Origin of the sequence: Streptomyces sp. NPDC088707 (assembly GCF_044752725.1) — a bacterium.
In the GTDB taxonomy this organism is placed as follows: domain Bacteria; phylum Actinomycetota; class Actinomycetes; order Streptomycetales; family Streptomycetaceae; genus Streptomyces.
In genome coordinates, this window is sequence record NZ_JBIVLV010000004.1 from 400,553 (window position 1) to 458,223 (window position 57,671).

Here is a 57,671-nt window from a genome sequence, read left to right on the forward strand (position 1 = left end):
ACGAGGCTGCCCTTCCCGTCGCCCGCACGCACCAGGTCCGCCTGCTCGAGTTCAGCGAGTGCGTCAAGTGCTCGATCCATGTCGAGTCCGCAGAGGCGGGCGACATCCTCGGGTCGAAAGGCGCCGCCGGCGACTGCAGCCGCCGACGCGGTGAGCGAGGCCCGGGTCGACAGGGCGTCCAGTTCGGCGACCAGCGGCTTCGCCTCACGCAGCAGTCCCGCGGAGTCTGCGCCTGGACCGGCGATCCCGTGCTCGGGGCGCCAGTCCGCTGCGGCAAGCAACCGCACATAGAGGGGGTTACCTCCGGCCGTCGCGCATAACCGCTCTGCCAGAAGCCGCAGTTCGGCTTGCGTGCACTGACCCGGACCTGCGGCGGCACGCTGGTCGGCCACGAGCGTGGCCACCGCGTCGGGAACGAGCGGACCGGGTTCGATCCGCTTCACGTGTCCGGCTCGCGCTCCGTCCTCAAGTGCGCCTCTCAGCTCCCGTGTCGTCTGCCTGGGGCGGTGGACGAGGGCGAGCAGAAACGGGCGGGGCGCCGCGGACCGCACCAGCTGCGCGAGCAGCGCCGCGGAGGCCGGATCGCAGTGGTGCAGGTCGTCCAGGACCACGACGTGCCCGGCCATCCACGCGGCAGGTCGGTCGCACACCGCGTCGAACGGCCGCGCCTCCGCGCCGGCGCCTTGCCGCGCCGCCCAGGCGTCACTCAGCAGCTGCCACGGGGTGGTGTTACCGCGAACGGCGTGTGCGCGGATCACGGGGATACGCCGTTGCTCGGCCAGCGCGAGCAGCGCGCGAGCCAGTGCGGTCTTTCCGGCCCCCGGCTCACCGCAGATGTCCACGAGAGAACCCCGGCCGTGCTCCAAGGCCTCAACGGCCCCCGCGAGAACGGCGAGTTCGGCTTCCCGGCCGACGAGGCGACCTTCGGCAGGCGGTTCAGGCACTGCGGCCATGAGTGCGGTTCCCCTCTTCGCGCAGCGTTGACAAAGCAACCATACAGACGTCGAACAGGCCCCCTTGCTTCAGTTTTTGAAGCAGGCGGACAGGTGAGGTCACTAATCCAACGCCCGCGCTGCGGGGAGGTGATTCAGTCAGGTATGTCCCATGTGAACCTGTGCGCATGGATGTCGAAGTACGGGAAGGACTCCACCGCGCTCACGCCCGGAACCCCGCGAATCCTGTCGTTGATGATCGTGGACAGCTCCTCCATGCTCCGGCACACGACCTCCGCGAACAGGTCGAACGAGCCCGCTGTGGACACCAGATAGACCACGCTGTCGATGCTCTTCAGCTCGTCGACGACGCACGGAAGCCCGCCGTCGATCCTGATGCCGAGCAGTGCCATGACAGGCAGTCCCAGCTTCATCGGGTTCGTGACCGCCGCGAACTCCAGCAGGCCGCGGTCCGCCAGGCGCTGCACCCGGGCGCGCACGGCCGGAGCGGACAGCCCCACATCCTTGCCCAGGTCCGTGTACGAGGCGCGGCCGTCCTGCTGGAGCCGTCGGACCAAGGTCTTGTCGACCGCGTCCAGTTCGATACGGGCCGCCACGTGAACCTCTTTCCGTCCGAGACCTGTCGGACGCGACCGTAGCAACTGGGCGGCGCGGGCCGGCGTCCGCAGGGGACGCGCACGGCCGCAGGAGAGTGCCGCAGGTACGTAGAGGGCTTACGTAGTTCCACCGACGTATTCGCAAGCGAGTTCGATGAGCCTTGCCCTCGCAGCTGAGCACCACCGCAAGGGAGAAGCCGTTGGACACGCCTCTGAACCGCGCCCCCACCTCCGAGGAGAACCGGACCGTTCGTGACCGGGAGACAGAGCGGCTGCGGCGCATCGTCACGGCACGAACGCATCAAGGGCCCTGGCTCCTGGAGATCACCGGGGACCCCGGCATGGGCAAGACCCGGATCCTGGAGGAGTGGAGTGCACTGGCCGGGCAGACAGGCATGACCGTCCTCAAGGGGCGGGCATCGGCCGCGGACCGCGGACACGCTTTCGGCGCCTTCCGCACTCCTGTCGCGCGGGCCCTGCACCTGCCCGGAGCCTCTGCCGCGCTCCACGCGGAGGACCGGGCCTTCCTCCTGCACCACTTCGCCGGACCCGCGCTGACGGCAGGCCCGTACACAGCCCCGGACGGACCTGAGGCGGACCCGCACACAGCCCCGGACGGACCTGAGACGGACCCGCACACAGCCCCGGACGGACCGATGCGGAGATCCACCCTCCCGGACCGAGATCCACACCGGCTGCGCCGATGTATCGCGGCCCTCCTGTGGGCGGTGGCCGGTGACCACCGAGGCCTGACCCTCTGCCTCGACGACCTCCAGTGGGCCGACCCCGAGTCCGTCGCTCTTCTGGGCGCCCTCCTGCGCCGCCCGCGGCCCGGCGCGCCGCTGATCCTCGTGTGCTCCGTGCGGCCCCGGCAGTCGCCGACCTCGCTGACGGCCCACCTCGCCGATCCGGACGACGCCTTCCGGGTGGAACGCTTCCGGCTTGAGCCGCTTCCGCGCAACGCGGCCGGCGCCCTGCTCCACCCCGCGACGACCACCGAACGCCAGCGGTACCTGTACGAGGCCGCTGAGGGCAATCCGCTCTACCTCCGGGCGCTGTCCTCGTCGCCCAGTCCGTTCGCCCCGGCCGACAAGGTCCTTCCATGGACCCTTTCGGACACCACCCTCGCCACTGCGGGCGCGGCCCTGGCCCGTGAACTCGTACTGCTGGACGCGGTGGAGCGGGACGTGCTCAGAGCAGCCGCCGTACTGGGCGACGCGTTCGACCCCGCGTACCTTGCCGACGTGGCCGACCAGGAACCGGCGAACACCGCCCGGGCACTGGACCGTCTGGTCGACATGGACCTGGTGCGTGCCGATCTCGCCCAGGGGCGACTGTGCCGACTGCGTCACCCCGTGCTGCGCACCGTCGTCTACCAGGACGCGCCCCACGGCTGGCGGAGGGCCGCTCACGCGCGAGCCCATCGCGTCCTGCGGGAAGTGGGCGCCGATCCGGCCCGGCGTGCCCCGCACGTCGCCCGGTCCGCCGAGCCGGGCGATACGGAGGCCGTCCGGCTGCTGGCGGAGGCGGCAGATCAGGTGGGTGGCGTAGACCCGGAGGCTGCGGCGGCGTGGCTGGGAATCGCACTGGGCCTGATCCGCAATGAGGGGGATGACGTCCGGACCCGGGTGACGACGTCTCTGGCGCGCGCGCTCGGGGCCGTCGGAAGGCTCCGCGAGTGCCGGGAACTGCTGCGCCGAGTTCCCCTGCCGTCCGGCGGTCGCCCCACGGAGGCCGATGCCGAACTCGTGGCGTTCCGCGCCAGGGTGGAACGCCATCTGGGGGACTACGACCGGGCGGACTCCCTGCTGACCGCCGTACTCCAGAGGCTGGCCGAGACCGGGGCGGAGACCAGGGCCGGGGCGGAGACCGGCGCCGAGACCGGGACCGGGGCCGGTGCGGAAACCGGGACCGGGGTCGAGAGCGGGGCCGAGGCCGGCGACGCCGTGGCCGACTCCGTCGAGCTGGGCGGCACACTCCGTCTGGAGCTGGCCACGGTCAGCGCCCTGCGCCAGGCGTTTCCCCGCTCACGGGCGCTGGCGGAAAGCGTGCACCGGCAGACCACCGGTACTCGGAACCGGCCCCTGTCCTTCGCGGCCGCCGTCGGCCTGACCCACTGCGGCGCCTTCTCGGGAGACATTCCCACCGTGCTGCACCGGGCCCGGGAGGCCGGCGCCCTCCTGGCCGCGATGAAGGACTCCGAGCTCACCCCTCAGCTCGACACCGTCGCCCAACTCGCCTGGGCCGAGGCCCTCGCCGAACGGCACCACGACACGCTGCGCCACACGGCGCGCGGCATCCGGCTCGCGCAGAGCGGCGGGCAGATCTACGTCCTGCCGTACCTGCGGCTCGCGCACGCCTACGCCAGCGTCAGCGTCGGGCGGCTCACGGACGCGCTGAGGTCGGCCGACGGCGCCGAGGAGGAGGCACGCAGGATGGACCGGCCGGCTCTCGTCGGCTTCGCCCTGGCCCTTCGCGCGTGGGCCGTCTCGTTGGCGGACGGCCCGGACGCCGCCGCGCCGATCGCGGAACGAGCGGTGCAGGAGCTCGGCGCGGGCGGCAGGCTCTGGGCGGCCACTGCCGGAGTGCTCGCCGACGTACGGTTCGACCAGGGGAGATACGGCGAAAGCCTCGACCTGGTCCGGTCCGCCATGGAACACGAGAGGCACCCCGGCACGGCCCGGTCCATCACCCCGATCTGGTACTCCCTGGCAGCCAGGGCGGCGGCCGCACTGGGAGACCGCGACCAATCCGCGGAGTGGGCCCGACGGGCGTCGTACGACGCCGACCTGCTGGGCCTGCCCGGCCAGCGCGGCTATGCGGCCCTCGCCCGGTCCCACAGCGCCCACGACCCCGTCGGCCCGCTGCAGGAGGCGGTCTCCGGCTTCCGGGCCGCCGGGCTGATCCCGATGGAGTGCCGGGCGAACCTGTTGCTCGCTGCGGAACTCGCCTCCAGCGACCCGCAGGACGTGCACCGCGATCCGAGAAGGAGCCTGGAGCAGGCCCTCGACTACGCCAACCGGGCGAAGACGTCGGCGGAGGCACTGGGAGCCCGACGGCTCCGCCGCGAGGCGGTGGACATCCAGCGCCGCCTGGGGGCCCGCCGCCCCCGCCCGGCGCGGGAGACGGCGACCCCGCTGTCAGACATGTCGGACCGGGAAAGGGAGATCACCCGCATGGTGGCCCTCGGCATGTCCAACAACGACATAGCCCGCGCCCTCGTCATCTCGTCGAAGACGGTGGAGGCCCACCTCACCCGTATCTTCCGCAAGGTGGGCGTCCGTACCCGGACCGCACTGGTCGCGACGCTCCCGAAGGCCGACCCCGCGACGGTGACCTGAGTCTCTCCACCCGGCCCCGAGGAGGCCCGCCGGTTCCGCGCGCCGGGAGACTCAGCGGCGCGCGGCAGCGCGACGGCATGGGTCAGGGCGCGATGCCGACGCCTGGCACCTTGCTCCACTTCTTCTCCTGCCTGGCAGTGAGTGCCGGCCACGTCAGGCCGTCGGGGCGTGGGGTGACGCGCGAGCTGTAAGGAGCGGGTGTGAAGGCCGGCTCGTAGAAGCAACCCGTTGCGTACGTGGTGTGGAAACGGGGGCAGGACGCCGCGATGGAAGAGGGGGTCGGCTTCCTCCCGCTGCGGGCCCAGGTGTCCAGTGCCGCGAGGGAGTTGGCGTACTCGGCCGTGCTCAGGCCGCTGTGCTCGTGCTCGCCGGTGAAGGTCTGCACGAGGTGCTCGGACCGGCCGGCACCACGCAAGGACGCCAGGTAGGCGGCTTCGTGCTCGACGAACGCGGTGGGGTCGTCGATCGCGTGGAGCGTCAGGACGGGAACGGAGACCTGGCCCGTGAGGTCGCTGTCGTAGGAGAGGTCCCGCACCGCGGTGGGTTCGGCCGAGAAGCGCTCCACGCCCGCGTTCAGGGCGTCGTCGTCGTGGGAGCCGGAGTAGACCACGCCGCTGTTGGAGAACGGGTTCCGCCCGCCCATCCGGTTGTGGACGATGTCGCGGAACGTGAACGTGGCGAACCTCAGGTGTGACTCCAGGGTTCGCTCGGGGATTCCGGTGACGGCGAGGATGTCGTCGAGGTTGCGCTGCTGCAGGGCGGTGCGCCGCTCCGGTGGCGAAGAGAACCCGGTGCACTCCTGGAGCCTGGCCCGCAGCCCGGTCGTCGTCATGGTCGAACCTTCACGCAGCCCCATCCACAGGGGGTACCGGGCCTCGGACGGCCTCGGGTGGTTCTGGCAGTAGTACTGGTAGACCACGCGCAGGTCCACCCGGTAGTCGTACCCCCGGGAGCCGCCGCCGAGGACGCCGTTGGTGAGCAGTGCGCCGTCGTAGGGGCCGTGCTTCTTGGCGCCGTACACCTCGAGGACCTTGGCGGCGACGTTTCCACCCCACGACTGGCCGTGGATGTACGTCTGCCGGGGCTTTCGGAACTCCTCGCCGAACAGCCGGCGCACGTCCTCGGTATCGGCGGCGGCCATCCTGGTGCCGTAGCCCCCGCGACGGTAGGAGGAACCGGCCCACGCGTAGCCCTGGTCGACGATGACCGACCACCGCTCGAGGTCTCCGACGCTGCGCTCAGGATCGGACTCCTCGCCGAGGTCCGGCCCGCCGTGGGCGTGCACCACCAAGGAGCCGTTCCACTTCTTGGGGACGGCGATCGCGTAGTAGGCGCCGTCCGCGCTCTGCCCGGTGAAGCAGGTGGCCTTGTCGAGGAGGTTCGCGGGACACGGGGTGACCACCGGCGGTACGGCAGGTACCGCGGCAGAGGCGGGGAGGCCCGGGAGGGCGAGAGCAGCGGCGACGACGACACCGACGGCGCCGGCCGCACGCCGTCGGGCGCGGAGGCGCAAGCGGAGGCTCCGCGGGCGTGCGGGGGTAGGGAGAAGTCGCATCAGGGGCTCGTTCCTTCCGGGCGCGTCGGTCGCGCGGAGGGCTAGATGCTAAGCACGCCCTGGCTGCCACCTGAATGCTGCGGGCATTGAATTCATATTGGTCTCGGCCGGACGGGTCATCAGGCAATCCGGCTGTCACGGCGGGTCGGGATCAGGGGCTTTCGAGGGCGGCGGACGCGTCCTGGACGAGGTCGGCGAGCGGGTCGATCGTGCGGGGCGTCCGGGCGGGCCGGTGATGAAGATCGCCGTCAGCACCTCGTACCGCGTGGCCGGCTCCAGCACCGCGTTTGCGCAACGCGGTGTACGGGGCCTCGTCGGCCGGGCGGCCACGCAGCAGTTCCGCGAGGCGGGGGAGCACCTCGCGCACCTGGCCGGCGACGAGGGACTCCTTCGTGGAGAGGTAGCGGAAGAAGTGGCGGCTCGGCAAGCTGAGCGACCACTTCTCCATCCCCGGCTCCGAGTCCCAGCAGGCCCTCGACACCATGGGCAGAGAGTTCCCCGGCACCGCCGACACCAGCGCGCAGCTGGTGTTCACCGCCCCGGCCGGACAGAAGGTCACCGACCTCCGCTTCGCTCGCCGCCGCGATCGACCAGACCCTCGCTGACGCCGCGAAGGCGCCGCAGGTCGTCAAGGTCACCGCCCTGGCCGTCGACCTCGGCGGTGCCGCGCTCGGCGGCGGCGGAGCCCAGCCCGGCGTCCAGGGCCTGATAGGCGTCGGCGTCATCGTCCTCGCCGTCACCTTCGGCTCGCTCCCGGCCACCGCGATACCGCTGCTGGCCGCGCTCGCCGGCGTGGTCGCGGGTGTGGCCGGGGTGTCGGCCCTCACGGGTGCGGTGCCGATCTCCTCCACGGCCCTGACGCTCGCGCTGATGATCGGGCTGGCGGTCGGCATCGACTACGCCCTGTTCATCCTCGCCCGCCACCGCTCCCAGCTCGCGCAGCGGCCGGCTCCATGACCGGCGGCGGTCGCCGCCGCCGGATGCACCGGCACACCGTCATGCAACGCGAGTTCCCCTACCGCAGCCTCCAGCAGCACGCTCTAGAGCAGCTCTTCCGCCAGCAGGTCCATCAGCAGCCCGTCGTGCCAGCTGCCGTCGGCGCCGCGTTCGTACTGCCGCATGACGCCCACCGGCCGGAAGCCGACTTTCGTGTAGCAGCGGATTGCGGGGGCGTTGTCGGCGGCCGGGTCGATCACCAGGCGGTGGAAGCCCAGGGCGTGGACGAGGTGACGTGCGAGGGTGCGTACGGCGTCGGTGCCGAGCCCGCGCCCGTGCACGGACGGGTCGAGGAACAGGTCGATGCCCGCGTGCCGGTAGTCGGGGTCCTCCTCCGCGTACCACTGGATCATGCCGACGATCCGGCCCTCGCTGCGGACCGTCAGGCAGTGGGTGTCCGGGTCGGTGAGGTCCTCCGTGATCTCGGACGCCAGGTCGGGCCCGCCGCGCCAGCGTTCGCGCACCTCTGGTGTGGCCCGGATGGCGGCCAGTGCGGCTACGTCGTCGGGCCCGGCAGGGGTCAGTTCCAGGGCTTCGCCCCGTAGTACGACGGTCATGAGCCGGAAGAGTAGGCCACTCCGCCAGCTGGCCGTGCCTATTTCCCGCGCGGAGCGCGTAGCCGCCGCGAGGGGCCTGCCGGCAGGCCGGGGTCGTGCCCCGGCGTCAGACAGACTCCCTTGACGGCGGGCGCTTCGGCCGCAGCGGCTCCGCGATCGGCGCGTACCCTGGTAAGAAGTCGTTGGACGTCGTCGAGGCCCTCAGGCTGCTTTGGTCGTTGAATCTCTCATGCGCGTGTTTCTCCTGACACTCACCGTGGCCCTCCTCCTCGGAGGGCTTGTCCTCCTGGTGTTCACCAGCACTACGGCAGCAGCGATCTGCGCGGTCTACGTCGCAGTCGTGATCCCGCTGGCTGTGCTCGTCGGCCGGGCCGTCAAACGCTCCGACCCTCCGTCCTCTGACTGAAGGCCCGTGAGCACGCCGCTCTTCCGCAGCCGTCGACTTGTTCCTGCGGTTGAGACGGGCGGTTCTGGCTCACATTCCGCGGAGGGGCACTTCCCGTGGTGCGGGACCCTTGACGAACCGTTGGCTGGAACCCTTCGTCATGACTGGGCGGGCTCGTCGAGGCGTTCGGTGGGGCCGGCGAAGGCGAGGTGGAGAGTCCGGGTGGTGATCAGCCAGGTGGCGTCGACTTTGCGGAGGGTGTCTTCGTAGTGCCCTACCTGGACAGGGGGTTGTGGCGGCACGAGGCCCTCGCTGTAGCCGTCGACACGATAAGTGGTGAAGTAGGTGAGGGCGGTGGCGGTGGCCGCAGAGTCCACAGTGACCAGGATGTTGGTGCATATACGGCGTGAGAGCCGGTCTGCGGGCCGGCTGCCGAAGTAGAGGCGCAGGGCGTCGCGACCGTTGATACGGCGGTCGCCGGCGGGCCATTGCCAGGTGCCGTCCGGGGTGAAGAGTTCCGCCACCGAGCCCGGATCTCCGAGGTCCAGCCGGTGGACGAACTCGATGACCAGCCGCTCACATGCCCGCTCTGCGAGCAGGCGTTCCATCGGGTCGAGAACGTCTGTATTCATGATCAACGCATATCAGGTCGAGCCTGGTTGAGCCAGTCTCCAGCTGGCGTATGTGCAGCGGCTGAGCCGTCTGAGTCACGTTCCGCCGATGGCACAGCACCCTTGCGTCGGCGGCCTCACCTCTGCGTGGCCCGGCCGAAGGCTGCGCCAACACCGGTGGGGGAGCGGCTAGAGAGCTGCTCCCCCCACCGGGCCCCTGGCGAGCGCGACCACCAGGTCGTGTCCTTCGGATCGGGCCGGAGTCGCCAGGGAGCGCGCCTTGGGCCTTGTCAGTTGGGGAAGGAGAAGTACAGCGCCTCGCTGTAGAAGGACGCGAAGTGCTTCTCCCAGTCGGTTCGGAGCGAGGCCAGCCAGTCGTCGTTCTGGCCGGCGATCGCTGCTTCGGCGTCGGAGACGGCGTCGGGGATGTCCTGGGATGCCAGGCGCTGCACACTCGCTACCGGATCGGCATCCGACAGCGAGACGATCTCCCCGGTCTCAAGGATGAAGTACTTCGCCTGCTGCTTCTCGAGATGCGCCGCGGTCCTGGCAATGCATTCGGTGAACTCGGCGTCGTCCTCCAGGCCCTTCCCGACAGCGCGCAGGAGGTCGAGGAGCAGGGCCGCCCCGGCGGCGTAGTCCGCGGCGATGCCGATGGGAGGGCTCCAGATCATGGACGGGACGACCGTCGTTCCGTGCCCCACCATGAGTTTGTGCGCGAGCGGGATGTCCCAGTTGTGCTCGGAGATGCATCGGACTTGCTTGAGGATCTCCGCCTCGTTGGGCATCGAGTCCGCGGAGTAGAGGTATGAACGGTTCGCCATGGGGTCGACGCTAACACCGGGGACCGACAACGCCGACGCCGACGAACTCCGGGCGCGCTGGGCAGGACGCGTGAAGGGCCTCCGGATGGGCCGGGTGGCCGTCGCTGCGCTCCTGGTGTGCTGCGATCCCTTGCGCCAAGGGGCACACGAACTCCCACTGGAAGTCGGGCAGTTCATGGCGGCCAATCACCCAACGAGCCCCGGCGATCGGGGGCGACACCGAGTTCACCTCGGCCCTCGTCGCGCATGACGACGAGGACCTTGAGGTCAGCGAGCTGATACGTCCCGGCCGGTGGAAGCGACGCTCGCTACTGCGGCGCGCCGGGGTGGCCTCGGTACGCCCCGTCCGCCGCTACCTGCAGCAGCAGGCGGCGAGCGCGATGCTCCCGCGCCACCAGCGCCGGCCCGCGTACAACTCCGAAGCCTGCAGGAGATCCACCCGCCGCCTGGGGCGAGGACGGGGCGCCCGGTTCCGCACTGGCCCAGGTCAGTCCTCGTCGCTGCTCGCGTAGCGGAAGCGTGCCCAGTAGGGCAGGACGAACCAGCAGCACAGGTACCAGGTCACGACCCCGGCCACGAGCCACGGTACGTATCGGTCGTGCGTCGCCACGCGCAGGATCAGGAAGAGCGAGGACGTCAGCGTGGCGAGGAGCAGTACGAGGCCGGTGAAGGTGAGTCGCGAGGCCCAGGCGACGCCCTGGGGCTTGAGGTTCTGCCCCGACACGATGCGGTGAAAAGCCACCGGTGCTATGAGGGCCCCGGTCGCCAGGGAACCGAGCACGACCGTGATGAGGTAGATCGTCTTGTCGGTCTGTCCCAAGCCCCTGAAGGTCGGGGTGAAGACCACGGTGAGCAGGAAGCCCAGCATGATCTGCACGCCGGTCTGCGCGACCCGTATCTCCTGCATGAGCTCCGTCCACCGACGGTCCGCCCGTTCCTCGTGTGTCTCGTCGCGCGCGGATTTCTGTCTGTCCGTACCGCTCACACTCGTCTCCTCTGTCGCTGCCATGGCGCCCTTCTGCCCCGGACCGCGGCACGCATTCGTAGTCGTGTTCGACGGTGCGCAAGAGTGCGAATGCGGGGATGTGGGCCTGCGGCGCTGCGGGACGTGCGCCCGTGGCTCTGGCGCGCCTGGCTGTCGTCCCAGGCAGGCGAAAGGTGTCGCAAGGCCGGGGTGGGAACGTGCCGCCGAAGGTCTCCAGGTTTCCCGGCCGCGCCGGCACGTTGCCCGAACAGCCGGTCCCCGACCCGTGCCATGCCGTTGGAACTACGTGTGGGAACTACGTAGTTCGACTGATGCATCAGGGAGCCGGCGATGCGAGGCTCCGTCATGGCCTTCCTGGCGGAGCCGTGGGTGTCGAGCCGGGAAGATCGCTGCCTCCCTGCTCGGCAACCGCCGCCGGTGACCCGACGGGCAGCAGCGGCCGTTCAGTGCAGAGATCCCCGTCCAACATTGGAGCGTCCTCCGGTGGTTTCCAAGATTCGCGTCCTTCTGGGCATGCTCGTGCTCCTGGCGCTGGCCATCGGCGCCATCGCCCTGCTCGCGGCCGTGAAAGCCAATGCCGTCTGGTTCACGATCGTCCCTCTCGGCATCCTCTTTCTCGGCGCGTCCGTCATCCGGTCGCTCGGATGGTTCAACAAAGAAGGCCGATGACTGCCCCGGCGGATCGCCGGCCGGGTGGAGGGGCTCCGAGGCCAAGTCTTCTGGATCTGACACCGCAGGGTTCGTGAGGCTGCGGAGAGGGGCCGAGGGAGACGAGTCGGGGAGGGGCCGAGGGAGACGAGCCGCAGAGGGGCCGAGGGAGACGAGCCGCCGCAGGCCGCGCTGTGAACGGGACCAAGGACTTGTCCGGGCGGATCACGTGCGGAGCCGGATGGTGACGGCTGCGGCGGTTGCGGTGCGGAGGTAGACGTACCGGCGCTTGTCGTAGCGGGTGGCCAAGGCTCGGTGCTGCTTGAGCCGGTTGATGGCCCGTTCGACGGTGTTGGGTTTCTTGCACCGCTCTTCGTTGAAGCCGGGTGGCCGGCCGCCGTGTGAGCCTTTGCGGAGCCGGGCTGCCTGGCCGTCGGTTTTCTCCGGGATGGTATGCCTGATGCCCCGGCGTCGCAGGTACTCGCGGCAGGGTCGGTTGCTGTAGGCCTTGTCAGTGCGACGCTGTCGGGCTTCTTGCGGGGCCGGCCCGATCTTCGGGACACGGATCTTCTCCAGAACCGGCTTGAATTGCGTGCAGTCAGCCCGATGGCCCGGCGTGACGATCAGGGACAGTGGGCGGCAGCGGCCATCCGCGCTCAGGTGGAGCTTGGTGGTGAAGCCGCCGCACGAGCGGCCCAGGCCCTCGTCTCCTGCACCACCTCCACCAGGCGGGCGTGCAGGCTCTGCCACGGCGTTTCGTCCTGATGTTCTGACTGTTCGGCCCCCTTTGAGGCGGGGGCGGGCGGTGGGTCGGTGCGGGCGCCCGCGGCATGCTGATGCGCCCGCACGATGGTGGAGTCGACGGAGACGTCCCAGTGGATCTCGCCTGCGGCGTCGGCCGCGGCCTGGACCTACTGGAGCAGACGCTCCCACGTCCCGTCGGCCGACTACAGCCGGTGCCGTTTGTAAACCGTCTTCCATGGCCCGAACCGTTCGGGCAGGTCACGCCACTGCACGCCGGTCCGCACCCGGTGCAGAATCCCGTCGATCACCTGCCGGTGGTCCCGCCACCGGCCACAGCGCCTGTTGCTGACCGGCAGGAACGGCCGCAACCGTTCCCACTCCGCATCACTCAGATCACCCCCGCCCCATGACAGGAAGAACGACCCGGACAGACGGCAGTCACAAGATCACACGAACCCTGGTCCCTACTCCGTGACGAAGGGTCCGTATCCAACCGGGACCTCGTTCACCTGAAGGTCCGAGAAGAGCAAGGTCAGGTTGTGCGCACTGGTTTCAATGCGTACCTCGTGGAAGTCGATCCCGAGGGCCTTCGACCAGCGGCGGGTCGCCTCGGACTCAGGAAGTAGTTTGGCTCCCGGGTACAAGGCGTGCCACTTCACGCCCCAGGCGTATCCGTCGAGGCCGCCACCGGATTCGTGGTCGATGAGCCGGTCGTCCAAGGAGACCCGCCAGGTCTCCGCCGGCACCGACGTCTCACACCGGGCCTCAACGCAGTAGCGGAAGAGATACCGCAGGTGGGACGGCGCGATGCCAGCACGGGGATCAGCCGTCGCGTAGACGATGACCTCGTAGTCGCGCATGTAGTTGGTGTATCCGTGGTGCACGACAGCGTGATCGAAGGTCTCGTCCAGCATCTGCTCAAGTAGGGCCGTATCCATGCCGCCCTTCTACCTCACTCGGCGAGACCTTCGATAGCGAGATTCACGGGTGTTGGGCACCGTTGCCTCAGAGATCGCCCGGACAAGTCCTAGCCCGTACGCTGGGACGTCGTGAGTTCGGCGAACCGTAGCGCAGTGCCCCGGTAGCTGGCCGAACCGTCTCGCTCGCAAGTCTCCAGAAAGCAGACGATGTCCGACCCGATACCAGGACCTCCCCACCACCCCCAGGACCCTTGGACGCCCCCTGCGCAGGGGGCGCAGCCCTGGCCTGCTCCACCGGTCGCGTGGGGCCCTCGGACTCCCGTGCCGCCGACACGCGCGCCCGGCCCGGTGGCTGCGCCGCCGGGGGCCGCGTACCACGAGCAGGGGCGCAACGGGAGGCAAGGGGCTTGGGCGCGGGTGGGGGAGTTCTTCCTCGCCCTCGCGCTGATGCTGGCCGGGATGATCGGTGTACTGGGCGGCTCTGCCGTCATCGGCATGCTTCTGGGACTCGCGTGGGCCCCGGACGACAGCGACAGCATCTTCGCCGATCCGCTGTTCGACAACGCGGTACTGCTCGTGAGCCTTGCCGTGTGGATCCCGGCCGTGCTGATCGCCGTCCGCGTGAGCGGGAAACGGCCCGCCGGTACCGTCGCGTCGGTCGCCGGACGGCTACGGTGGTCCTGGCTGGGATGGTGCCTCGGGCTGGCCGCCTTCGTCCTCGTCCTCCAGAACCTTCTGCTGCTTGCATGGAGCCTGTTCCAGGACGGCTCTGAGACCGCGATGGGCGAGACCCCCGGCTGGTCCGAGCTTCTGCTGAGTCTTCTGGTGCTGTGGGCGCTCGTCCCCTTCCAGGCCGCGGCTGAGGAGTTCGTCTTCCGGGGCTGGCTGGTCCAGCTGTTCGGGGGATTCCTGCGCTCGCCCTGGCCCGGAGTCGCCGTCGCCTCGCTGCTGTTCGCCTTCGCCCACGGTTTCGGACAGCTGTCGGGGTTCCTGCTGTTGTGCTACTCGGCAGCCTGGTGGGGCTGGCTCACCATCCGTACGGGCGGCCTGGAGGCCGTCATCGCCGTGCACACGGTGAACAATCTGATCGCCTTCTCGCTCTCGGCGGTCTTCGGGGAGCTGGCCGACGAGAGTACCGCCGCGGATGCCCCCTGGGAGGCTCTGGTCTCCGAGCTGATCTTCGCACCGGCGTTCTGTCTGATAGCTGCTCGGCTCGCCGACAGGCGTGGAATCACCGCTCGTACGCCGAACGTCAAGGCCTGATCTCCGGCTGGCTGCCTCGGTGTTCGGGTTGACCGTGGCGTGGCCGTGCTTGTCGTGAGGCCGATCCCGCCGAGACGTGGTGTTCGGTTCGCTCGGTCAACTCGTACTTCACGCCGCTGAATTGCCTTCGGCGTACTCCTACAGTGAGGCGAGTATTCGGCGGTCGGCGTCTGGTCGGTGGGGCCAGGCTCTCGGCCGAGTGAAGCTGAGGCTCCGGTGCAGGGGGAGAACGAATGATGCAGGACGAGGCAAGCTGGTTGCCGGGCCGAGCTGAGGAGCCTGCGACACTGCGCGAGGCGCTGCGACTGGTCGCCGCTGACGTCGAGGGCGTGCACGGTGTCCCTGTGGTCGTCGTCGTCATCGGAGACTGCCCGCTCGACGAGAAGGTGACCGCGCAGATGCTGGCCGCGCGCGAGGCCATGGTGAACGCCGCCAAGTTCGGCGGTGAGGACGAGGCCGTCCAGGTGTACTCCGAAGTGGAGGGGAGCACGGTCTTCGTCTCGGTGCGCGACCGCGGGCCCGGCTTCGATCTGGAGACGGTACCTGACGACAGAACGGGCGTACGAGAATCGATCATCGGCCGCATGCGACGCCACGGCGGCAGCGCCCGGCTGCGCACGGCGCCCGGCGGCGGTACCGAAGTCGAGCTGGAGATGGAGCGCGCGCAAGGCGATGTGACGTCGAAGGGCCTGGTTCCGGCCAGGCCGGACAACCTGGTGTGGAATGCGTTCGTCGCCCGGCGCCGTGAGACGCAGCAGTCGGATCAGCAGACCGGAGAGCGCGAGAGGGCACGGCAGCGTCAACGGGGACGGCGTGCCGTCCGGCGTGCGGAAGCGTACGCCGTGGCTGGGCTGTTCGCCCTCGCGGTGGCCGGATACGTCATCGCCGGTTTCGCCACACACGACGTACTGGAAAGCCTCCAGCGCCGGCAGTTCGACCCGTCGGACACAGCGCAGCTCCTCACCGCGATCGGCGGACTGACGACAGCCGTCGGGTTCAGCATCGCAGGCGTTGTGAAGGCATTCGCTCTGCTTGTCCATGCGCGCGCCGACATGGTCCGTGCCCGCCAGAGTCTTCCGCCGGCGGAGGGAACATCGGCACCTGACGAAGGCGCGCCGACAGCGGCAGACCTGACAGCAGCAGATCCGACAGAGTGAGGCGGATCGTGGAATCCCATGTGCCGGGCGAGACGGGCGAGTTACGCGATACGGTGGGGCTCGTACGGCCGGGCGCGAGGAGGGGACGGAGATGCTGGAGCAGGCCCTGGTAGCGCTTGCCGGTATGGGCGGGGCCGCGGTGGTGCAGGCCGCGGGCACGGATGCGTGGACCGGGCTGCGGCAGGCGCTGGCGCAGTGGTTCGGGCGCGGTGACGAGCAGTGCCGGCGGGCCGAACTGGAGCGGCTGGACCGTACCGCCGCAGAGCTCGCGGACGCACAGGACGACGGCGAGGCGACCGCGGAACGTGCGCGTGTCGGGCACGACGCGGTGTGGCGGTCCCGCATCGAGGAACTGCTCGAAGGGCTGCGAGAAGACGAACGGGACGAGGCGGCAGAAGCACTGCGCGGACTGCTGCGGCACCACGCTCCGCCCGGCTCCGTGACGACGGGCGCGGGCGGGATCGTGGCACAGGGCGACATCCGGATTCACGCCGACCGGGGATCGGTCGCGGCCGGCGTCGTGAACGGGGATGTGAACCTCTCCGGCCCTCCGGCGCCGGATCCGACTCGGGGCTGAACGGACCGGCACCAGCAGACCCAAGCCCACCCCGCATCGACGAGAGCGGCGCCGACGGCGACTCCGACGACGGCGACGACCATGTCGGCGTTGACGGCGGTGACGGCGGTGACGGCGGTGACCATTCCGGCGGTGACGGCGAGGCGGCTCCCCACCAGGCCGTCACGGTCCGCGCCGACCGCGGAAGCGTGGCCTTCCACCACGCCGAGCAGGTGCACTTCCACGTCCCGCACGCGGACGGGGGCGCACCCGCCCTGGTCGTGCACGCGTACCGGACCGGCGAGACGATCTACCCGCCGCCGTCCCCGTCACCGCGCCGGGAACGGACCAAGCCCGCGTGGGCCGTTCTCATGGGTTGCCTGCTCGCCGTCGGTCTCGCCGGGAACGGTGCGGTGCTCGGTTCGGAGACCACGGACCGGTGGGTCGCTGTGGCATGTCTCGTTCTGGGTGCCGCGATCGGGGTCGTTCTCGGACGGTCACGCCTCCGGCGTCGGCCCGAGCAGCCTCCATCGGAGCAGGAGCTGCGCCAGGCGGCCTCGTCGCTGGCGCGGACCCTCACCGAGCAGTACGCGCGGGACCAGGCCGCCGTGCGCATCGACGATCCCGGTCCGCTGCCGGTGCGCTGGGCGGAGGCTCCGAGCGGTCTCGGCGACCACGCGGTGAACTTCGCGGGCGCCGGCGAGGCCGTGCCCCGGCTCGACGGCTCCTTCTCCCACATCGTCCGGACATACGAGAGCCTGCCGCACGGCCGCCTCGTGATCCTGGGCGAGGCCGGTGCCGGAAAGTCGGTGCTGGTCCTCCACCTGGCGGCGGGGCTGCTGGCACGGCGCAAGCCCGGCGATCCGGTTCCCGTCGTGTTCCCGGTCTCGTCGTGGGACCCCGGAGAGGGGACGCCTCTGTGGTGGTGGGCGGCCGGATGGCTCGCCCAGACGCATGCCTGGGTCCTGGCGGACGACGGCTTCCCCGGCTCCGCGCGTGCCATCGCTCACGGCCTCATCACGTCCGGGCGTGTCCTGCCCGTTCTGGACGGCTTCGATGAACTCCCCGACGCCACACGCTCCAAGGCGCTGGCTCAACTGTGCAGAAGTCTGCTTCCGTCCGGCCGTTTCGTCCTCACCAGCCGTACCGCCGAGTTCACCGAGGCGGTGAACGCCGGCGAACTCCGTATCCCCAAGGCGGCGGCCGTCCAGCTCCAGCCGCTGGAACCGGACGAGCTGCGCGCGTACCTGCCGCGCACCAGTCGGGAACGGGACGACTCCACGACGAAGTGGGACCGCGTTCTGGAGCGGATCGCCGCCGTCGACGCGTTCCCGGCCCCGGAGTCCAGCGCCCGAGCGTGCGGCGCCCGAGCCTCCAGCGCCTTGGACTCCGGCGCCCGACCCTCCGGAGCCCCGGACTTCAGCGCCCCGGACTCCGGCGCCCGAGACTCCGCAGCCCCGGACTCCTGCGATTCCGCGGCGCGGCGTCTGCGCGAGGTTCTGCGCACTCCGCTCATGGTCTCCCTGGCCCGAGCCGTGTACAGCGACACCACCGCGCATCCCGACGAGCTCCTGGAACAGAGCGACCTCACCACCCGGGAGGCAGTGGAACGGCATCTGCTGAGCGCTTTCGTCGACACCGCCTACCAGCCGGACCCGGCCGCCGTTCCGGGCCGGCACGACCGCGTGACGCCGGGTCGCGCCCGCGGTTACCTGGTCCGTCTCGCCCGCGGCACCGGGCAGGACATCGCCTGGTGGCGCCTCGAAGAACAGGTGCCGTGGACCTTCCGTGCCCTGCTGGTCTCCCTCCCTCTGGGACTGCTCCTCGCGGCAGCGGTCGCCGCCACCGCCCTGCCCGCGCCGGGGGAGTCGGCCGTCCCGGGCCTCGGACTCCGCGCGGGCCTTCTCACGCTGGTCGCGGCCCTGTGCGCCGGGACGCTCGACTGGATCGGCGAGCACGGAACCGTCGCCCGTCCGCCGCATCGGCTCCACTCGCCCCGCCGTGAGGTGCGCGACTCCCTGCGAAGGAGGCCTGTGGGAGCCGTACTCTCAGCGGTGGTTCCGGTGGCTGGGCTCGCCGTATGGATCTGGGCCGTGGCATCCGGCAACGGCGTCGCCGTCTTCTTCGCCTCGTTCCTGCTGTTCGCGCCGCTCGCGGCCGTCTCACGGGCACTCGCCGTCGTCCGCCGGCCTGCCGACCTGCAGGCGAGTGACCCCGTCACCCTGCTGCGCGAGGACCGCCGCACCACGCTGGCCCTCGCTCCCTTCACCTCCCCGCACACGCGGAGCATGCTGTCCGTGCAGAAGGCGCTGCCCGTCCTGGTGATCCCCACCCTCCTGTTCTGGGGCCTTGGGCGCGGCGCGGACGCCGTCACCCCCTGGCGCTGGGTCGCCGTGTTCGGCGCGCTGGCCGGGTGGTGGTGTCTGTGGAGCTGCGCCATGTCTGCGTGGGGTCGCTTCACGCTGGCACGCTGGTGGCTCGCCTCGACCGGACGCCTGCCCCGGCAGCTCACCGACTTCCTCGCGGACGCGCACCGTCGCGGAGTGCTGCGGCAGACCGGCGGCCTCTACCGGTTCCGGCACATCGAACTGCAGCGCAGCCTGGCAGCGGAGCCGGAGCCCCGGGACGCGGCAGGCCGGACGGGCCGGGCACGGCGTCTCGGCATCGGCGCGCTGTCGGCGGCGATGGGCGCGACCACCGCGGTCCTCCTGGTCGGCTCGGTCTTCTCGGCCCCCGGTGCGATGGGACCACTCCGCATGCTCGCCCCGGCCTGCGAACTGCTTCCGCTCTCGTCCGTGCGTCCCCTCATGGGGCATCCGGGGAGAGGCTTCGGTGGGCAGCAGCCCGTGGACATCTTCTCCGACGCCCGGCATTTCCTCGACGACGGCTTCCGGCAGCCGAAAAGGGCCGACGACCGCCATGCCCGAGCCCGCAGCTCCTGCGTGACGACGGAGCAGTCCGCACTGCGACCCGACACGCAGGTCGTGCTGACCGTGGCCCTCGCCGCCGGAGCGGGGATGACCGACAGTGCCGAGCGCGCGCAGTACGAGGTGGAGCATCCCGGGCTGTTGGATGCCCGGGTACGGAGTTCCGGCACCGGCTGGTCTGTGGCCGCGGGTACGGAGTGGGCGTCGTCTCCCGATCCCCGGTCGCGCCGCGCCGATGAGGACATCCCTGTCGGCTGGGCCCGTGGCCGCGTCGGGAACGCGCTGGTGGCCGTGGACGTGGCGCTGGAGTTCGGCACCGAGCGGCAGGCCCGAGAGGCCGCGGAGACGCTCGTACGACAGGTCCTCGACCGCATTCGTCTCACCTACGGCCTCCAGGCGGGGCCGGTGCCCGAGGGGCGGCCCCTCACACGTGTCCCGGAGAGCGGCATCTCCGACGCATCGCGTTTCGGGGTCTTCGACAGGAAGCGGACGGGCCGGCTCGGCGGTGCCGCATGGGAGGAGGCCGATCCCGCCCGCGTGGTGGCGCTCGACGAACTGGTGGGGTTGCGAGTGCCGCGCGAAGCGCGGTGCTCCACCGGAGAAGGAGAAGGAGAAGGAGAAGGAGACGGAGACGGAGACGGAGGACAGGAGACGGGTACGGGCACGGGTGACGTCACCGGACGGTGGCTCGCCTGCACGGTGAGCCGCGGCCCTGCTGCCGGCTTCCGCATGGACGTTGTGTTCGCCGGCTGCGGCGCCTCCTGCTCGGCTTCCGAACGACGGGCCTTCACGGACCGGCGCCCGGGCAGGACCGTGGCCGACTGGGACCACCACGGCACGGTCGCCCACGACCGTTCCCCCGGCTCCGGCTACCTCTACCGGACGCTCAAGGCGACGTATCACCAGGGGAGGAACGAGGCCGTGCCGCTCGAAGTCCTCCTCTGGCTGCACGTCTCCTCACCCACGTACCCGGATCTCGCCGACAAGATCCTCAACGACGTCTGGTCGCAGACGGAGGCCGGCCGGTGAGGCATCCGTGCGGGCCTGCCCTTCCATGAGCGTCAGGACGACGGCGGCCGGAACGTGCTCGTCGATGCGCTCGGCCCCCGTGGCCGAACGCCGCCACGGCCGGCGTGGCACCACGGCGCATAGCGCACGGTCTCGCGCCTGATGGGGACCACGCCGCCGGAGAGCCACGCGTCTGACCCGACCGCCTCCTCGGCCCGGTGGAGGGCATCCCCGAGCCGGAGCATCGGCCCCGACCAGCCGATCCCGAGGTGCGCCGCCGGCCGCAACGTGAGCGTGGGCCCTCCCGTCACCCGGACCGATGCGTTCCCGGCGGATCACGCCGCTCGTCCGAGGAAACCGAAGCGTCGCGCAGGGACAGGGGCGGTTCCGGCTCGGTCGAGGAGATCTCGGGTTCCAGGCCCTGCGCGGGCGTCGTGCGCCGGCGCCCGGTGTCGAGCCGCCAGGCCTCGAAGACCAGGGTCGTCGCCGTGACCACGGTGACGCCCAGCAGCCACCCCCCGACGACGTCACTCACCCAGTGCACCCCCAGTGCGACCCTGGTGTACCCGACTCCCAGGACCGCGGTGACGGCCAGCGCCCAGGGGAGCGGGCGCCAGGCGCGGGGCACCAGGGGGAGCAGGACCAGCAGAAGGACGGCGCAGGAGGTGGTCGCGGTCATCGCGTGGCCGGAGGGGAAGGAGAAGCCGGGAGCGTGGGACACCGGATCCGGCAGGTGCGGGCGGGCGCGCTCGACCACGTGCTTCGTCAGCAGGCCGATCAGACCACCGGCCACCGCCGTGACGGAGGCCCACGCGGCGAGCCGCCACGCGCGACGGGTCAGCAGCCACACGACCACGACGGCGACCAGCAGGCGCATCGTGACCGGGTCCCACACGTAGCTGGTGAGGAACTCCAGGACGCTCACCCAGACCGGGTGTTCGAGCGCGGTCTGGTGGAGCCGCTCCGCCGTGCTCCGGTCGAGCCGGTGGAGCGGGGGCCAACGGGACTCGACCAGGACCAGCGCGAGCGCGAAGGGGACGGCCACCACGGCCGTGGCGATCGCCGCCAGGACGAGCCGCGCCCCGAAGGTCGCGTCGGCACTGCGGTGCCGGGAGAGCAGGGCCCGCACGCCGGGCCTTCGGACTCGCGTGGTGCGCTGTGCCATGGGGAAGCCGACTTCCTTACGTGTCATGAGGGAGAGCCGCAGCCGGCTCGCGGGGGATGGGGTCAGACGCCGGGGTCCCGGCCCACCGGCTCCTTCACGCCCGCCCGCGTGGCCTCCAGCTGCGCGGCGAACGCGAGCCCGAGGAAGAGGGCGAGGGAGGTCAGGTACGACCACAGGAGCAGGGAGACGATCGCGCTCAGCGGCCCGTAGACGGTGGTGAAGGAGCCGCTGGCGCCGACGTACAGGCTCAGCGCCCAGGTCGCCGTGATCCACAGGAACAGATAGACGACGGCGCCGAAGGCGAGCCAGGTGTACCCCGGTTGGGCACGGCGCGGCGAGAGGCGGAAGATCGCGCTGGTCGCCAGGACGGCCAGCAGGATCCCGATCGGCCAGCGCAGGACCTCCCAGGCTCGGACGGTGCCGGACCCGAGGTGGTAGACCTCCGCGAACGAGTGCGTGAGATCGCTGCCGAGGACCGTGACGACGAAGCTGAGCCCCAGAGGGAACCCGGCGAGCGCGGCCATCACCAACCCCCGGACGTACTTGTGGAGGAACGGCCGGTCGCGCTCGTTCCCGTAGATGCGATTGGCACCGCGCTCCACCTGGCACAGGCTGGTCGTCACGTTCACCAGGGAGAAGAGCAGCCCCAGCCAGAGAGCCGCCTCACCGCCGTCGTCGGCGTGGCGACGGCTCTCGCGGAGGGCGTCGTCGACCAGCTGCTGACTCGGCCCGCTGGTGATCCGGCGTATCGTCAGTTCCGCGACACGGCCGATGTCCTCGGTGTGCAGCACGCTCGACAGGCCGATGGCGGCGATGGCCAGCGGCACGATGGACAGCACGGTCTGCAGGGCCAGAGCGCGGGAGTGGCTGAAACCGTCGGCGTAGCGGAACCGTATGAAGGAGTCCCGGGCCAGCCGCCAGCCTCCGTAGCGGCGCAGCGCGGCCCACGCCTCGTCGCCGGACAGTTCCTCGCCCTGGACGTCACGTCTCTGCGGTACACGCGTGGCGGTGCCCATCATGATCCTGACTGTGTGTGCCTCGGCGCGAGCGGCGCGAGGGCGTCGAGTGGAACGGAACGGTCCGGGACACCGGCGGCCCGTGGCACGCCGTCGCTCCTCGTCGTACGGCGCGGGGCGCGGGCGGCGGCCCGGACCGGAGAGGGCCCCGGAGCGCGCGGCAGTCGTACGAGCAGCGCGCCCGGCTCGGTCTCCACGGTCAGCCGCCGGCCGTCGGTGACGGCGTCCCCGTCGAGCTCCCGGGGCTGCGCCCCTGCGAACCGGATGTCGATGTGTCGGCCGCGGTAGTACGTCAGCGCACCGCCGGCGACGGACCGTCGGCCGACCTCCACGGTGTCGGCCGCGGTGCCTGCCTCCTGTCGCGGCTCCGCGGAGCGCGGGCGCAGGGCCCGGGACATCAGATGCCCGGTCGCGGCGAGCCACCCGGCCGCACCCTCCGGGGCGAAGAGCACGACGTCCAGCCGCCCGCTGTCGGCGCGCGCCCCTGGCAGGAGTTCGACTCCGCCCTGCAGGGTGCCGACGTTGCCGATGACGACCATGCGCGCCCGGTGGCGACGGCGCGGTCCGCCGTCCACCCGGAGCGACACCCGGGTGCGGGGATCGCGGAGGTGCCGGGCCGCCGCGAGGAGGTAGGCGGCCCAGCCCAGTCGCGCCTTGAGTCGCGGTGAGGCGTCGCGGACCATCGCGGCGTCGAAGCCGGCCCCCGCCATGACGGTGAACCGGGCGGGCTCGAGGCGGTCGCCGGAGACGCGCCCCACGTCGATGCCGAAGCAGTCCCCGCCGAGGGCGTCGTCCAGCGCGGTTGCCGGCTCCAGGGGAAGCCCCAGGTTGCGGGCGAGGAGATTCCCGGTGCCGCAGGGCACGACGGCGAGCGGGATCCCGGTCCCGGCCATCACGTCGGCGCAGGCCCGTACGGTTCCGTCCCCTCCGCAGACGACGACCAGGCCGACGGAGACCGAGGGGTCCTCGCCCGGGGTGGTCGCGTCCGGGGTGGTTCCGCCGCCTGGCGTGTTTCCGTTCGGCGTTGTCCCGTTCGTCGTTGTCCCGAGCGGGGTCGTCCCGAGCCGGGTCGTCTCATTCGAGAGTCGCCTGTTCGGCGTTCGGGCGCCGCAGACCTCGGCGAGCTCACCGCTCGGCCGCTCGGCCGTGGTGGTCGTCCACTGCTGATCTCGATGGCCGTGGGACTCCAGGACGGCGCGCACCCGGTCGGCGAGCCGGTCGTCGCAGGCGTGCGGATGGCGGACGACGACGACCCGTCCGGTCGTCCGGTGGCTCGGGGGCCCGGCGGGCGCCGGGTCGGGGGAGGGCCGGCTGCTGCGGTCGTCGTCGGCGCTGTCCGGCGTGCGACCGGCGAGGATGACGGAACCGATGACCAGAAGCGTGAGCGTGCCGTTGACCAGGCCGCCCACGACGTCGGTGGGGTGGTGCATGCCCCGGTACAGCCGAGAGAGCGCGACCAGCGGAGGGACGAGCAGCAGAGCGACCGCGACGACGTACCGCCGGGGGCCCCGCAGACGGGTCAACGCCAGCACGGCCAGCCCTCCGAACAGGGCGACCGAGGCCCCGACGTGGCCGGACGGGAAGCTCGACGTCGGCGGCGCCGCGTCGAGGTGGGGCACGGCGGGGCGGGGCCGCTGCACGCAGACGGTGACGACCAGGAACACCGCGGACTGCACGGCGACCGACGCGCCGAGGAACACGGCCTCCGCCCACCGGGGTGGACCCGGCAGGAGAAGCAGGGCGGCCACGCAGAGCAGCGTGACCGCGATGATCGACTCGGTCCCGGCCAGCACCGACAGTCCGGCTGACACCGCGTCGGCCACGTGGGTGCGGCCGGCGGCGAACCCGCGGCTGACCCGGTCCTCCACCGGGGTGAGCAGGCCGGCCACCGGATCCCTGGTCAACAGCAGACCCAGCCCGACCATCAGAGTCACCTGCGCGGTTACCAGCACCAGAAGCCGAGAAGGTCTCGCGGCCGTGTCCGTCTGCGTCGTCATGACAGACCGCTTTGCCCGTCGCGGCCGGATGATGCCCGTGCCGGGAGAAAACAGTGCCGAGTGCACCGGCCTTGGGCCCGGCGGCCGCGACGGCCTGCCCCCGACGAGGCGGGGGACGTCGACCCAGGGTGGGCCTGAGGCCGCCGACGACGGTACGGGAGGGGCCGCGACGGGTCAGATGGGCTCCGGGCCCTCCGCCACCGCCCGGCGCGCCGCCATCAGGTGAGAGCGCAGGCGTGCGGCGATGTTCTCCGGAATCTCGGGATCCGTGGCCCGCCAGCGTCTGCCGTTGACGATCACGTACCGTCCGTCGGAGGTCCTGGCGGGTTGCCGCGCATCAGCTGTCACCTGCACCAGCTTGGCAGATCGACGGCGCCACGCGACCCGACGCGGAGGCTATGGCGTCGGAGCACCCGAGGAGCGCAGTGGGGGGGCCCGGCTTCGTCCGTGCCGGGCGCCCCCACCGGGTGCTACTTGACGTTGATGGCCGTCCAGGCCTTGGCGACCGCGGTGTACTCGGCGCTCCCCGCCCCGTAGAGGTCGGTGGCCGCGGAGAGCGTGGCGGTGCGGGCACCGGCGTAGTCGGTGGAGGAGGTCATGTACGTGGAGAGGGCCTTGTACCAGATCTTGTAGGCCTTCGTGCGGCCGATGCCCGTGAGGGTGGAGCCGTCGCTGGTGGGGGAGTTGTAGGCGACGCCGTTGATCGTCCTGGCGCCGCTGCCCTCGGACAGGAGGAAGAAGAAGTGGTTGGCCGGGCCCGAGGAGTAGTGGACGTCGAGGCGGCCGACGCTGCTCGACCAGTAGTCGGCGGAGTTGCCGTCGCGGCTGGGCTTGTCCATGTAGCGGAGCGGGGTGCCGTTGCCCCGGATGTCGATCTTCTCGCCGATGAGGTAGTCGCCGGCGTCCGTGGTGTTGGCCGCGTAGAACTCCACCGAGGTGCCGAGGATGTCGGAGGTGGCCTCGTTGAGGCCGCCCGACTCCTTGCTGTAGCGCAGGCCCGCGGTGGAGGCGGTCAGGCCGTGGGACATCTCGTGCCCGGCGACGTCCAGGGAGGTCAGCGGCTTGGTGTTGCCGGCGCCGTCGCCGTACGTCATGCAGAAGCAGGAGTCGGACCAGAAGGCGTTGACGTACGCGTTGCCGTAGTGGACGCGCGAGTAGGCGGCGGCGCCGTCACCGCGGATGCCGTTGCGGCCGAGCTCGTTCTTGTAGAAGTCCCAGGTGACGGCCGCGCCGTAGTGGGCGTCCGCAGCGGCGGTCTCCCGGTTCGTCGCCAGACCGTTGCCCCAGGTGTCCGTGCCGTTGGTGAAGAGGGACCCGGTGCCGTTGGTGCCACCGTTCAGGTCGTACGTCTTGTGTCCGCCACGCGCGGTGTCCGTCAGGGTGTACGAGGCAGCCGTGCCGAGCGTGACCTGACCGCTGTACTGGGTGCGGCCGGTGCCCGTCTCGATCGCCTCGAACGAGTACAGCTCCCTGCCCGAGGTCGCGTCGGTGATGACGTGACGTTCGCTCGGGGTGCCGTCGGCCTGGACGCCCGTGACGGTCGTCTCCCACGCCAGCGTCGGCTTGCCGGTGGCCGCCCAGATCACCTTGCGGGACGAGGCGGGGGCGGCGGACCGGGCGTCGGAGGAGGCGGCGGCGGACTTGCCGGCGGCCGACGCGGTGACGGAGGCGGCGGTGCCGGCCACGGATATGCGGGCGGCGGTCGCCTTGGTGGTGGCACGCGCGCCGTTCTTCTTCTGGTGCACGACGAGGTCGCCACCGAGGACGGGGAGGCCTTCGTAGGTGCGCTCGTACCGCGTGTGCACCGTGCCGTCGGCGTCCTTGACGACATCCCGGACGACGAGCTTCTCCTGGTCGGAGAGGCCGATGGCCCTGGCCGTGGCGGCCGCTCCGGCCTGGGCCTGCTGGACGGCGGCGGCTCGTTGCGTGCCGGAGAGCACGAGCGCGGTCGCGCCGGCCTCACGCTGGGCATCGGCGCTGGCGGGTCCGGTCTGGACTCCGACGACGACCATGGCGGCCGATGCGATCAGGGCGGCGGTGGTGGTGGTACGGCGGTGCGAGGTCTGCTGGCGGGTCACGCGGGCTCCTTCGCTGAGAAGCGTGGGGGGTGTGGGGGGTGTGGTGCGGCTGTGAGCGTGCCAGCGAAGGAGATCGTTTGACAGGTATGCAACAAGGATTTGACCATCTGTTGTCCGAAGGACAGAGAACTGTGTCCGATATACGGCCAGTTGGTTGGCTCTGCAGCCCCTGGGCCCTCGGGCCCCCTTGGCTTCCTGAGCCCCCTCGGCCCCCTCAGCCCCCTCAGCCCTCTCCGGGCCTCTCTGGCCCCTCGGCCCCCTCGGCCGCCTTCCCTCCCTTACGCGAGCGAAGCCACTCGGCCCACTGATGTGGGTGGTTCGCTGCCGTCGGATCCATTGCCCGGGGCCGGCGGTCTGAACGCCGAGGCCGGGGTGCGCCGGAGCCTCAAGTGCCCTGCCGCGGAAGAGGGCCTGGGGCAGGGCCTCCTCCTGACAAGGCCGGGCCCCGACCTGAGGATCAGGTCGGGGCCCGGAGGCGCGTGGGAGGTTCCTCAGCGCTTGAGGTTGTCCTTGACGTCCTCCTTGGCCTCACGTGCCTTGCCCTTGGCCTGGTCCGTGACGCCTTCGGCGGTGAGCCGCTCGTTGCCGACCGTGCGGCCCACGGCCTCCTTGGCCTTGCCCTTGGCCTGCTCGACGTGCGCCTTGCTCTTCTCCGTGCCCGACATCGGGACCTCCTCCTGTATGAACCGAATTGGTCTTGACCGACGCCTGCTCCCGATCGCCGCCCGCAAACCTCAAGTCGTGTCGTTGGTCATCGGAAGGCGCCGGTCCGTTTCTCCCGTGCGCGCGGACCGGGCCCGCGATCCGCAGCCTGGGAAACCCCGCGAAACTCGCACGCATGACCGAAGAGTGGTGGGGCATACGGCGCCTCGGAGGTTGATATCTATGGTTCCCCTGCTTCTCGTTCTTCTGCTCGTACTCATCCTGTTCGGTGCCGGCTTCGCACTGAACGTCCTGTGGTGGGCTGCCGTCGTGGTGCTGGTCCTGTGGCTGATCGGATTCGTCGCCCGGCCCAAGGGCAGCAGCGGCCGCTGGTACCGCTGGTAGTCATGCCGCACGTCCCCGTACGGCACGGCCGTGGGCCCGCTTCCAGACGAACAGCGGGTTCACGGCCGTGCCTGCGGATACACACGCCCCTCCAGGCCGCACCGGACACGTCCTGGTGGGGAAGCAGTACGGAGAAGGCCCGGCCTGCCCCTGTATGCGGCGTTGACGCACTCGGGAAGGGCGGAGCCCCCAAGTCTTGACGGAGGAGTGCGGTATGACCGACCGAGCACAAGTGTTCTCCAGACCAGCGGATGCCCCTGCCGGGAGTGACCAGCCCGATGAGCGGATTCAGCGTATCCGCCGACGGCTTGAGCGGCTCATCGGCATTGCAGCCACCGAGGGCAACGGCGTGCGGCCCCTGCACAACGGGGACGAGATCTTCACCGCGATGCTCGGCGCGATCGGCCGGGCGCGCCACACGATCGACATGATGACCTTCGTCTACTGGCGGGGTGAGATCGCAGGGCGTTTCGCCGACGCCCTGACCGACCGGGCGCGCGCGGGGGTGAGGGTCCGGCTGCTCCTGGACGGCTTCGGCAGTCGGCTCATCGAGCAGGACCTGCTGGACCGGATGAGCGAGGGCGGGGTGGAGGTCGCATGGTTCCGCAAACCGCTCTACCTCTCCCCTCTGAAGCAGAACCACCGATGCCACCGCAAAGTCCTCGTGGTCGACGAGCAGACGGCCTTCACCGGAGGTGTCGGGATCGCCGAGGAATGGTGTGGTGACGCACGCAACCCCGGCGAGTGGCGTGACACCCATGTCGAGGTGCGCGGGCCCGCCGTCGACGGCATAGCCGCCGCCTTCGCGCAGAACTGGGCCGAATGCCACCCGGAACTCTTCGACGAACGCGACCGGTTCGTCAGCCACGAGCCCAGCGGGGGCGCCATCGTGCAGGTGGTCCGCGGCTCGGCCAGCTTCGGCTGGCAGGACATGCAGACCCTGATGCGCGTGATCCTCGAATCGGCCGAGGAGAGGGTCCGTCTCGCCACCGCCTACTTCGCCCCCGACACGTACTTCGTCGACCTGCTGTGTGCCACGGCACGGCGCGGTGTTGCGGTCGAGATCCTGCTGCCCGGCCCTCACACGGACAAGCGCGTGTGCCAGCTGGCCGGTGCGGGCCACTACGAGGCGCTGATCGCCTGCGGCGTGCGCATCCACGAGTACCAGCCGACCATGATGCACGCGAAGGTCGTGACCATGGACGGGGTCGTCTCCCTGATCGGCTCCACCAACTTCAACCGCCGCTCCCTCGATCACGACGAGGAGGTCATGCTCGCCGTCATGGACACCGAGTTCACCGCGACCCTCGACGCGCACTACGACGAGGACCTCAAGGTCAGCGAGCTGATACACCCCGGCCGGTGGAAGCGACGCTCGCTGCTGCGGCGTGCGGGGGAGACCGCGGTACTTCCCATCCGCCGCTACCTGTAGCGGCAGCCGACAGGCCATGGGCCGACATCGCACTCGTCGCGGCTTCGGCCAGCACCCTTCGCGTTCTACGCGTCGTCGGACTGGTACCTCGGCCGACGGGCGCCAGGCACGGCAGTCGTTCATGAGGGTGACGGCGCAGGTGCCGGCACGGCCCTCGGCAGTCCAGACGACGCAGACGTCCACGCCGTACCGCACCAGAGCCTCCCCGTAGGCGGCCCGCATCCTCACCGGCGGGTGCCGGCGCTCCCCGTACGTCGGCACGGTCAGCCCGCGGAACATCCTGCGGTGCCTCGACGCCTGCTTGCCCAGGCGCCTCGGATCCAGAACCACCGCGGAGGTGCGGTACGTCTCGCTCACCTGTGAGCGCGGTCTGTGCCACACACCGTTGGGTCCCGGTGGTTCCGGCGCCCCCACTGCGGTGTGAGCAGTGTCAGGAGGTTCTCCGTCTTCGCGGTGTGGTGCGACGAGGCCCTCCCGCGCGAGCCGCGGGCGTCGGGTCGTCGGCGCGGTGCCGACCGCTGCCGGCCGGTACCGCGACCTCCGGGAATGCGCCTTCCCTGCTCGCGGCTCGATGTGATCGATCAGGATCCGGTGCCGCCGGGGGTTCGGACCGCCTCTACCAGAAGCTTCGTCGCAATAGTCGTGCAGATTGAAACCAATGCATCACGCATCTTCTTATGCGCATAAGCGGAATGGCTTCTTCTTTACCCTTCCTTGGGGTGTTTTAGAAGCTTGATTTTCGGCTCATTTGCTTCGATCAAATCGCCCATCCCGGGACATAATCACGTGGAGTGCTGAATTCCGTCGACTGGATATCACCCTTCCTGCATTACCTTCCCGTGGTGCGTGCTTGACCTGGATCTACCCCTTGCATAGCCTCCGTTTCGCGCTCGCGTTCTGACCAGACCGAGCTTCAGGCCGTTAAGTCGACCAGCAGGGGAAATCTATGTATGACGTCATCGTTGTGGGCGGCCGGTGCGCAGGATCGCCTCTCGCCATGCATCTGGCCCGCCAGGGCCACCGGGTCCTCGTAGTGGACCGGGCCTCCTTCCCCAGTGACACGGTGTCCACCCACTACATCCACCAGGCCGGCCTGCTGCGCCTCAAGGAGTGGGGTCTGCTCGACGAGATCATCGCGGCCAAGACGCCCGCGCTCCGCAAGATGCACTACTCCTACCGAGGCATCGAGCTCAATGGCTTCGCGGAGCCCGTCGACGGTGTCGACGCCGTCTACTGCCCCCGTCGCACCGTGCTGGACGAGATACTCGTCAACGCCGCCCGTCGGGCCGGCGCCGAGGTCGTCGAGGGTTTCACCGTCACCGACGTGGTGGTCTCCGACGGACGCGTCACGGGCATCCGCGGCCGCGAAGGAGACGGCCCGGAACACGAGTTCAGGGCGACGATCGTCGTGGGCGCCGACGGCTTCCACTCCACCGTGGCCAAGAAGGTGGGGGCGGAGCTGTACAACGTGCGCCCCGCCGCCGGGTTCGTCTACTACTCGTACTACAGCGGCCTCGAGTCGTGGGGCCTGCACCACAAGAACGGCTTCAACGAGAAGTGGTTCGGCACCTGGCCGACCAACGGCGATGTCAACATGGTCGCCATCATCGGCGCCAAGCGCCACCTCAAGGAGTTCCGTCAGGACGTCGAGGCCAACTTCCAGGCCGTGATCGACGACGTCTCTCCGGAGATGGGCGAGCAGCTGCGCGACCAGGGCCGGCGCGTCGAGGACTTCCGCCCCATGCGCTACCCGGACAACTACTACCGCCGCGCGTACGGCCCCGGCTGGGCGCTGGTCGGTGACGCCGGCTACCACAAGGACCCCTACACCGGCTGGGGCATCACGGACTCCTTCCTGCACGGTGAGCTCCTCGCCGAGCGGATCCACGAGGGCCTTGCGGGCGAGCGCCCCATGGAGGAGGCGCTGGCCGAGTACAACAAGCTCCGCGACGAGGAGAGCGCCGGCGTCTACGACTTCACGACGACGCTGGGTGAACTCACCGAGCTGCCGCCGTTCTTCAAGGCGACGATGAGCGCGATGAGCAAGTCCCAGGAATGGACCGACAAGATGCTGGGCCTGATCGGCGGCATCGTCCCGGACTACGAGATCTACGCACCGGACGCCCTGGAGCGGCTTTACGACGCCGCCGGCGTGCCGGAGGCCGAGCGGATCTACGACCCCGCCGGCTGACCGAGGCCCGCTGCCTGCCGCCGTCCCCCGGACCGTCCCCGGGGAACGTCGGATCCCGTTCCCGGATCCCGGATCAGCGCCTTTCCGCACCGAGCGCCGGGTGCGCCTCTTCCCGCGCTCACGTGGGTGGCTCACGCGCCCATGCGCGCCGGCCTCGTCAGACACCGCCCCTTCCCCGTCCGTGACGGACACGCGTTCAGGCACCGGGGTCTCCCGACCGCACCGCCCTCCGGCGTCCCGTCACGGACGATCGCTCCGGTCATCGGTGTCTCCCGAAGACCACGGGGGACACCGATGACCGGCCCGCCCCCTTGCGCCGGGCCCGTCCTGACGACCAGCTCCCGCCCGGGCGATCACCACTCGTTCCCCTTCTTCAGCAGCACCCCAGTCACCCGCCGTCCAGGCGCGCGCGTGGCCCGGTGCGGCCTGTCCGCACAGGCCCCGGACCACCGCAGCGCCGGCACGGCACCACTCCATGCGCTTCGCCTTCGAGGGAGTCCCGCAGATGACGCGTGCGTCCAGCATGTTCGACCTCATCAGTGAGCAGGATGAGGACAGGCCCTACTTCGAGACCGGCGGCATCGGCAGGTCGCACGAGTTCTACACGGGCGAGGAGCAGTTCCGCAGGGAGATGTCCCGCATCTACGGCCGGCGCTGGCTCCCGGTCGACCACGTCTCCCGCCTGAAGGAGAAGGGCGCCTACAGCACCCTCAACATCGGCTCGGGGTCCATCCTGCTCATCCACGGTGACAACGGAATCCAGGGCTACCACAACTACTGCCGGCATCGCGGCTACAAGCTCGTCGAGGAGGCCACCGGCAAGCGCCAGAGCCTCGTCTGCCTGTACCACTGCTGGGTCTACGACCGAAACGGCAAGCTCAAGAGCCTCAACGGCACCTACATGGACCACTTCTTCGACAAGGAGAAGAACGGTCTGCTGCCCGTCCGGACCGAAGTCCGCTTCGGCGTGGTCTTCGTGGCGCTCTCCGACGACGCGCCGGACCTCGACGAGTCCCTTGGTGAGTTCGGCGAGTTCGCCAAGGTCTACGACCTGGCCGACCTGGAGTGCGTCGAGGCCAAGGACTACCCGGTCGCCTCGAACTGGAAGCTCGTCGCGCACAACGTCAACGAGAGCCTTCACTTCCCGACCGCCCACAAGGACCTGCACCGCATCACCGACTTCGACGACGCGGGCACCTACGGCCTCCGGGGCGACATCGTCGGCGCCTGGCAGTCGATCCGTACCGGCTACAACTCCGTCTCCGTGTCAGGACGCAGCGCCCGCACGCCGATGCCGAACGTCCCCGAGGGCGACCTCCAGAAGATCAACTGGATCACCATCCTGCCCAACCTGCTCTTCGGGTTCACGGCCGACTACGTGATGATGCAGTGGGTCTGGCCGGAGAGTCCCGGCACCTGCTTCGTCCGCCACTTCTGGCTGTTCCACCCCACCGAGACCGCCAAGAGCGACTTCTCCCACGAGGACGTCTTCGCGCTGTGGGACAAGGCCAACTACGAGGACTGGGAGATGTGCGAGCGGACTCACCGCGGCCTCTCCAACCCGCTGTGGACCCCCGGCCAGCTCTCCTACGACGAGGAGGTCGTCGCCCAGATCGACGCCTGGGTCGTACGCGAGACCGCCGACGCACCCGAGGCCGAGCGCGCCGGGACCGCCGACGCCCGAGCCGCCTCCGAAGCCTCCACCCCCTCCGCCGCCGAGAACGGCGAGGCCGCCGAACCCGGAAAGGCGGAGCGGTGAGCACGAAGCCCAACTGCTACCTCATCGGCGGCACCCGCGTCCTCACCCAGTGCGCCACCCGGCTCCTCGACGCCGGTGTGACGGTCGAGGGCGTCCTCAGCAACGACCCCGCCGTCGTCGCCTGGGCCGACGCCCACGGCGTCCCCGTGCACGACCCGGCCGGAGACCTCATGGCGCTCCTGTCGGAGCGTCCGTTCGACTACCTGTTCAGCATGGTCAACTTCCGGATCCTGCCCGGAGCCGTCCTCGACCTGCCGAAGATCGCCGCGATCAACTTCCACGACGGCCCGCTGCCGCGCTACTCCGGCAGCCACGTCCCGGCCTGGGCTCTGTACGAGGGCGCACCGCGGCACGCGGCCACCTGGCACCTGATGACCGAGGCCGTCGACGCCGGCGGTGTGCTCCTGGAGCGCTGGTTCCCGGTCCGCGACCACGCCACCGCCCTCTCCCTCACGTACGAGGCGGCTGAGACGGGCATCGAGCTGTTCGCCGACCTCGTCCCGCACGTCGCCCGGCGCACCCTCCCCGAGATCCTGGACACGAGCGGCCGCGAGCGCCGCTTCTACCGCCGGTCCGCGCGCATGGCGGGCGGCGGCGTCATCCACGCCGGCACCACCGCCGCCGAGGCCGCACGGCTCGTCAGGGCCCTGGACCACGGATCCTTCCCCAACCCGCTCGGCGTGCCCGCCCTCGTCACCGAGCAGGGCGCCGTCTACACCCGGCAGGCCCGGCTGATCCCACGCGACGAGACCCGCACCGCGACCACCGTGCTGTCCGTCACCACCACGGCCATCACCCTGGCCGCCCCCGACGCCGATCTCGTCCTGAGCGACTGGCGGGCCGTCGACGGAAGCACGCTCAGCGGCCAGGCCGCCGCCCAGCGGCTCGGCATCGCCCCCGGCGCCGCCCTCCCGGCCGTCTCGGAGGAGCGCCTGGCCGACATCGCCGACGCCCAGAAGCGCCTGCGCCCCCACGAGCCGTGGTGGCGCGCCCGCCTGGAGGACGTGCGGCCGGTGCCGCTGGCCGCCGACGACTTCTCCGCGGCCACCGCCCACTACGGACACTACGAGCTGGCGTACGTCCCCGCCTCACGCGACGAGAGCGTCGCCGTCTTCCGCGCCTTCCTCGCGGCCGTCGCCGAGCGCGCCGGCGACGAGGTCTTCGACTTCGCCTGGTCGCCGTCGGCCGCCCGCGTCCTCGCGGAGCGCACACACGGACTGACCGCCGCCCGCTTCCCCGTCCGCTACGACGGAGGGACCGCCCGCTCCCTGCGGGAGAGGCTCGACGAGGCCGCCGCCCGCCACGGCTACACCGGCGACCTCGAGATCCGCCTCGGCCTGGCCGGACGGCCGCTCGGCGCCGACGAGCCGAGCTTCACCCGTGTCATGGTGCTGGAGCGCGGTCCCGGCGAGGAGGCGTCCGCCGACCCCCACACCGAGATCGCCCTGCTGTGCCTGAGCGACGGCCCGCCCACGATCTTCGTGCGGGAGACCGCCATGGGCGAGGACGAGGCACTGGACTTCGTCGAGCGCGTCGAGGACCTGGCCATGGTGGCGCTGCTCCAGGGCGACGAGCCGTCGACCGAGTCCACCGACTCCGCCCGGCCCACCGACTTCGGCTCCGCCGAGGCCACCGCTCTCGCCGGGGAGCCCACCGAGGACATCACCGAGCCCACCGAGGGCACCACCGAGGGCACCACCGAGGACACCGCCGCGGAGTCCCGCGAGCGGACCGGCGGCCCGACCGCACTGGACCTCTTCGCCGCCGCGGCGGCGAAGCGGCCCGGAGCCGCCGCCGTCCGCGCCGGGAACCGCACGCTCGACTACGCCGGTCTCGACCGCTGGGCGGACGCCGTCGCGGCCCGCCTGCACGACGAGGGCATCGAGCCGGGCTCCGTGGTCGGCGTCCTGCTGGAGCGCGACACCGCACTGCTCCCCGCCATGCTGGGCATCCTGCGGGCCGGCGCGTCCTTCCTGCCCCTGGACCCGGGCTACCCCGTGGACCGGCTGCGGCGGTACGTGGACGTCTCGCGCTGCGAACTCATCCTCACCGACGCACGCACCCACGCACTGGGCGTGTCCCTGGGCCCCGCCCGGCAGGTGCCCGAGTCGGACGGAGCGGCCCAGGCCGTACCCCCGCGCGTGACCGCCGACGACCTGGCGTACACGCTCTTCACCAGCGGCTCGACCGGCGACCCGAAGGGCGTCGAAATCGGCCACGGGGCACTCGCCGACTTCCTCACCGGCATCGGCGGACGCCTGGGCGTCACCGCGGACGACACCGTCCTCGCCCACACCACGGTCGCCTTCGACATCTCCCTCCTGGAACTGCTGCTGCCGCTCACCGTCGGCGCGACGGTCGTCCTCGCCTCCCGCGAGACCGCGGCCGACCCGTACCGGCTGGCCGAGTTGGCGAGCGGGGTCTCCGTGGCCCAGGCCACCCCGAGCCTCTGGCGCCTGCTGCTGGGAACCGGCTGGACCCCGCACGCCGGGCTGACCGTCCTCTCCGGCGGCGAGGCCCTCTCGCCCGCCACCGCCGAGCGGCTGCACGAGCCTGCCCGCGCCCTGTGGAACCTGTACGGCCCGACCGAGGCGACGATCTGGGCCGCGGCCCACCGCGTCGAGTCGGTCGGCACCTTCCTGCCGCTCGGCGAACCCCTGCGGCACATGGAGCTGCACGTCCTGGACGAGGACCTGGATCCGTGCGAGCCCGGGAGCACCGGCGAGCTGTACCTCTCCGGTACCGGGCTGGCCCGCGGCTACGCCGGACGGCCCGACCTGACGCGGGAGGTCTTCGTCGACCACCCCGTCACCGGGACGCGGCTCTACCGCACCGGTGACGAGGTGCGCCTGCACACGACCGGCGCGATCGAGTGGCTCGGCCGGTCCGACGCGCAGGTCAAGGTGCGCGGCCACCGGATCGAGCCCGCCGAGATCGAGCGGATGCTGGAGAGGATCGACGGCATCACGGCCGCCGTCGTCGTCGCGGCGCGGTTCGAGGGCCGCGGCGAACTGAGGCTCACCGCCTACCTGGTGGGCGACGCCGTGCCGGGCAAGTCGCGGCTCGACGCCCTGGTCGGCGCCGCCCTGCCCGCCTACATGGTGCCGGACGCCTACGTGAACCTCGACGTCCTGCCGCTCACCGACAACGGCAAGGTCGCCCGCGCCAAGCTCCCGCTGCCCACGCGCGACACCATCCTGCGCTCCGGTGAAGAGCCGGAGCCCGATGCGGCGCCGACGCCGAGCCCGGAGACGGAGCACCGGACGGCGGCGGCACCGGAGCCCGCGGCGGCCGTGGAGCCGGCCCCCGCGACGACGATCGAGGACACCGCCGTGGCCACCGGGTCCGGCGCGTCGGCCGGGGCAGAGGCGTCCGTCGACTCACCTCTGACGGAAGAGGCGTTGGCGCGGTCCATCGCGCAGGTCTTCGCGGACACGCTGGACCACTCGGGCTTCGACGTCCACGCCAACTTCTTCGACCTGGGCGGCGACTCGGTGAACGTCACCGTCGCCGCCGCGCGCCTGAGCGGCGAGCTGGGCGCCTCCGTCACCGCCCCCGCCATCTTCGCCTCGGGGACTCCGGTGAAGCTGGCCCGCCTCCTGGGCGCCGAGGGGGTCGTGCCCCTGCGCGACCAGGAGACGGGGGCGACGACGGCCGCCGGGACGGCACCGGCATCGGCGTACACGACGGCCGAGACCGCTGCCGAGCTTGCCGCGCCCGCCGCGCCCGAGCCGACCGCACCCGTCACCGCGCCCGCGCCGGCCACACCCGTCACCGCGGTCACGTCGGGGACCCCGGCCACGCCCGTGCCCGCCGCCACCCCGTCCGCCGCCGTGTCCGCGCGGCCGGCCGACGACGGCGCCCTCGCCGTCATCGGCATGGCGTGCCGGTTCCCCGGCGCCAAGACACCGGACGAGCTCTGGCAGAACCTCGTCGGCGGCGTGTCCAGCATCGGCGCCGCCCCCGAGGGCAAGCGCGGCTGGGCCCACCTGTGGTCCGAGGAGGGCGCCGACGACGTGCGGATGGGCTGGGTCGACGGCGTCGAGTACTTCGACGCGGCCCGCTTCGGCCTCACCGACCGCGAGGCGCGCCGCATGGACCCGCTCCAGCGGATGCTGCTCAGCGTCACCTCCGAGGCCATGGAGAGCGCGGGCCGGGACCACACCTCCCTCGGCGCCTCGACCGGCGTCTTCGTCGGTGCCATCGCCAGCGACTTCCCGGAGATCGTCGCCCGGAGCATCGGCCACTCCGACCCGCACGTGGCCACCGGCACGGCCCCTTCCATGGTGGCCAACCGCCTGTCCCACGTCTTCGACTGGTCCGGCCCGAGCTTCGCCGTCGACACGGCCTGCTCGTCGTCCCTCGTCGCCCTCCACGAGGCCGCCCTGCACCTGCGGGCCGGCGAGGTCGACGCAGCCGTGGTGGCCGCTGCCAACCTGGTGCTCACCCCGGCCAAGACCCGCTCCTTCACCCGCAACGGCATGCTCTCCCCGCAGGGCACCTGCCGCGCCTTCGACGACGCCGCCGACGGCTACGTGCGCGGCGAGGGCGCCGGCGCCCTGATCCTCAAGCGGCTCTCCGACGCCGAACGCGACGGGGACCCGGTCCTCGCCGTCATCCGCGGCACCGCCGTCAACCACACCGGCGGCAGCGCGGGCTTCCTCACCGCGCCCAGCAGGCCGGCCCAGGAAGCCGTACTGCGCCGGGCGCTGGCCCGCTCCGGGCGCACCGCCGCCGACATCGGCTACGTCGAGGCGCACGGCACCGGCACCCAGCTCGGCGACCTCATCGAGCTGGAGGCACTCCACGCGGTCCTCGGCGAACCCGCCGGCCGCGCCCCGGTCGCGGTGGGCTCCGTGAAGACCAACCTCGGCCACCTGGAGCCCGCCGCGGGCATCGCCGGCCTCATCAAGACGGTGCTGGCGCTCCAGGCGGCCCACATCCCGCCGTCCCTGAACTACGAGACTCCGAACCGGTCGTTCGACTTCGGCGCCTCACCGCTGTACGTGGCCGACCGGCTCCTCCCGTGGGGCCCCGGCCCGCGCGTCGCGGGCGTCAGCAGCTTCGGCTTCGGCGGTGCGAACGCCCACGTCGTCGTCGAAGCCGCACCGGGCACGGAACAGGGCGGCACGGACTCCGGTCCCCAGCTTCTGGTCCTGTCGGCCGGCTCCGACGACGCGCTGCGCACCCTCGCCCGCCGGCTCGTGCTCATGCTGCGCTCCGCCTACTGCCCCTCTCTGGAGGCCCTGGCCGAGGCGAGCCGACTGCGGCCGGCCGGCGTGCACCGGCTGGCGTGCGTGGCGGACAGCGCCGAACAGCTCCAGGACAAGCTCCAGCTGTTCCTGGCCGGCGTCGAGGAGGTGCGCTCGCTCCACGTGGGGGTCGCGTCCACGGCGGCGCGCCCGCACGACCTGCCCACCGGAACGCCCGCGAGCCGCGGCGAACTCGCGTCCGCCGCAGCGGCGTTCGTCGCGGGCACCGACCTCGCCACCGGGCCGCGCCGCCGGGCGGGGGTGCGCTTCCCGACCGCGCCGCACGCCGAGAAGTACCTGTGGCTCGAACCCGCGCAGCAGCAGGCGCCCCCGCCCGCTCCCGTCCGTACCCGCAGCACGTGGACGGAGCACCCGGAGGCGGCGGAGCACCTCGTCCTCGGCCGCCCCACTCTGCCGGGCGCCGGGTACCCGGCCAAGGTCGCCGACTTCCTCGGCCGGGACCGCTTCGGTCTGCGCGACCTCACCTTCCGGGCGGCCGTCGAGGCCCCCGCGACCCTCACGGCCGCACGCGACGGCGACGCCCTCGCCTTCCGCGACGGCTCCGGCGCCCTGGTGTGCACCGCTACGCTGACCGCGCCCGAGCAGCCGGCACTCGCCGTCCCTCCCGCCGCGCAGCGCTTCACCGAGGTCGGACTCGACGCGATGTACGCCGCGTTCGCCCGCGCCGGGCTGGACTACGGCACCGGCTTCCGCACCGTGGCGTCCCTGTCGGTCGCCCCCGGGGAGGCCGTGGGCGTACTGCGCGGCGACGCCGACGGGACCGTGGACCCTCGGCTCCTGGACGGCGCCTTCCAGATCGCGCTCGCCGCGTGCGGCGCGCAGGGACTGTACGTTCCCTTCACCGTCGAGCGGCTCACCGTCCTCGGCCGGCTTCCCGCCACCGCCCGGGTGTACGCCCGGCGCGACCGGGACGCCGGGCCGGACTCCGGGCTGCTGACCGCAAGCCTGGTCGTCCTCGACGGCGACGAGCCCGTGCTGGAGGCGCGGGGCATCACCTGGAAGCGGTTGTCCTCGGCCCCGTCCGGGCCGGCCGCGGCCGGTGACACCGGCCACGGGCACCGCCCGGCCCCTGCCGCGCCCCCGGCCCCCGTACCGGCTCCGGCTCCGGTGCGAGCCCCGGCCGCGGTGCCCGCGTCCAACGGCCACCTGCCCACCTCCAACGGTCACCTGCCCGGCGGCCTTCCGGGCCGCTCCCTTGAGGCGGCGCTCGCCGACTGGGTGGCCGCCGCCCTGGAGCTGGACGCCGCCGAACTGGAAACCGACCGCCCGCTCCAGGAGCAGGGCCTCGACTCGATGCTCGCGGTCTCCCTGGCCCAGGACATCCGGGCCCGGCTCGGCGTCGACATCCCCGTGACCCTCGTCCTGGAGGTCGGCACGGTCGACCGCCTCGCCGAGGAGCTGCGGGACGAGTACGGCGTCACCGCACCGCCCGCCGACGCGACCGGCGTCCCGGCCGGTGCGGGTGCTGGGGGCGCGGCCGGGCCGGAGGGCTCGGCCGGAACGGGCGGGGAGCCGGCACACCCGCCGGCCCCGGCCCCCGCGCCGAACGGGACCGCTTCGTCGGATCCCGCCGTGCTCGCGGCCGCCCCCACCGCGCCCGCGCCCGCGGTTTCCACTCCCGTCGTGCCCGCGGCTCCCGTCCCCGTCGCTTCCGCGGCTGACGCCGACACGCACGACATCGCCGTCATCGGCATCGACGGGGTGTTCCCCAACGCCGCGAACCTGGACGAGCTGTGGCGCGTCCTGGTGGAGGGCGAGGACTGCCTGACCGAGGTCCCTGCCTCCCGCTGGGACATCGACGCCTACTACGGGACGGACGGCGCCCCCGGCACCGTCTACCTGCGGCGCGCCGGCTTCGTCGACGGCCTCACCGACTTCGACCCCGGTTTCTTCCGGCTCTCGCCCGCCGAGGCCGAGTGGATCGACCCGCAGCAGCGCCACCTCGTCCAGTCCGCCTGGCGCGCCCTGGAGGACGCGGGCCTCGCGGGCAGGCCCCAGCCGTCCACCGGCGTCTTCGTCGGCGCCAGCTACCAGCACTACCGCGACACGGTCGTCGGGGACGTCGTCCAGACACCCGCCGGCCTGGGCAACCACAACGCGATCCTGGCGAACCGGGTGAGTTTCTTCCTGGATCTGCACGGGCCGAGCATGACGATCGACACGCTGTGCTCGTCGTCGTTGGTGGCGATGCACACCGCTGTACGGAGCATCCGCTCGGGGGAGTGCGAGCAGGCCGTCGTCGCCGGCGTGCACCTGGGCATGTCCCCCCAGTACTTCCAGCTCGGCTCCCGCCTCCGCTCCTTCTCCCCGTCCAACGCCCTGCGGCCGTTCGATGCGGGTGCGGATGGGTTCGTGCCGGGGGAGGGGGTGGTGACGGTGGTGTTGAAGCCGTTGCGGGCGGCTCTGCGTGATGGTGACCGGATCCGGGGTGTGGTGAAGGGTTCGGCGGTGAATCACGGGGGTCGTACGAGTGGGTTGACGGTACCGAGCAGTGCTGCGCAGGAGTCGGTGATCTCGGCTGCGTTGGTGGATGCGGGTGTGTCGGTGGAGTCGATCGGTCTGGTGGAGGCGCACGGGACGGGGACGAGTCTGGGTGATCCGATCGAGGTGGAGGGTCTGACGCGTGCGTGGCGGGGTTTGACGGATCGTTCGCAGTTCTGCGCGTTGGGTTCGTTGAAGGGGAATGTGGGTCATCTGGAGCCGGCTGCGGGTTTGGCGGGGTTGGTGAAGGTGTTGTTGTCGATGGAGCGGGGTGTGGTTCCTCCGTCGTTGCATGTGGTGCGGCCGAATGATCACATTCGTTTCGAGGGGACGCCGTTCTTCCTTGCGGATCGGGTGTCGGAGTGGCCGCGTCCGGTGGATGGTCCGCGTCGGGGTGCGGTGAGTGCGTTCGGGATGGGCGGGGTCAACGCCCACGTCATCCTGGAAGAGGCACCTGTCGTTCCCGCGCGTGAGGTGGTGGGGCAGGAGTCGTATCTGGTGCGGGTGGACGCGGCCGATGAGACCTCCGTCCGCGCACTCGCCGACGCCTATGCCGACCGGCTGGCCGAGGTCGACGACGACCGACTGGGCGACTTCGCCTACACCGCCAACACGGGCCGCGCCGAGCACCGCTTCGGTACGGTCGTCACGGGTGGCGACACGGGTGAACTCGCTGTGGCGCTGCGGGACATCGCCTCGGGCGCGTCTCCGGTGGCCCGTCGAAGCGGTCGGAAGTCGGCCCCGGTGGTGTTCATGTTCACCGGCCAGGGCTCGCAGTACGCGGGCATGGGCCAGGGCCTGTACAGGACCGAGCCCGTGTTCCGGGCGGCACTCGACGAGTGCGCCTCCCTGCTCGCCGGCCACCTCGACGTACCGCTGACGGACCTGCTGTTCGGCACGTCGGCACACCTCCTCGACTCGACGCGATTTGCGCAGGTGGGGATCGTGTCGGTGCAGGTGGCGTTGGTGCGGTGGCTGGAGTCGTTGGGTGTGCGTCCGGATGTGGTGGTCGGACACAGTCTGGGTGAGTTGAGCGCGGGTTGGGCCGCGGGTGTGGTGGGTCTGGGAGATCTGCTGCGTCTGGCGGTGGTGCGTGGCCGGTTGATGGAGTCGCAGCCCGGTGAGGGTGCGATGGCCGCGGTCCATGGCGACGCGGCTGCTGTCGTGGAAGCGCTGAAGGCGTTCCCGGGGGTTGAGGTTGCGGCGTTCAACTCGCCTCGTGTGGTGACGGTTTCGGGTCCGGTGGATGCGGTGGCGCGGTTCCGTGCGGAGTCGGGTCTGCGGTCGCAGCCGCTGGTGGTGAGTCATGCGTTCCACTCCGCGCTGATGGAGGGGGCGGTGGCTCCGTTCGCCGAGGTGGTGTCGGGTGTCGAGTGGTCGGCTCCGCGGGTGGCGTTCGCGTCCACGGTGTCGGGCGGCTGGCACACGCCGGAGTCCGTGAAGGACGCGGGCCTGTGGGCGCGGGGCATTCGTGAGCCGGTGCGGTTCTCGGATGCTGTCGGGCTGGTGTCGGGTGTGGGTGCGGGTGTGGTCTGGGAGATCGGTGCGCAGCCGCAGTTGACGTCGTTGGCGCGTGCGTCGTGGTCGGGCGATGAGCCGTTGTGGTTGTCGACGCTGCGTCGTGACCGGGTGGACCAGGCCGAGGTGTACGCGGCTGTGGCGTCGTACGCGGGTTCGGGTTCGGGAACGGTGGACTGGGCGGGTGTGCATGCCGGCAAGGGCCACCGCACGATGACCCTGCCCACGTACCCCTTCAACCGACAGGACCTGGTGGCGCCCCCGGCCCGCGGTGAACGCGTCACGCGCACCGCAGCTGCCGCCCCCGCCGTGGGACACCCGCTGTTCGACCGTCACTACGAGCACCGGAGCGAGGGACAGTGACGCACACGCCAGAGACGTACGAGAAGGCGTTCACGGGCCAGGAGCCCCTCATCGCCCAGCACCGCGCCGCGGGGACCGGACTTCTCCCCGCAGCCGTGCAGTTGGAGATGGCGCTCGTGGGTGTCGCCCGGCGCCGACCGTTCGCCCCGTTGGAACTCACCGGGGTGTCGTTCCTCCGCCCCCTCGCGGTCGCCGACCAGGGCACCGCGCCGGTCCGGCTCGACGTGACCCCCGGCCCCGACCGGACCCGCTTCGAGCTGACCACCCTCGTGGCCGGCACCCGCAAGCAGCTGTCCACCGGCGCCGGACGGTTCCTCCCGGCGGACACGGCACGGCCCGCCCGCACCGCGGCGGACCACGAGCCCGCCGGCGCGCGTGACATCGCCCCGGAGCGGCTCTACGCCGGATGGGAGCGCGAGGGCCTCCAGTACGGCCCCGACTTCCGCACCGTCCGCGCGCTCTCCGTCGCCGACGCCGGAACGGCCCGTGCCACCCTGCGGTCCGACGCCGAGCCGATGCCCTGGTACGCACACCCGCTGCTGGTGGACGGCGTCTTCCAGGTCGTCAGCTGCGCCCTTCAGGATCTTACGGGCACGGACGGCCCATACCCCATGCTGCCGATCGGCGTGGAGCGGCTCGCCCTCTTCACCGACCTGTCGACGGCGACGGACGGAGTCACCGTCCACGTCCGCCGCACCAGTGACGACGGCGCCTACGCCACCGCCGACGCGCTGCTCCGTAGCCCCTCCGGCGACGTCCTCGCCGAGTTCCAGGGCGTACGGATGCGGCGCACCACCACCGTGACGCGCACACCCGCGACGGCGACCGGCGCGACGGACTCCGCGGCCTCCACCGCGGTCTCCTCCGTGGCACGGACGTCCGGCAGCGCCGCGGGGCGGCGGGACCCGCTGCCCGTCTCCCGTATCGACTGGCACCCTGAGGCGGGCGACCCCGCCCGCCGCGAACCGGCGACCGGCACCTGGGTGGTCCTCCACCACGGTCCGGCCGACCGGCTCGGCACCGGCGCCGCCGAAGCCCTGCGGGCCGACGGCGCGCGCGTCGTGGAGGTCGCCGCCGGACCGGCAGCGCCCCCGAGCGACGCCCCCGACCCCGACCGGCTGACGCTGGACCGGCCCGACCAGGAGACGTTCCGGCGGCTCTGGGAGGAGATCGGCGACCCCGTCGCGGGCGTGGTCCACCTGTGGAACGCCGACGGCCCTGCCGACGGCCGCCGGGGCGAGGAGGAGGAACTGGGCCTCGGCCTGTACGCCTGCCTCGCCGCCCTGCGGACCCTCGGCGAGCGGCAGCGCAAGTCCCGCTTCCTCGTCGTGACCCGCGACGGCCAGCCCGTCGCCGCCGGCGACCGGCCGGTGCCCGCCCGCGCCGCCCTGTGGGGCCTCGTGCGCACCGCCGCCATCGAGTACCCAGGGCTGCGCCCGCGGATCGTCGACCTCGGCGGCGACCCCGGCACGCTGCTTCCCGCCCTCCTGGCGGAACTCGGCGACGCCCGGGGGCCCGTCGAGACCGGCTACCGCGGCGACGTCAGGCACGTGCCCGTCCGGGTGCGCGACCGCTCGGCGTACACCCCGCCGCGCCCCGCCGGGCAGGGCCCCATCCGGGCCGGCGGTCGCTACCTCGTCCTCGGCGGCCACGGCGGCCTCGGTCTCGAGGTGGCCGAACGGTTCGCCCGCGAGGGCGCCGGCGTCGTCGCGCTGGTCTCCCGCTCCGGCGGGAATCCCGGCTCCGACGAGCGGGCCGCCGCCATCACCGCCCACGGCTGCCAGGTCGTCTCGTACACCGCGGACATCACCGCCTCCGGCGCCCTGACGACCCTGGTCGAGCGGATGCGGCGGGAGCATGGCGACGTGCACGGGGTCGTCCACGCCGCGGGCACCCTCAAGGACGGGCTGATCCGCAGCGCCACCGCCGAGGACGTCGCGGCGGTGATGCGTCCCAAGGCCGACGGGGTCCGCGAGCTGGCCGCCGCCGTGACCGGCGGCGATCTCGACTTCGCGGTGCTGTTCGCCTCCGTCTCCGGCACGTTCGGCAACCTCGGGCAGGGCGGCTACGCCGCCGCCAACGCCTACCTCGACGGCTACGCCCACGCGCACGGAGCGCCGTGGCTCAGCGTCGACTGGGGCCTGTGGGGCGAGGTCGGCATGGGCACCGCCGTCGCGGACCAGCTCCGGGCGCGCGGCGTCCGACCGCTGACCACCGCTGAGGGCCTGGACGCCCTCATCGCCGTCCTGGGAGCGGAGCAGTCCGTCCGGCAGCTCGTCATCGCCCACCCGGACGCCGGCACCGAGATCGTCGAGCTGGAGGACCGGGACGGTCAGGAGGGTCAGGAGGAACGGGAGGGCCAGGAGGGCGAGGACGGCCGAGCCGCCTCCGCCGCCGCCTCTGCCGAGACCGCCGGCGCCGCATCCCTCGCTCCCGGTCACACGGAGCGCGCTGACAGCTCCGGTGGGACCTCAGGGGACGCCGTGGAGCGTGTCGCCGACGCGCTGGCGGAGTTCCTCGTGGAACGGCTGGGAATCGCGTCCCTCGACCGCGAGGCGCTCCTGTCGGACTACGGCATGAGCTCGATCATGAGCGTCGAGCTGTCCGAGGAGTTGTCCCGCCGGTGGGGTGTCAGCCTCCCGGCCACGCTCTTCCTTGAGTACGGGGCCTTCGACGAACTGGCGGAGGCGCTGACCGAGCGCTACGGCGCGGCGGCGGCGCTGCCGGAGCCGGCCAGGGGCGACGCCGCCCGTGCCGCCGACACCGAGGCAGCCGCCGGCGAGCCCGCCCAGCCTGCCGAGCCCGCTCTCTCCGAGGGCGCGGCCGGTTCCGCGACCCCTACCGCCTCCGCCGTCTCGACCGTCTCCGCCCCCGCCGCCGCTCCGCAGCGCCCCCGGCGTTCGGCGGCGCGTGGACGCGACCTGGACGTCGCCGTCGTCGCCGTGTCCGGCGACCTCCCCGGCGCGCCCGGCGGCGTGGCGGACCTGTGGCCGCTGGTACGTGCGGGAGGCCACGCCTTCACCGACATACCCGCCGAACGCTGGGACGTCGACGCCCACTTCGAGCAGCGCGGGCCCCGCATGACAGGCACGTACTGCCGCAAGGGCGCCTTCCTCACCGACACCGACCGGTTCGACCCGGCCTTCTTCGGCATCTCGGTGCGCGAGGCCGAGGAGATGGACGTCCAGCAGAAGCTGCTCCTTGAGCACGCCTGGGCGGTCCGGGACGACGCCGGCCTCGCCGGCCGCCGCGACATCGGCGTCTTCGTCGGCGCCACCTACACCCACCACCGCGACACGCGAGGGCTGGAGACCGTGGGCCCGCACACCGCGCTCGGCTCCATGAACGCGGTGCTCGCCAACCGGATCTCGTACGCCCTCGACCTCACCGGCCCCTCGCAGACCGTCGACACCCTCTGCTCGTCCTCGCTCGTCGCCCTCCAGCAGGCGGTCGCCGCGCTCCGCGCCGGCCACTGCGGCGCCGCGATCGTGGCGGCCTGCCAGGTCGGCCTGACGCCCTGGTACTACCGCAGCCTCAGCCAGCTCGGCGCCCTGTCGGAGGGCCTGCCGAAGCCCTTCGACGAGCACGCGGACGGTTTCCTCCCCGGTGAGGGGGCCCTCGCCGTCCTGCTGAAGCCGCTCGCGGACGCGGAGCGCGACGGCGACCTCATCTGGGGTGTCGTCCGGGGTACGGCCGTCAACCACGGCGGGCGCGGCAGCGCCCTGCCCGTGCCCCGCAGCGAGGCGCAGGCCGCCGTCGTCCGCGCGGCGTTGGACGACGCCGGGCTCGCCCCGGCCGACATCTCCCTCATCGAGACCCACGGCACCGCGACCCGGCTCGGCGACCCCATCGAACTCGCCGCCCTCACCGAGGTGTTCGGCGGGGACCCCGACCGCCAAGGACCGTGCCACCTCGGCGCCGTCAAGGGCAACATCGGGCACCTGGAGCCCGCCGCCGGACTCGCCGGACTCGTCAAGGCCCTGCTGTGCCTGCGGCACGGGGAGATCCCCCCGGTCGCCGGGTTCGACAAGCCCAGCAGTCACCTCGACCTGTCCTCCGGGCCGTTCGAGATCCCGACCGAGCCCCGCCCGTGGGCCTCCGCCGGGCCGCGGCGCTTCGGTGTCAGCTCCTTCGGCATGGGCGGCACCAACGCCCACATCGTCGTCGAGGAGTACGTAGGGGACCAGCGCGCCGGCGAGACCGGCGGACCGGCCGTCGAGGCCGCCCACGAGGACGGCGCCACCGGCGAGCACCTGCTGGTCCTCTCCGGTCACACCCCGGAGGCCCTGTTGCGGCGCATCGCGGACACGCGGGCGGCGCTACGCGGGGAGACCGCCTCCGGCTTGCGGGAACTGTGCCGCTCCAGCGCCGTCGGACGCGACCACCGGGCGCACCGGATCGCCGTGCTCGGAAACACCGCCTGGGAGATCGGCGCCGGACTGGACCACGCCCTGCGACTCGCGGACTGGGCACCCGGCTCCGTCGTGCGCGGCTCCGTCGTGGTGGAGACCGCCTCGGCCGGGCTCGGCGTCCTCGCCCTCCGCCACGTCGGAGGCGCGGCCGTCGACTGGGCGTCCGTGTACCCGCACCCGGCGGTACGCCGCCGTCCGCTGCCGCCGTACCCGTTCGGCGCGGCACCGGCGGCACCCGTGGCACCGGCGTCACCCGTGGCATCGGCGGCAGCCATGGCACCGGCGGCACCCGTGGCGCCGGCGGCAGTCGCGGCTCCCGCCCCCCTCGTCCCCTCGGACGCGTCGGCCGGAGCCCCGGCCGCTGCCCGGGGCGAGGACGTGGTCGAGGCCGTGCGTAGGCTCTCGCGTGCCCACCGCGTACTCGGCGAGGAGACCGTGCCCGGCGCCGTGCCCCTCGCGCTGGGGCTGCGGGCGGCCGGTGAACTGCGCGCCATCGCGTTCACGGGCCGGGGGAGCGGCCCGCACGCGCTGACCACCGACCTGGACGAGCCGGGCCGCACGGGTCCGGCCGCCTTCCGGCACGCCGGCCGCACGATCGCCCGGCTCACCACCGCCGCCGCGCAGGCCGGGCCCGCGCCCGCCGCCCGGGACCTGGACGCCCTGCGCGCGGAGCTGGGCCGCGACCTGGAACCCGCGGGCCTCTACGCCTGGTTCGCCGCCAAGGGCATGGAACTGACCGGCTCGCTCCGGTCGATCACCGAGGTCCACTACGGACCCCGCCGGGTCCTGGCCCGCGTCGGCATCCAGGCCGGGAGCCCCCTGGAGGCCGAGGCGGCGGCGCTCGACGCCGCCCTCCAGGCCATGGCCGTGCTCACGCTCGCCGACCCCGAGGCCCCGACCGGCACCTTCCTGCCGGTCGCCATCGAAGGCGCCGCGCGCTGGGGCGACCCCGCGCGCACCGCGTTCGTACTCCTTGACGGCGCCGAGGCCGGGGCCGACGGCGTACGGCGCGGCGACGTCGACCTGTTGGCGGACGACGGCCGGGTCCTGGTCCGCCTCGAAGGCATCGAGTACCGCACGGTGGCGGGGGACAGCACGGGTACCCGCGGCAAGGTCGATACCACAGCCTTCGGTACCACCGCCGACACCGCCGACACCGCCGACACCGCCGGTACGGTCGGAGGCGAGGGCAGGGGCGCGGACACGTCCGGCCCCGCGCCCCGCTCGGCACGGCTGGCGGCGGCCGAGGCGGCCGTCGTCGAGGTGGTGCGGGCGGCCCTGCACGACCCCCGGATCACCGCGACCACGTCGCTGTCCGCCGTCGGCATCGACTCCATGCTCGCGACGGCCGTCGCCGCCGACCTGGACGAGCGGTACGGGGTGCCGCTCAGCCCGACGGACGTCCTGGACGCCGCCGACTGCCGCACCCTCTCCGCCCACGTCGCCGAACTGGCCCCGGACGACGCCTTCGTGCGGTCCGAGGCCGAGACGGCACCCGCAGCGGAAGCGGCGACGGGGGCCGGCGGCAAGGCCACCGGCCAGGCCCCTCACCGGGCCTCCGGCCGAGCCGCCGACCCGGCCGCGCTCTACGGCCCCGACCCCGGCGAGGCGGCCTCCGCCGACGACGTGGCCGTGATCGGGATGGCCGTTGCCCTGCCCGGCGCCACGGACCCGGAGCAACTGTGGGACGTGCTGGCCGAGTCCGGCGACCGAGTCGGCCCCGCTCCCGCGAGCCGCTGGGGCCGGTACGCCGACGGGCGGGAGCCGGACGTGGGCGGTTTCCTCGACGGCGTCGAGGAGTTCGACGCACGGTTCTTCGACTTCTTCCCCAAGCAGGCCGAGGCGCTCGACCCGCAGGCCCGCTGGCTGCTTCGTACCACCTGGGAGGCGCTGGAGTCGGCAGGCCTGCCGCCGCGCGGACTGTCGCCCGCAACGGGCGTGTTCGTCGGGGCCAGCTACCAGCACTACAAGGACTACAACCTGGCCCCGGAGCTGGACGCCCCTGCCGGCCTGGGCAACCACAACGCCTTCCTGGCGAACCGGGTGAGTTTCTTCCTGGATCTGCACGGGCCGAGCATGACGATCGACACGTTGTGCTCGTCGTCGTTGGTGGCGTTGCACACGGCGGTGCGGAGCATCCGCTCGGGGGAGTGCGAGCAGGCCGTCGTCGCCGGCGTCAGGGTCGCCATGTCCCCGCTGCACTACGTCGCCATGCGGAACCTGCGCGCCCTGTCCCCCTCCGGACACTCGCGGCCGTTCGATGCGGGTGCGGATGGGTTCGTGCCGGGGGAGGGGGTGGTGACGGTGGTGTTGAAGCCGTTGCGGGCGGCTCTGCGTGATGGTGACCGGATCCGGGGTGTGGTGAAGGGTTCGGCGGTGAATCACGGGGGTCGTACGAGTGGTTTGACGGTGCCGAGCAGTGCTGCGCAGGAGTCGGTGATCTCGGCTGCGTTGGTGGATGCGGGTGTGTCGGTGGAGTCGATCGGTCTGGTGGAGGCGCATGGGACGGGGACGAGTCTGGGTGATCCGATCGAGGTGGAGGGCCTGACGCGTGCGTGGCGGGGTTTGACGGACCGTTCGCAGTTCTGTGCGTTGGGTTCGTTGAAGGGGAATGTGGGTCATCTGGAGCCGGCTGCGGGTTTGGCGGGGTTGGTGAAGGTGTTGTTGTCGATGGAGCGGGGTGTGGTTCCTCCGTCGTTGCATGTGGTGCGGCCGAACGATCACATTCGTTTCGAGGGGACGCCGTTCTTCCTTGCGGATCGGGTGTCGGAGTGGCCGCGTCCGGTGGATGGTCCGCGTCGTGGTGCGGTGAGTGCGTTCGGGATGGGCGGGGTGAACGCTCATGTGATCCTGGAAGAGGCGCCCGAGGTCCCGGTCAGGGACGTGCCCGCCCCGGAGTCGTTCGTGGTCCGCGTCACCGGTGCGGACGAGACGGCCGTGCGGAAGCTGGCCGCCGCGTACGCCGCTCGCTTCGACACGGCGCGCGACACCGCCGAGACAGCCGACCTGTGCCACACGGCCAACACCGGCCGCTCCCCGCTGGAGTACCAGACCGCCGTGCACGGACGATCGGCGGCGGACCTCGCGGCGGCACTCCGCTCGGTCGCGGACGGGACACACCCCGTCGCCCGCGTCGACATCGACCTCACCGCCGACGCGGCGGCGGCCCTGAGCGGGACGACCGCCGCCCCCGGCCACCCGGTCCACGCGGCGGAGCTGGCCACCGCCGGGTACGCGCACATCGACTGGCCCGGGCTGTCCCCCGCGGGAGCACGCGTCACGGATCTGCCCACCTACCCGTTCGCCGGGTCCCCGTTCTGGCGCGGCCCCGAGGAGGCCGACCACACCGGGCATGACGGGACCCCGGCGCGGGACGGGCGGCCGGGCACACCGGCCGTACGCGTCCAGTGGCGCGCCCGCGACCTGCCCCGGGCCCACTCGACCGGACCGGCGACGGTGAGCGTGGCCGCAGCAGACCCCGCCCTCGGGCAGGCTCTGACCGGGCTCCTGCGGGACCGGGGCGTGACCGTCGTCGCGCCCGGCACGCCGGCCGACGCCGCGGTCGTGGTCGGAGCCCGGGACACCCGGCACGCGGACCCGACCGAACTCGCTTCCCTCTGGGCCGAGTTGGGCGACCTGATGAGGACGCTGCCGCAGCGGGCCGGGGTCCTCTGGGCCTCGTTCGGCGGGACGGGCCTGCACTCCGCCTCCGCCGACCGGAGCGGTCACGGGCCGCAGGGCACGTACGGCGCGCAGGGCGGCGACGCCGGTCCGGACCCGGTCCGGGCCGCGGCCGCCATGGCCGTCCGGGCCGCGGGCGCGGAAGGGCGCCGGCCCACCGCCGTCGTCCACCTGGACCCCGCCGATCCGGTCGCCGACCAGGCCGCCCACCTTGCCGCCGAGCTCGCCGCACTGGTGTCCGGCGCCCCGGAGGCCGACGCCGCCGACGCGGGGACCACCGTCGCCGCCTACAAGCAGGGCGCCCGGTACGTGCCGGAGACCGCGCCCGCCCGGCCCGGCCCTCCCTACTTCCTCCCGGCCGAGGGCTACTGCCTGGTCACCGGGGGACTCGGAGCCGTCGGGCTGCGACTGACCGAACGCCTCATCGCGCGGGGAGCCCGGCGCGTCGCCGTCGTCGGCCGGTCGGCCCTCGACGCCACCCGCGCGCAGGCGCTGCGCGAGTTGGCGGGCGGCGGCGCCGAGGTCGAGTACATGCCCTGCGACGTCTCCGACCCGACGGCCCTCGCCGCCGTCGCGGACCGGCTCGGCCGGCGCTGGGGCCGGCTGGTCGGTGTCGTGCACGCCTCCGGCGGGGTCAACTCCTTCGGGGCGATGCACCGCCGCTCCTGGAGCGACGCCGAGAAGGTGCTCGCGCCCAAGGTGGCCGGCTCGCTGCACGTCGTCCGCCTGGCCAAGGATCAGCGCGCCGACTTCGCCGTCCTCGTCTCATCGATCGCCGGCACCCAGGCCCTGGCAGGCCGCGGTCTGGTCGACTACAGCCTCGCCAACGCCTTCCAACTGGCGCTCGCCGAGCGGGAGGACGACGAGGTCACCGCGGTCACCGCGCACGCCTGGCCGAACTGGACGGGCATCGGGATGAAGGCCGACGACACCTTCTCCGCCGCGTACTCGGTCGGCGCCGAGGAAGCGCTCGACGCCTTCTTCGACCACATGCGGTCGGGCGGCGCCGTCGTCTTCCCCGGCACCGCGTCCGCCCCGGCGGATACGGTGGGCACGACCACCGCCGCACCCGCACCCACCACCCCGGCCACTCCGGTGGTACCGGCCGCGCCGGTCGCCCCGGCCGCCCGTGCCGACGGCCCCGCCGGGGCCGGGCCGGAGCCGGCGGGCACGCGGCGGGACACCACCGCGATGCGTGCCCGCGTCCGGGACGCCTTCCTCCAGGTACTGGGGGAGGACCCCGGCGACCGGCCCCTCCAGGGGCTCGGCCTCGACTCCCTGATGATCGCGGAACTGGCCACCGCTCTCGAACGGGGCGGCCTGACCGTCGACCCGTCGCTCCTGATGCGGGCCCGTACGGCCGACGACATCGCGGCCGAACTCGCCGACCTGGCCGCACCCGCCGGCATCCCGGCACTTCCGGCCGCCGCCGTGCCCGACCACACCGGGGCCGCCGACTCCACCCTCAGCGCGCTGCTGCGCCCCCTGCTCGACCACGACGCCGGGCGCGGGGTGGTCCAGGCATGACCGGCGAGCCGAACGAAAGGACAACTGTGAGCGAGCTCGACTCCCGCATCGCCGTCATCGGCCTCGCGGCACGGCTCCCGGGCGCCGAGGACGTGGCCGACCTGACGGCCATGCTGGGCGGCGAAGAGGTCGAGGTCGGCGAGGTCCCGCCGAGCCGGTGGGCCCGCCACCTGTACCTCGGCGAGGCGCCGCACCGCGGCACCCACCACCGGGGCGCGTTCCTGGTCGACCCGTTCTCCTTCGACCACGAGGCCTTCGGCATGACCGCCGAGGACGCCGTTCTCCTCGACCCGCAGCAGCGGGTCATGCTGGAGGTCGGCGCCCGGGCCCTGGAGGACTCCGGCTACCTGGGTGCGCGCCGCAGGCTCGACGCGGGCGTGTTCATCGGTGCCCGGATGAACGCCTACGGCTTCGACCGGGGCCGCGGCACGGTCGCCCCCGGCCTTCCGGACCCCGCGCTGCACACCCCGGCGGGCACCGCAGGGCCCGGCCCGGCCGCCCTGTGGGGGCGGTCGCAGAACTTCATGGCGGCCTGGCTCTCCGACCGCTTCGACCTCGCGGGCCCCAGCCTCGTCGTCGACACGGCCTGCTCCTCGTCGCTCTCGGCGGTCTGGCTCGCCTGCCAGAGCCTCGCCTCCGGAAGCTGCGAACTCGCTCTCGTCGGCGCGGTGGACCTCCTGATCGACCCGCTGACCTTCGTCCTCCTCTCCCGCACCGGGGCGCTGTCACCGGACGGGCTCTGCCACACCTTCGACAGCCGGGCCAACGGCTACGTCCCCGGCGAAGGAGCCGCGGCCCTGGTGCTGAAGCCGATGGCGGCGGCGCTGCGTGACGGCGACCTGGTCCTCGGCGCGATCAGCGGGGTCGCGGTCAACAACGACGGCCGCACCATGGGCGTCACCACGCCCAACCTGGAAGCCCAGATCGACCTGCTCGACAAGGTCTACCGGACCGTCGACCCGGCGACTGTGCAGTACATCGAGGCGCACGGCACCGGAACCGCCATCGGCGACCCCATCGAGGTGCGGGCGCTCACCGAGGTGTTCGGCCGCCACGGCGTCCCGCGCAACTCGGTCGCACTCGGCTCGGTCAAGCGCCGGATCGGCCACCTCCACTCGGCCTCCGGGCTCGCCGGACTCGCGAAGATCATCGTGTCGCTGCGGGAGGGCACCGTACCGGCCGTGGCCGTCGAGTCCCCCAACCCCCGCCTCAGACTGGACGACAGCCCCTTCCACCTGCCCGAGACCACCCGCCCCTGGCCCGACGTGCCGGTCCGCCGGGCCGCAGTGAGCGGCTTCGGCTTCGGCGGCACCAACGCGCACGTCGTGGCCGAGGCGGTCCCCGTCCCGGACCGCCGTACCGGTACGGCTCCGGCCCTGGCCCGGCAGCCCGTCCACGTCCTGACGGTCTCCGCCGACACCGCCTACGGACTGCGCGAACTGTGTGCTCAGTGGGTGGAGTTCCTGCCGGCGCTCCGGGGCCGGCCCGAGGAACTGGCCGACGTGTGCGCCACCGCCCGGCTCGCCCGCCCGCACCGCGCTGCGCGGCTGGCCGTCGTCGGCGAGGACGCGGACGAGCTGACGGCCGCCCTGCGCGCCTGGCTCCTCGCCCCCGGCGCCGGAGCTCCCGGAGCGGCGGGGTCCGCCGGTGCGACCGGCGCCGGCACGTCCCGCGCGACCGTGTCCGTACGTCCAGAGGCCGCCGCGGCGCCGCCCGCGTGGCTCACCGCCCTCGACCGCTCCACACCCGCCGTGCACGACGTCGTACGCCGATTCGAGACGGCCACCGGCACTCCGCTGGCCGCGTTCTCCGGCGAACTGCTCCGCATCCTCTCCGGGGTCGCCCTCGCCATAGTGCTGCGCGACCTGGGGCTGCCCGACGACGCCGTCGGCCTCCCGCCCGGCTGGGAGGCCGTCGCCGACTTCGTACGGGGGAACCTGCCGTTGGAGCAGGCACTCGGCGACGTCCTGCGGCGCGACAACGACCCGGCCCGCGACCCCGGTCATCAGGACACCGCCGGCCGCGACGTCGGCGCGCGCCTGGCCGGGGCCCGCGACGAGCGGACCGCCGCGGCCGCACTGGCGGCCGTCGCCGCCGAACTGTTCGAGGCCGGACGCGACATCGACTGGGCCGCGTTCCAGAGGACCACCGGCGCCGCGTGGAGCAAGCGCCTGCTGCCGGTCGCCCAGCCGCGCGGACGCGCCCTGAACCTCGCCGAGCCGCTCCGGTCCGCCGAACCCGGTTCGCCCGCCGAGCTGGTGGCCGACGACGGGCCCGCCGGATACACCTACGCCCGGGTGTTCGGCCCGGGCGAGGTGCCCATCGCGCAGCACTCCGTGTACCGCACGCTGATGCTCCCGGGCGTGGCCTGGTTCGACTTCCTGCGCGAGGGAGCCGCCCTGCGCGGCGACGTGTTCCACGGCGCGCTGGACATCCTCTTCCACCGCCCCCTCATTCCCACGGGGGCCCGGCGCGTGGTCGGCCGGGTCGACGGGGACGGGCGGTTCCGGGTCGAGGACGGGGAGACCGGCGACGTCTTCGTCACCGGCCGCCTCGCCACCCGTGCCGAGCCGGCGCCCCGCCTGCCGGTCGGCACCCTGCTGGCCGACTGCGCCGGGTCCGCCGTCCACGCGGGTTCCGGCCTGTACCGGTGGCTGCGGCGGATCGGCTACCACCACGGGCGCTACTACCGGAACATCTCCTGGGTGGCGAGCCTGCCGGACGGCGGCACCCTCGCCCGGATCGAGGGCCCCCGCCAGCGGGAGCTGAACCCGCCCGGCGTCCAGCTCTTCCCGGGCCTCCTGGACAGCGTGACCGTGGCGGCCATCGACCCGGCCAACCCGGTCTTCGGCACCGCGGACGCCTCGGCGTTCATCCCGCTGTCGGTGGGCCGGCTCGACGTCCTGGGCCCGCTGGACGACGCCGCGTACGTGCGTACCGAGATCGCCTTCTGGAACGACGAGGCGTGCCGGGTCACCCAGACCGTCACCGACGAGTCGGGCACGCCGCTGCTGGTCTTCGGAGACATGTCGTCCAAGCGTGTCCCGGCACTGGCGTTCCGCGCGGACACCACGACCGTGCCCGCCCCGGTCCCGTCCGCCGCTCAGGAACCGGCCGCCGTGCGGGCGGCGGTCCCGGTCGCCCCGGCCGCCGGACCCGTACCCGCTGCCGCCGCACCGCTCCCGGCCGAGCCAGCTCCTGTGACCGATGCCGATGCCGATGCCGATGCCGTGACCGAGGGCGCCGCCGTCGGTCCGGCCCCCGTCGTCACGCCGACCGCCCCGGCGTTCCGGGCCGCCCCCGCCCCTGCCGCCGACCTCGCCGCCGCCGTCGGTTCGCCGTCCGCGCGGGCGCTGGCCTGGTTCCTGGCACTGACGGGCACGTCCGAGGAGCACGCCGACACCGAGTTCCTCTCCGCCGGTTTCGACTCCGTCGGCCTGGTGGCGCTGAGCGAGCGTATCTCCCGGGAACACGACCTGTCCCTGTACCCGACGGTCTTCTTCGAGTACGCGACGCCCCGGCAGTTCGCGGACTTCCTGACGGAGGAGGCACCTGAACTCGTCGACCGGCTCCCGAGCCCGTCGGCCTCGGATGCCCCGTCGACGATGGCGGCTCCGACTGCACCGACTGCCCCGGCGGACCCTGAGGTACCGGCAGCCCACACCCTCCCGGCAGCCCCCGCCGCCCCAACGGCCCCTGTGCCTTCTGCGGTCCCTTCGGCCCCGGAGCACCCGGCGGCCGAGGCACCTCCGGTGATCCCGACGGCGCCCCGGTCGCCGGAGCCGCCGCGGCCGCCCGCCCCGGCGGCGCGCGTCACCGCCGCCCCCAGAGCCCGCACAGTCGAAGAGGCCGCGTCCGGCGGCGACGCCCACGCGACCCGGTCGCGCGACATCGCGGTCGTCGGCGCCGCGGTCAGGCTGCCCACCGCCAGTACGCTGACGGCCTTCGCCGAGCTGCTCACCGAGGGCCGCGACACGGTCGGCCCGCTGCCCGAAAGCCGTCGAGGTGACGCCGCCGGCTCCCTCCCGCACGCCTCCTTCCTCGACCGGGTCGACGAGTTCGACCCGGCGCCCTTCCGGATATCAGCCCGCGAGGCGCCGTTGATCGACCCGCAGGCCCGCATCGTCTACGAGACGATCTGGGAGGCCCTGGAGGACGGCGGACGCGGCGGCGCCCGCGCCGACGAGGACCGCACCGGGCTGTGGATCGCCTACAGTCACGACCACTACCACGAGGAGCGCTTTCGCCACGGCGTGCCCGAGGGACGGGGCCTTGGCCTGGAGGCGATGATCGCCAACCGGCTCTCATACCTGATGGACTGGCGCGGTCCCAGCACGGTCGTCAACACCCTCTGCTCGTCCTCACTGGTCGCCCTGCACTCCGCGCTCCAGCACCTGCGCTCCGGCGACATCGACACAGCGGTCATCGGGGCCGTGCACGCCGGCATCAGCCCGGAGTACTTCCGGTCGATGGGCGACATGATGGCCCTCTCCCCGCGCCACCGCAGCCGTGCCTTCGACAGCACCGCCGACGGCTTCGTCCCCGGTGAGGGCGCCGTGGCCGTGGTGCTCCGGCGCTGCGACGACGCTCTGCGCGACGGCGACCGGATCCGGGGTGTCGTCAAGGGCGCGGCCGTGAACCACGGCGGTCGTACCACCCGTTACTCGGCACCGAGCCCGCGCGCCCAGGCAGAGGTCATCTCTGCTGCGTTGGTGGATGCGGGTGTGTCGGTGGAGTCGATCGGTCTGGTGGAGGCGCATGGGACGGGGACGAGTCTGGGTGATCCGATCGAGGTGGAGGGTCTGACGCGTGCGTGGCGGGGTTTGACGGATCGTTCGCAGTTCTGTGCGTTGGGTTCGTTGAAGGGGAATGTGGGTCATCTGGAGCCGGCTGCGGGTTTGGCGGGGTTGGTGAAGGTGTTGTTGTCGATGGAGCGGGGTGTGGTTCCGCCGTCGTTGCATGTGGTGCGGCCGAATGATCACATTCGTTTCGAGGGGACGCCGTTCTTCCTTGCGGATCGGGTGTCGGAGTGGCCGCGTCCGGTGGATGGTCCGCGTCGTGGTGCGGTGAGTGCGTTCGGGATGGGCGGGGTCAACGCCCACGTCATCCTGGAAGAGGCACCTGCGGTTCCCGCGCGTGAGGTGGTGGGGCAGGAGTCGTATCTGGTGCGGGTGGACGCGGCCGATGAGACCTCCGTCCGCGCACTCGCCGGCTCGTACGCGGACGCCCTGGCCGCCGCGGACGAGAACCTCGTGGGCGACTTCGCGTTCACGGCGAACACCGGACGCGCGGAGAACAGGTTCGGTACGGTCGTCTCGGGCCGTGACGCGGGTGAACTCGCCGTGGCGCTGCGGGACATCGCCTCGGGCGCGTCTCCGGTGGCCCGTCGAAGCGGTCGGAAGTCGGCGCCGGTGGTGTTCATGTTCACCGGCCAGGGCTCGCAGTACACGGGCATGGGCCAAGGGCTCTACCGCACGGAACCGGCCTTCCGCGCCGCACTCGACGAGTGCGCCGACCTGCTCGCCGGCCATCTGGACATCCCCCTGCTCGACCTGTTGTTCACCGACACCTCCGGCGCCCTCGACTCGACGCGATTTGCGCAGGTGGGGATCGTGTCGGTGCAGGTGGCGTTGGTGCGGTGGCTGGAGTCGTTGGGTGTGCGTCCGGATGTCGTGGTGGGACACAGTCTGGGTGAGTTGAGTGCT

29 protein-coding genes and 3 pseudogenes (2 of these 32 running past the window's edge) are annotated in these 57,671 nt (G+C 72.2%); 15 read left to right on the plus strand and 17 right to left on the minus strand.

Features of this window, described 5'->3' with window-relative positions; translation table 11 throughout:
- Both ACIP84_RS15645 and ACIP84_RS15650 read right to left on the minus strand, forming a co-directional pair.
- Positions 1–953 carry the beginning of a LuxR C-terminal-related transcriptional regulator gene (locus ACIP84_RS15645; protein ID WP_401798241.1) on the minus strand. It extends 1,879 nt beyond the left edge of the window, so only the first 953 of its 2,832 coding nucleotides appear in the window; the start codon lies at positions 951–953; its stop codon lies beyond the left edge, outside the window.
- Positions 954–1,087: 134 nt separating this feature from the next.
- Positions 1,088–1,549: an Lrp/AsnC family transcriptional regulator gene (locus tag ACIP84_RS15650; protein ID WP_401798242.1), complete on the minus strand. Its 462-nt coding sequence runs from the start codon at positions 1,547–1,549 to the stop codon at positions 1,088–1,090.
- A gap of 200 nt (positions 1,550–1,749) precedes the next feature.
- On the opposite strand from ACIP84_RS15650, the gene ACIP84_RS15655 reads away from it, so the two are divergent.
- Positions 1,750–4,890: an AAA family ATPase gene (locus ACIP84_RS15655; protein WP_401798243.1), complete on the plus strand. Its 3,141-nt coding sequence runs from the start codon at positions 1,750–1,752 to the stop codon at positions 4,888–4,890.
- An 82-nt stretch (positions 4,891–4,972) separates the two neighbouring features.
- Here ACIP84_RS15655 and ACIP84_RS15660 read toward each other — a convergent pair whose 3' ends face one another.
- A complete protein-coding gene (locus ACIP84_RS15660) occupies positions 4,973–6,445 on the minus strand; it encodes a hypothetical protein (RefSeq protein ID WP_401798244.1) in 1,473 nt (490 codons plus the stop codon).
- A 151-nt stretch (positions 6,446–6,596) separates the two neighbouring features.
- Positions 6,597–7,004 (minus strand): hypothetical protein, encoded by a 408-nt coding sequence (locus ACIP84_RS15665; protein WP_401798245.1) that lies wholly within the window; start codon positions 7,002–7,004, stop codon positions 6,597–6,599.
- A gap of 26 nt (positions 7,005–7,030) precedes the next feature.
- Here ACIP84_RS15665 and ACIP84_RS15670 point away from each other — a divergent pair, with 26 nt between their 5' ends.
- Positions 7,031–7,402: an MMPL family transporter gene (locus ACIP84_RS15670; protein ID WP_401798366.1), complete on the plus strand. Its 372-nt coding sequence runs from the start codon at positions 7,031–7,033 to the stop codon at positions 7,400–7,402.
- An 83-nt stretch (positions 7,403–7,485) separates the two neighbouring features.
- Here ACIP84_RS15670 and ACIP84_RS15675 read toward each other — a convergent pair whose 3' ends face one another.
- Positions 7,486–7,998, minus strand: a complete 513-nt coding sequence (locus ACIP84_RS15675; RefSeq protein ID WP_401798246.1) for a GNAT family N-acetyltransferase — start codon at positions 7,996–7,998, stop codon at positions 7,486–7,488.
- Positions 7,999–8,227: 229 nt separating this feature from the next.
- Between ACIP84_RS15675 and ACIP84_RS15680 the strand changes: the two genes are divergently transcribed.
- Positions 8,228–8,404, plus strand: coding sequence for a hypothetical protein (locus tag ACIP84_RS15680; protein WP_401798247.1), 177 nt, complete (start codon positions 8,228–8,230; stop codon positions 8,402–8,404).
- Between the two features lie 137 nt (positions 8,405–8,541).
- Here ACIP84_RS15680 and ACIP84_RS15685 read toward each other — a convergent pair whose 3' ends face one another.
- The 3 genes from ACIP84_RS15685 to ACIP84_RS15695 form a co-directional block, all read right to left on the minus strand.
- On the minus strand, positions 8,542–9,015 hold the full coding sequence (locus ACIP84_RS15685; protein ID WP_401798248.1) for a nuclear transport factor 2 family protein: 474 nt from the start codon (positions 9,013–9,015) through the stop codon (positions 8,542–8,544).
- A gap of 269 nt (positions 9,016–9,284) precedes the next feature.
- The gene (locus ACIP84_RS15690) at positions 9,285–9,818 is read right to left on the minus strand and encodes a hypothetical protein (RefSeq protein WP_401798249.1); all 534 of its coding nucleotides are present in this window, start codon (positions 9,816–9,818) and stop codon (positions 9,285–9,287) included.
- A 487-nt stretch (positions 9,819–10,305) separates the two neighbouring features.
- Positions 10,306–10,827, minus strand: coding sequence for a DUF6328 family protein (locus ACIP84_RS15695; RefSeq protein ID WP_355964642.1), 522 nt, complete (start codon positions 10,825–10,827; stop codon positions 10,306–10,308).
- 459 nt (positions 10,828–11,286) lie between these two features.
- Here ACIP84_RS15695 and ACIP84_RS15700 point away from each other — a divergent pair, with 459 nt between their 5' ends.
- Complete coding sequence (locus ACIP84_RS15700) at positions 11,287–11,472, plus strand: hypothetical protein (RefSeq protein WP_209498731.1); 186 nt, start codon at positions 11,287–11,289, stop codon at positions 11,470–11,472.
- Positions 11,473–11,676: 204 nt separating this feature from the next.
- Here ACIP84_RS15700 and ACIP84_RS15705 read toward each other — a convergent pair.
- Together ACIP84_RS15705 and ACIP84_RS15710 are read right to left on the minus strand one after the other, a co-directional pair.
- Positions 11,677–12,608, minus strand: a pseudogene (locus ACIP84_RS15705) (IS5 family transposase).
- Between the two features lie 51 nt (positions 12,609–12,659).
- A complete protein-coding gene (locus ACIP84_RS15710; protein ID WP_401798250.1) occupies positions 12,660–13,133 on the minus strand; it encodes a hypothetical protein in 474 nt (157 codons plus the stop codon).
- Positions 13,134–13,532: 399 nt separating this feature from the next.
- Between ACIP84_RS15710 and ACIP84_RS15715 the strand changes: the two genes are divergently transcribed.
- The 4 genes and pseudogenes from ACIP84_RS15715 (at position 13,533) to ACIP84_RS15730 (ending at position 20,047) form a co-directional block, all read left to right on the plus strand.
- Complete coding sequence (locus tag ACIP84_RS15715; protein ID WP_401798251.1) at positions 13,533–14,378, plus strand: lysostaphin resistance A-like protein; 846 nt, start codon at positions 13,533–13,535, stop codon at positions 14,376–14,378.
- 269 nt (positions 14,379–14,647) lie between these two features.
- A pseudogene (locus ACIP84_RS15720) lies at positions 14,648–15,046 on the plus strand (ATP-binding protein); the annotation flags it as partial.
- A gap of 580 nt (positions 15,047–15,626) precedes the next feature.
- Positions 15,627–16,112, plus strand: coding sequence for a hypothetical protein (locus tag ACIP84_RS15725; protein ID WP_401798252.1), 486 nt, complete (start codon positions 15,627–15,629; stop codon positions 16,110–16,112).
- Positions 16,113–16,300: 188 nt separating this feature from the next.
- On the plus strand, positions 16,301–20,047 hold the full coding sequence (locus ACIP84_RS15730) for an NACHT domain-containing protein (RefSeq protein ID WP_401798253.1): 3,747 nt from the start codon (positions 16,301–16,303) through the stop codon (positions 20,045–20,047).
- A 286-nt stretch (positions 20,048–20,333) separates the two neighbouring features.
- Here the strand turns inward: ACIP84_RS15730 and ACIP84_RS15735 are convergent, their stop codons facing one another.
- The 6 genes from ACIP84_RS15735 to ACIP84_RS15760 form a co-directional block, all read right to left on the minus strand.
- Positions 20,334–21,191, minus strand: a complete 858-nt coding sequence (locus ACIP84_RS15735) for a phosphatase PAP2 family protein (RefSeq protein ID WP_355964648.1) — start codon at positions 21,189–21,191, stop codon at positions 20,334–20,336.
- Positions 21,192–21,253: 62 nt separating this feature from the next.
- The gene (locus ACIP84_RS15740; protein WP_355964652.1) at positions 21,254–22,207 is read right to left on the minus strand and encodes a YihY/virulence factor BrkB family protein; all 954 of its coding nucleotides are present in this window, start codon (positions 22,205–22,207) and stop codon (positions 21,254–21,256) included.
- On the minus strand, positions 22,207–24,132 hold the full coding sequence (locus ACIP84_RS15745; protein ID WP_401798254.1) for a phosphatase PAP2 family protein: 1,926 nt from the start codon (positions 24,130–24,132) through the stop codon (positions 22,207–22,209). Before ACIP84_RS15745 ends, ACIP84_RS15740 begins: the two co-directional genes overlap by 1 nt.
- Positions 24,133–24,378: 246 nt before the next feature.
- On the minus strand, positions 24,379–24,552 hold the full coding sequence (locus ACIP84_RS15750) for a hypothetical protein (RefSeq protein ID WP_401798378.1): 174 nt from the start codon (positions 24,550–24,552) through the stop codon (positions 24,379–24,381).
- 122 nt (positions 24,553–24,674) lie between these two features.
- Positions 24,675–26,216, minus strand: a complete 1,542-nt coding sequence (locus ACIP84_RS15755) for a M4 family metallopeptidase (RefSeq protein ID WP_401798367.1) — start codon at positions 26,214–26,216, stop codon at positions 24,675–24,677.
- A gap of 557 nt (positions 26,217–26,773) precedes the next feature.
- Complete coding sequence (locus tag ACIP84_RS15760; RefSeq protein WP_355969996.1) at positions 26,774–26,947, minus strand: CsbD family protein; 174 nt, start codon at positions 26,945–26,947, stop codon at positions 26,774–26,776.
- A 220-nt stretch (positions 26,948–27,167) separates the two neighbouring features.
- On the opposite strand from ACIP84_RS15760, the gene ACIP84_RS15765 reads away from it, so the two are divergent.
- Together ACIP84_RS15765 and ACIP84_RS15770 are read left to right on the plus strand one after the other, a co-directional pair.
- The gene (locus ACIP84_RS15765) at positions 27,168–27,329 is read left to right on the plus strand and encodes a hydrophobic protein (RefSeq protein WP_355969994.1); all 162 of its coding nucleotides are present in this window, start codon (positions 27,168–27,170) and stop codon (positions 27,327–27,329) included.
- Positions 27,330–27,543: 214 nt separating this feature from the next.
- Positions 27,544–28,761 (plus strand): phosphatidylserine/phosphatidylglycerophosphate/cardiolipin synthase family protein, encoded by a 1,218-nt coding sequence (locus ACIP84_RS15770; protein WP_401798255.1) that lies wholly within the window; start codon positions 27,544–27,546, stop codon positions 28,759–28,761.
- Between the two features lie 162 nt (positions 28,762–28,923).
- Here the strand turns inward: ACIP84_RS15770 and ACIP84_RS15775 are convergent.
- Positions 28,924–29,175, minus strand: a pseudogene (locus tag ACIP84_RS15775) (pyrimidine dimer DNA glycosylase/endonuclease V); the annotation flags it as partial.
- A gap of 532 nt (positions 29,176–29,707) precedes the next feature.
- Between ACIP84_RS15775 and ACIP84_RS15780 the strand changes: the two are divergent.
- The 5 genes from ACIP84_RS15780 to ACIP84_RS15800 all read left to right on the plus strand — a co-directional run.
- Positions 29,708–30,952, plus strand: coding sequence for an NAD(P)/FAD-dependent oxidoreductase (locus tag ACIP84_RS15780; RefSeq protein ID WP_401798256.1), 1,245 nt, complete (start codon positions 29,708–29,710; stop codon positions 30,950–30,952).
- Between the two features lie 505 nt (positions 30,953–31,457).
- On the plus strand, positions 31,458–32,711 hold the full coding sequence (locus ACIP84_RS15785) for an aromatic ring-hydroxylating dioxygenase subunit alpha (RefSeq protein WP_355969987.1): 1,254 nt from the start codon (positions 31,458–31,460) through the stop codon (positions 32,709–32,711).
- Entirely contained in the window at positions 32,708–42,346 is a 9,639-nt protein-coding gene (locus ACIP84_RS15790; protein WP_401798257.1) for an amino acid adenylation domain-containing protein, read from the plus strand. Before ACIP84_RS15785 ends, ACIP84_RS15790 begins: the two co-directional genes overlap by 4 nt.
- Entirely contained in the window at positions 42,343–51,966 is a 9,624-nt protein-coding gene (locus tag ACIP84_RS15795) for an SDR family NAD(P)-dependent oxidoreductase (RefSeq protein WP_401798258.1), read from the plus strand. Before ACIP84_RS15790 ends, ACIP84_RS15795 begins: the two co-directional genes overlap by 4 nt.
- Positions 51,967–51,992: 26 nt before the next feature.
- Positions 51,993–57,671, plus strand: the 5' portion of a protein-coding gene (locus ACIP84_RS15800; RefSeq protein ID WP_401798259.1) for a beta-ketoacyl synthase N-terminal-like domain-containing protein. It continues 912 nt past the right edge of the window; the window shows 5,679 of its 6,591 coding nt (coding positions 1–5,679); the start codon lies at positions 51,993–51,995; the stop codon falls past the right edge of the window.

Excerpts from the sequence above, each read along its gene's own strand:
- ACIP84_RS15660 (WP_401798244.1), bottom strand. The coding sequence starts at position 6,445 with ATGCGACTTCTCCCTACCCCCGCACGCCCGCGGAGCCTCCGCTTGCGC.
- ACIP84_RS15765 (WP_355969994.1), top strand. The coding sequence starts at position 27,168 with ATGGTTCCCCTGCTTCTCGTTCTTCTGCTCGTACTCATCCTGTTCGGT.
- ACIP84_RS15710 (WP_401798250.1), bottom strand. The coding sequence starts at position 13,133 with ATGGATACGGCCCTACTTGAGCAGATGCTGGACGAGACCTTCGATCAC.
- ACIP84_RS15680 (WP_401798247.1), top strand. The coding sequence starts at position 8,228 with ATGCGCGTGTTTCTCCTGACACTCACCGTGGCCCTCCTCCTCGGAGGG.
- ACIP84_RS15745 (WP_401798254.1), bottom strand. The coding sequence starts at position 24,132 with ATGGTCGGGCTGGGTCTGCTGTTGACCAGGGATCCGGTGGCCGGCCTG.
- ACIP84_RS15735 (WP_355964648.1), bottom strand. The coding sequence starts at position 21,191 with ATGGCACAGCGCACCACGCGAGTCCGAAGGCCCGGCGTGCGGGCCCTG.
- ACIP84_RS15695 (WP_355964642.1), bottom strand. The coding sequence starts at position 10,827 with ATGGCAGCGACAGAGGAGACGAGTGTGAGCGGTACGGACAGACAGAAA.
- ACIP84_RS15770 (WP_401798255.1), top strand. The coding sequence starts at position 27,544 with ATGACCGACCGAGCACAAGTGTTCTCCAGACCAGCGGATGCCCCTGCC.
- ACIP84_RS15780 (WP_401798256.1), top strand. The coding sequence starts at position 29,708 with ATGTATGACGTCATCGTTGTGGGCGGCCGGTGCGCAGGATCGCCTCTC.
- ACIP84_RS15755 (WP_401798367.1), bottom strand. The coding sequence starts at position 26,216 with ATGGTCGTCGTCGGAGTCCAGACCGGACCCGCCAGCGCCGATGCCCAG.
- ACIP84_RS15740 (WP_355964652.1), bottom strand. The coding sequence starts at position 22,207 with ATGGGCACCGCCACGCGTGTACCGCAGAGACGTGACGTCCAGGGCGAG.
- ACIP84_RS15690 (WP_401798249.1), bottom strand. The coding sequence starts at position 9,818 with ATGGCGAACCGTTCATACCTCTACTCCGCGGACTCGATGCCCAACGAG.
- ACIP84_RS15675 (WP_401798246.1), bottom strand. The coding sequence starts at position 7,998 with ATGACCGTCGTACTACGGGGCGAAGCCCTGGAACTGACCCCTGCCGGG.
- ACIP84_RS15760 (WP_355969996.1), bottom strand. The coding sequence starts at position 26,947 with ATGTCGGGCACGGAGAAGAGCAAGGCGCACGTCGAGCAGGCCAAGGGC.
- ACIP84_RS15725 (WP_401798252.1), top strand. The coding sequence starts at position 15,627 with ATGCTGGAGCAGGCCCTGGTAGCGCTTGCCGGTATGGGCGGGGCCGCG.
- ACIP84_RS15785 (WP_355969987.1), top strand. The coding sequence starts at position 31,458 with ATGACGCGTGCGTCCAGCATGTTCGACCTCATCAGTGAGCAGGATGAG.
- ACIP84_RS15685 (WP_401798248.1), bottom strand. The coding sequence starts at position 9,015 with ATGAATACAGACGTTCTCGACCCGATGGAACGCCTGCTCGCAGAGCGG.